Source organism: Paenibacillus sp. FSL F4-0243, from assembly GCF_037963295.1.
GTDB lineage: Bacteria > Bacillota > Bacilli > Paenibacillales > Paenibacillaceae > Paenibacillus_AQ.
The window spans coordinates 6,224,385-6,282,055 of the sequence record NZ_CP150151.1 but is presented as its reverse complement, the minus strand read 5'-3'; the positions used below and the strand labels follow the sequence as shown (position 1 = coordinate 6,282,055).

At 45.0% G+C, this 57,671-nt stretch carries 53 protein-coding genes, 14 tRNA genes and 4 rRNA genes (2 of these 71 cut by a window edge); 64 read left to right on the top strand and 7 right to left on the bottom strand.

Translation table 11 applies throughout. The features are described from left to right. On the bottom strand, positions 1–551 hold the 5' portion of the coding sequence (gene pdaB, locus NSS87_RS27875) for a polysaccharide deacetylase family sporulation protein PdaB (protein WP_042192142.1). The gene continues 253 nt to the left of window position 1, outside the view; the window shows 551 of its 804 coding nt (coding positions 1–551); the start codon lies at positions 549–551; its stop codon lies off the left edge, out of view. A gap of 108 nt (positions 552–659) precedes the next feature. On the opposite strand from pdaB, the gene NSS87_RS27870 reads away from it, so the two are divergent. From NSS87_RS27870 to NSS87_RS27775, 20 genes are all read left to right on the top strand, one after another. Then, positions 660–1,271, top strand: coding sequence for a stage II sporulation protein M (locus NSS87_RS27870; protein ID WP_042192138.1), 612 nt, complete (start codon positions 660–662; stop codon positions 1,269–1,271). Positions 1,272–1,523: 252 nt separating this feature from the next. Then, complete coding sequence (locus NSS87_RS27865) at positions 1,524–1,754, top strand: hypothetical protein (RefSeq protein WP_036680631.1); 231 nt, start codon at positions 1,524–1,526, stop codon at positions 1,752–1,754. 358 nt (positions 1,755–2,112) lie between these two features. Then, positions 2,113–3,670, top strand: a 16S ribosomal RNA gene (locus NSS87_RS27860). Positions 3,671–3,794: 124 nt separating this feature from the next. Next, positions 3,795–3,911 (top strand): 5S ribosomal RNA (rrf, locus tag NSS87_RS27855). 45 nt (positions 3,912–3,956) lie between these two features. Beyond that, positions 3,957–4,033: transfer RNA gene (locus tag NSS87_RS27850), tRNA-Ile, on the top strand. Between the two features lie 20 nt (positions 4,034–4,053). Further along, positions 4,054–4,129: transfer RNA gene (locus tag NSS87_RS27845), tRNA-Ala, on the top strand. 139 nt (positions 4,130–4,268) lie between these two features. Then, positions 4,269–7,197, top strand: a 23S ribosomal RNA gene (locus NSS87_RS27840). Between the two features lie 74 nt (positions 7,198–7,271). Further along, positions 7,272–7,388, top strand: a 5S ribosomal RNA gene (gene rrf / locus NSS87_RS27835). Together the 16S, 23S and 5S rRNA genes with 14 tRNA genes alongside form the textbook arrangement of a ribosomal RNA operon. Before the next feature lie 6 nt (positions 7,389–7,394). Next, positions 7,395–7,470 (top strand) — tRNA-Asn (locus tag NSS87_RS27830). Position 7,471: 1 nt separating this feature from the next. Further along, positions 7,472–7,547 (top strand) — tRNA-Thr (locus NSS87_RS27825). Between the two features lie 11 nt (positions 7,548–7,558). Next, positions 7,559–7,633: transfer RNA gene (locus NSS87_RS27820), tRNA-Glu, on the top strand. 40 nt (positions 7,634–7,673) lie between these two features. Continuing rightward, positions 7,674–7,749, top strand: a tRNA-Val gene (locus tag NSS87_RS27815). 43 nt (positions 7,750–7,792) lie between these two features. Next, positions 7,793–7,867: transfer RNA gene (locus tag NSS87_RS27810), tRNA-Gln, on the top strand. 5 nt (positions 7,868–7,872) lie between these two features. Continuing rightward, positions 7,873–7,945, top strand: a tRNA-Lys gene (locus NSS87_RS27805). A gap of 15 nt (positions 7,946–7,960) precedes the next feature. After that, positions 7,961–8,044, top strand: a tRNA-Leu gene (locus tag NSS87_RS27800). A gap of 6 nt (positions 8,045–8,050) precedes the next feature. Further along, positions 8,051–8,125: transfer RNA gene (locus tag NSS87_RS27795), tRNA-Gly, on the top strand. An 8-nt stretch (positions 8,126–8,133) separates the two neighbouring features. Next, a tRNA-Arg gene (locus tag NSS87_RS27790) sits at positions 8,134–8,210 on the top strand. 31 nt (positions 8,211–8,241) lie between these two features. Then, a tRNA-Pro gene (locus tag NSS87_RS27785) sits at positions 8,242–8,315 on the top strand. An 11-nt stretch (positions 8,316–8,326) separates the two neighbouring features. Then, a tRNA-Gly gene (locus NSS87_RS27780) sits at positions 8,327–8,400 on the top strand. Positions 8,401–8,414: 14 nt separating this feature from the next. Further along, positions 8,415–8,488 (top strand) — tRNA-Pro (locus tag NSS87_RS27775). A gap of 101 nt (positions 8,489–8,589) precedes the next feature. On the opposite strand, the gene NSS87_RS27770 is transcribed toward NSS87_RS27775, so the two are convergent. Both NSS87_RS27770 and NSS87_RS27765 read right to left on the bottom strand, forming a co-directional pair. Continuing rightward, a complete protein-coding gene (locus NSS87_RS27770; protein ID WP_076285600.1) occupies positions 8,590–9,003 on the bottom strand; it encodes an ImmA/IrrE family metallo-endopeptidase in 414 nt (137 codons plus the stop codon). A 31-nt stretch (positions 9,004–9,034) separates the two neighbouring features. Further along, positions 9,035–9,463: a transcriptional regulator gene (locus tag NSS87_RS27765; protein WP_042192135.1), complete on the bottom strand. Its 429-nt coding sequence runs from the start codon at positions 9,461–9,463 to the stop codon at positions 9,035–9,037. Positions 9,464–9,747: 284 nt separating this feature from the next. Here NSS87_RS27765 and NSS87_RS27760 point away from each other — a divergent pair, with 284 nt between their 5' ends. The 22 genes from NSS87_RS27760 (at position 9,748) to NSS87_RS27655 (ending at position 25,358) form a co-directional block, all read left to right on the top strand. Next, the gene (locus tag NSS87_RS27760; protein WP_143759592.1) at positions 9,748–10,245 is read left to right on the top strand and encodes an ArpU family phage packaging/lysis transcriptional regulator; all 498 of its coding nucleotides are present in this window, start codon (positions 9,748–9,750) and stop codon (positions 10,243–10,245) included. Positions 10,246–10,670: 425 nt separating this feature from the next. Then, complete coding sequence (locus NSS87_RS27755; protein ID WP_339243625.1) at positions 10,671–11,084, top strand: DUF6838 family protein; 414 nt, start codon at positions 10,671–10,673, stop codon at positions 11,082–11,084. Beyond that, positions 11,081–11,260 (top strand): hypothetical protein, encoded by a 180-nt coding sequence (locus tag NSS87_RS27750; protein ID WP_234537626.1) that lies wholly within the window; start codon positions 11,081–11,083, stop codon positions 11,258–11,260. Before NSS87_RS27755 ends, NSS87_RS27750 begins: the two co-directional genes overlap by 4 nt. Beyond that, positions 11,260–12,582 carry a phage tail sheath family protein gene (locus NSS87_RS27745; RefSeq protein ID WP_339243624.1) on the top strand — a complete coding sequence of 441 codons (1,323 nt, stop codon included), beginning with the start codon at positions 11,260–11,262 and terminating at the stop codon, positions 12,580–12,582. Before NSS87_RS27750 ends, NSS87_RS27745 begins: the two co-directional genes overlap by 1 nt. Position 12,583: 1 nt before the next feature. After that, a complete protein-coding gene (locus tag NSS87_RS27740) occupies positions 12,584–13,054 on the top strand; it encodes a phage tail tube protein (RefSeq protein WP_283909203.1) in 471 nt (156 codons plus the stop codon). A gap of 113 nt (positions 13,055–13,167) precedes the next feature. Further along, a complete protein-coding gene (locus tag NSS87_RS27735; protein ID WP_042131197.1) occupies positions 13,168–13,590 on the top strand; it encodes a phage portal protein in 423 nt (140 codons plus the stop codon). A gap of 190 nt (positions 13,591–13,780) precedes the next feature. After that, on the top strand, positions 13,781–15,703 hold the full coding sequence (locus NSS87_RS27730) for a hypothetical protein (RefSeq protein WP_339243622.1): 1,923 nt from the start codon (positions 13,781–13,783) through the stop codon (positions 15,701–15,703). 1 nt (position 15,704) lies between these two features. Continuing rightward, the gene (locus NSS87_RS27725; protein WP_076300990.1) at positions 15,705–16,457 is read left to right on the top strand and encodes a LysM peptidoglycan-binding domain-containing protein; all 753 of its coding nucleotides are present in this window, start codon (positions 15,705–15,707) and stop codon (positions 16,455–16,457) included. Between the two features lie 9 nt (positions 16,458–16,466). Then, positions 16,467–17,429, top strand: coding sequence for a hypothetical protein (locus NSS87_RS27720; protein WP_339243621.1), 963 nt, complete (start codon positions 16,467–16,469; stop codon positions 17,427–17,429). A 5-nt stretch (positions 17,430–17,434) separates the two neighbouring features. Then, on the top strand, positions 17,435–17,731 hold the full coding sequence (locus NSS87_RS27715; protein ID WP_076301021.1) for a DUF2577 domain-containing protein: 297 nt from the start codon (positions 17,435–17,437) through the stop codon (positions 17,729–17,731). After that, complete coding sequence (locus NSS87_RS27710) at positions 17,728–18,159, top strand: DUF2634 domain-containing protein (RefSeq protein WP_076285574.1); 432 nt, start codon at positions 17,728–17,730, stop codon at positions 18,157–18,159. The genes NSS87_RS27715 and NSS87_RS27710 overlap by 4 nt, the downstream gene beginning before the upstream one ends. Next, the gene (locus tag NSS87_RS27705) at positions 18,152–19,210 is read left to right on the top strand and encodes a baseplate J/gp47 family protein (RefSeq protein WP_339243619.1); all 1,059 of its coding nucleotides are present in this window, start codon (positions 18,152–18,154) and stop codon (positions 19,208–19,210) included. The genes NSS87_RS27710 and NSS87_RS27705 overlap by 8 nt, the downstream gene beginning before the upstream one ends. A gap of 1 nt (position 19,211) precedes the next feature. Next, positions 19,212–19,625 carry a phosphoglucomutase gene (locus NSS87_RS27700; protein WP_339243617.1) on the top strand — a complete coding sequence of 138 codons (414 nt, stop codon included), beginning with the start codon at positions 19,212–19,214 and terminating at the stop codon, positions 19,623–19,625. A 1-nt stretch (position 19,626) separates the two neighbouring features. Further along, positions 19,627–20,649 carry a DUF2793 domain-containing protein gene (locus NSS87_RS27695; protein ID WP_339243616.1) on the top strand — a complete coding sequence of 341 codons (1,023 nt, stop codon included), beginning with the start codon at positions 19,627–19,629 and terminating at the stop codon, positions 20,647–20,649. A gap of 11 nt (positions 20,650–20,660) precedes the next feature. Beyond that, a complete protein-coding gene (locus NSS87_RS27690) occupies positions 20,661–20,996 on the top strand; it encodes a hypothetical protein (RefSeq protein WP_076300996.1) in 336 nt (111 codons plus the stop codon). Positions 20,997–20,999: 3 nt separating this feature from the next. After that, entirely contained in the window at positions 21,000–21,611 is a 612-nt protein-coding gene (locus NSS87_RS27685; protein ID WP_339243615.1) for a putative phage tail protein, read from the top strand. Between the two features lie 11 nt (positions 21,612–21,622). Continuing rightward, complete coding sequence (locus NSS87_RS27680) at positions 21,623–23,278, top strand: hypothetical protein (RefSeq protein ID WP_339243614.1); 1,656 nt, start codon at positions 21,623–21,625, stop codon at positions 23,276–23,278. A gap of 15 nt (positions 23,279–23,293) precedes the next feature. Beyond that, positions 23,294–23,737, top strand: coding sequence for a hypothetical protein (locus NSS87_RS27675; protein ID WP_339243612.1), 444 nt, complete (start codon positions 23,294–23,296; stop codon positions 23,735–23,737). Beyond that, complete coding sequence (locus NSS87_RS27670) at positions 23,738–23,869, top strand: XkdX family protein (protein WP_339241483.1); 132 nt, start codon at positions 23,738–23,740, stop codon at positions 23,867–23,869. Positions 23,870–23,947: 78 nt separating this feature from the next. Then, positions 23,948–24,349, top strand: coding sequence for a hypothetical protein (locus tag NSS87_RS27665; RefSeq protein ID WP_339243610.1), 402 nt, complete (start codon positions 23,948–23,950; stop codon positions 24,347–24,349). Next, positions 24,350–25,042 (top strand): M15 family metallopeptidase, encoded by a 693-nt coding sequence (locus NSS87_RS27660; RefSeq protein WP_339243608.1) that lies wholly within the window; start codon positions 24,350–24,352, stop codon positions 25,040–25,042. It begins immediately after the preceding gene. A gap of 13 nt (positions 25,043–25,055) precedes the next feature. Further along, positions 25,056–25,358 (top strand): holin, encoded by a 303-nt coding sequence (locus NSS87_RS27655; RefSeq protein ID WP_339243606.1) that lies wholly within the window; start codon positions 25,056–25,058, stop codon positions 25,356–25,358. An 81-nt stretch (positions 25,359–25,439) separates the two neighbouring features. Here the strand turns inward: NSS87_RS27655 and NSS87_RS27650 are convergent, their stop codons facing one another. The 4 genes from NSS87_RS27650 to NSS87_RS27635 form a co-directional block, all read right to left on the bottom strand. Beyond that, positions 25,440–26,750: an MBL fold metallo-hydrolase gene (locus NSS87_RS27650; RefSeq protein WP_339243605.1), complete on the bottom strand. Its 1,311-nt coding sequence runs from the start codon at positions 26,748–26,750 to the stop codon at positions 25,440–25,442. Next, on the bottom strand, positions 26,747–28,426 hold the full coding sequence (locus NSS87_RS27645) for an iron ABC transporter permease (RefSeq protein WP_339243603.1): 1,680 nt from the start codon (positions 28,424–28,426) through the stop codon (positions 26,747–26,749). Before NSS87_RS27645 ends, NSS87_RS27650 begins: the two co-directional genes overlap by 4 nt. 5 nt (positions 28,427–28,431) lie before the next feature. After that, positions 28,432–29,511, bottom strand: a complete 1,080-nt coding sequence (locus NSS87_RS27640; RefSeq protein ID WP_339248683.1) for an ABC transporter substrate-binding protein — start codon at positions 29,509–29,511, stop codon at positions 28,432–28,434. 86 nt (positions 29,512–29,597) lie between these two features. After that, the gene (locus tag NSS87_RS27635; protein WP_234537508.1) at positions 29,598–30,566 is read right to left on the bottom strand and encodes an ABC transporter ATP-binding protein; all 969 of its coding nucleotides are present in this window, start codon (positions 30,564–30,566) and stop codon (positions 29,598–29,600) included. Between the two features lie 166 nt (positions 30,567–30,732). On the opposite strand from NSS87_RS27635, the gene NSS87_RS27630 reads away from it, so the two are divergent. The 22 genes from NSS87_RS27630 to NSS87_RS27525 form a co-directional block, all read left to right on the top strand. After that, positions 30,733–31,626, top strand: coding sequence for a LysR family transcriptional regulator (locus NSS87_RS27630; RefSeq protein ID WP_042192084.1), 894 nt, complete (start codon positions 30,733–30,735; stop codon positions 31,624–31,626). Between the two features lie 236 nt (positions 31,627–31,862). Next, positions 31,863–34,655 carry a phosphoenolpyruvate carboxylase gene (gene ppc, locus NSS87_RS27625; protein ID WP_076285561.1) on the top strand — a complete coding sequence of 931 codons (2,793 nt, stop codon included), beginning with the start codon at positions 31,863–31,865 and terminating at the stop codon, positions 34,653–34,655. A 1,074-nt stretch (positions 34,656–35,729) separates the two neighbouring features. Continuing rightward, on the top strand, positions 35,730–36,296 hold the full coding sequence (gene sigW, locus NSS87_RS27620) for an RNA polymerase sigma factor SigW (RefSeq protein ID WP_042192081.1): 567 nt from the start codon (positions 35,730–35,732) through the stop codon (positions 36,294–36,296). Between the two features lie 121 nt (positions 36,297–36,417). After that, on the top strand, positions 36,418–37,032 hold the full coding sequence (locus tag NSS87_RS27615; RefSeq protein ID WP_042192079.1) for a zf-HC2 domain-containing protein: 615 nt from the start codon (positions 36,418–36,420) through the stop codon (positions 37,030–37,032). Positions 37,033–37,250: 218 nt separating this feature from the next. Further along, the gene (cdaA, locus tag NSS87_RS27610) at positions 37,251–38,081 is read left to right on the top strand and encodes a diadenylate cyclase CdaA (RefSeq protein WP_042192076.1); all 831 of its coding nucleotides are present in this window, start codon (positions 37,251–37,253) and stop codon (positions 38,079–38,081) included. Then, entirely contained in the window at positions 38,074–39,531 is a 1,458-nt protein-coding gene (locus NSS87_RS27605; RefSeq protein ID WP_052404438.1) for a CdaR family protein, read from the top strand. Before cdaA ends, NSS87_RS27605 begins: the two co-directional genes overlap by 8 nt. 111 nt (positions 39,532–39,642) lie before the next feature. Beyond that, positions 39,643–40,983 carry a phosphoglucosamine mutase gene (glmM, locus tag NSS87_RS27600; protein ID WP_042192071.1) on the top strand — a complete coding sequence of 447 codons (1,341 nt, stop codon included), beginning with the start codon at positions 39,643–39,645 and terminating at the stop codon, positions 40,981–40,983. 638 nt (positions 40,984–41,621) lie between these two features. Then, complete coding sequence (glmS, locus tag NSS87_RS27595; protein ID WP_042192067.1) at positions 41,622–43,454, top strand: glutamine--fructose-6-phosphate transaminase (isomerizing); 1,833 nt, start codon at positions 41,622–41,624, stop codon at positions 43,452–43,454. A gap of 137 nt (positions 43,455–43,591) precedes the next feature. Further along, a complete protein-coding gene (locus NSS87_RS27590; protein WP_076285549.1) occupies positions 43,592–43,963 on the top strand; it encodes an iron chaperone in 372 nt (123 codons plus the stop codon). 284 nt (positions 43,964–44,247) lie between these two features. After that, the gene (locus tag NSS87_RS27585; protein WP_339243597.1) at positions 44,248–46,017 is read left to right on the top strand and encodes a sensor histidine kinase; all 1,770 of its coding nucleotides are present in this window, start codon (positions 44,248–44,250) and stop codon (positions 46,015–46,017) included. Next, positions 46,014–46,817, top strand: a complete 804-nt coding sequence (locus tag NSS87_RS27580) for a response regulator (RefSeq protein ID WP_339243595.1) — start codon at positions 46,014–46,016, stop codon at positions 46,815–46,817. Before NSS87_RS27585 ends, NSS87_RS27580 begins: the two co-directional genes overlap by 4 nt. Positions 46,818–46,958: 141 nt before the next feature. Then, the gene (locus tag NSS87_RS27575) at positions 46,959–48,140 is read left to right on the top strand and encodes an extracellular solute-binding protein (RefSeq protein ID WP_339243593.1); all 1,182 of its coding nucleotides are present in this window, start codon (positions 46,959–46,961) and stop codon (positions 48,138–48,140) included. Positions 48,141–48,341: 201 nt separating this feature from the next. Continuing rightward, a complete protein-coding gene (locus tag NSS87_RS27570; RefSeq protein WP_339243591.1) occupies positions 48,342–49,754 on the top strand; it encodes a carbohydrate ABC transporter substrate-binding protein in 1,413 nt (470 codons plus the stop codon). Between the two features lie 62 nt (positions 49,755–49,816). Next, positions 49,817–50,803, top strand: a complete 987-nt coding sequence (locus NSS87_RS27565; protein ID WP_042192055.1) for a sugar ABC transporter permease — start codon at positions 49,817–49,819, stop codon at positions 50,801–50,803. Beyond that, complete coding sequence (locus tag NSS87_RS27560; protein WP_042192048.1) at positions 50,793–51,647, top strand: carbohydrate ABC transporter permease; 855 nt, start codon at positions 50,793–50,795, stop codon at positions 51,645–51,647. The genes NSS87_RS27565 and NSS87_RS27560 overlap by 11 nt, the downstream gene beginning before the upstream one ends. A 289-nt stretch (positions 51,648–51,936) precedes the next feature. Next, positions 51,937–52,902, top strand: coding sequence for a glycoside hydrolase family 43 protein (locus NSS87_RS27555; RefSeq protein ID WP_339243588.1), 966 nt, complete (start codon positions 51,937–51,939; stop codon positions 52,900–52,902). Between the two features lie 305 nt (positions 52,903–53,207). Beyond that, positions 53,208–54,041, top strand: coding sequence for an aldo/keto reductase (locus NSS87_RS27550; RefSeq protein WP_339243587.1), 834 nt, complete (start codon positions 53,208–53,210; stop codon positions 54,039–54,041). 260 nt (positions 54,042–54,301) lie between these two features. Continuing rightward, complete coding sequence (locus tag NSS87_RS27545; protein WP_042192043.1) at positions 54,302–55,207, top strand: NAD(P)/FAD-dependent oxidoreductase; 906 nt, start codon at positions 54,302–54,304, stop codon at positions 55,205–55,207. A gap of 100 nt (positions 55,208–55,307) precedes the next feature. Continuing rightward, on the top strand, positions 55,308–55,808 hold the full coding sequence (locus tag NSS87_RS27540; protein ID WP_339248682.1) for an isochorismatase family protein: 501 nt from the start codon (positions 55,308–55,310) through the stop codon (positions 55,806–55,808). Positions 55,809–55,913: 105 nt separating this feature from the next. Continuing rightward, complete coding sequence (locus NSS87_RS27535; RefSeq protein WP_042192038.1) at positions 55,914–56,582, top strand: Type 1 glutamine amidotransferase-like domain-containing protein; 669 nt, start codon at positions 55,914–55,916, stop codon at positions 56,580–56,582. Between the two features lie 213 nt (positions 56,583–56,795). After that, positions 56,796–57,284, top strand: coding sequence for a DUF2199 domain-containing protein (locus tag NSS87_RS27530; RefSeq protein WP_339243584.1), 489 nt, complete (start codon positions 56,796–56,798; stop codon positions 57,282–57,284). Between the two features lie 347 nt (positions 57,285–57,631). Beyond that, a protein-coding gene (locus tag NSS87_RS27525; protein WP_143764101.1) for a hypothetical protein crosses the window boundary here: on the top strand, positions 57,632–57,671 show its 5' portion. Its footprint extends 191 nt past the window's final position; 40 of the gene's 231 nt are visible here — the first part of the coding sequence; it begins with the start codon at positions 57,632–57,634; its stop codon lies beyond the right edge, outside the window.

The following is a 57,671-nucleotide window of genomic DNA, read 5'->3' as shown; positions in this document are numbered from 1 at the left end:
TTCCAGTCCAGGGAGTCTGTATCCCATTGAATGACCTTGTAGCCGAGATCGCTGGCAACCTGAAGGACTCTTTTGTCAAAATCACCATTAGGCATACGAATCAAGTTGGGTTCAGTGCCGGTTAATTCGGTAAGTACGGTGTGAGCCGTTGAGATCTGTGTACGAATTTCTTCGTTGCTTAGTGTGCTGTAATTGACGTGTTTATGACCATGACTTCCAATTTCAAAACCTGCATTCTTAATGTTAGTTACAATGTCTGGGTGAGTCTTACTCCATGGAGACGATAGGAAGAAGGTGGCTTTGTCCACTTTCTTGTCTTCAAGTACCTTCAAAATTGGTTCGGGTCTTTTCTCCCCCCAGCTAATATCGAAGGTCAGGGCAATCAGCTTCTTCTCTGTTGGTACACTGTAGATCGCGGAAGGTCCGGATTCAGAAAAAACGGTTATGTTTCCCCTCTCGACATAGACAACTCCAGCAGCAAGAAGCACAGCGGCGAAGATATAGATGAATCGTTTAATCTTTTTGCCGCTGAATACATAAAAAGAATTCATAATGACAGCGCTCCTCTCCCATGCGAAATGCTTGTTTGTTCTAAATGTATGCTCGTACCGCAAGGTTATGACCTAAGAAACAGAGATCACAATTTCAGGAGGGTATTTATGTTGTCGTTCTTCACGTTTATTAAAGATCTAAAAACGATCCGGAAGGCTTTATTGCTATCCTGTCTGCTGTTCGCAGTAGGAGCGGTTATAGGGTGGGTAGCTACTAGCAGTCTGGAAAAGCTATTGGTTCAGCAATTAGAGGGGCTCAGTGAAATCAGTGGCAACCTTAGAGATTCTTCTAATCCGCAATGGAGCTTCTTTGTATTTATATTTTTGAATAACAGCATCAAGGGTGTTCTTATCATATTTTTAGGGGCGTTGTTCGGTATACTGCCAGCCATATTCTTATTTATTAACGGAGCGGTTATCGGCTATCTGATTCATTTATCAGCACTGCAAGGACAGGATTTATTCGAACTAATAGTAAAAGGACTGCTGCCACATGGGATTATAGAGATTCCAGCAATCATTATTGCTTGTGCATTTGGACTTCAGTTCGGCGGGAAAGTAGTTGCAAGTCTGTTTAGCTCATCCACTAAAAAAGTGAACAGAGGTGTTGAGTGGTCTTCGTTCATGCGTCAAACACTTACGGCATCTATTTGGACAATAATCCTGTTATTTGTTGCAGCCATCATTGAAAGCACAATAACTTTTTCTCTTTTATCATAAAACTTCCGAGAATGGAGCATAACATTAAAGCTATTCATCCAAGGATTGCCTAAAGGTCAGAAGTATATAATCGTGACGAAACCATAAAGGGAATTTTTAATAATTATGGTTATAAAAAGAGTACTCCGGTTAATCTAGTGTAAGAGGATCTTAAGGCAGCTTTCTCCATGAGATGGACTAACTAATTATGTACAAGGGGTTTTTGGTTTTAGTGAATGTGTTACTTGCAACTTCATGAAGGAGGCCAAGCATATGTTGGGAATGTTGTTCAACGAAAAAGAATGCAAGGAACTGGATTATGTTTTGCGGAAAGAACTTGATGAGATGCTGTTAGATTTGAGCGATCAGCGCTTGGACCAAAATATCAGGCATGCCATCGCCAATAGATATAAGACTGTATTTCGTATGTATGCTCGTTTTGCTCCTCAGAAAGAGCTTTCCAAGTATGCGTGGGGTGGACGTTCTTCTCAGTATAAACACTAAGGATAAGCGGTAAATGCAAGAGTCTTATATGAATTTAAGATTTTTTAATAAAATAGCTTGACTAAAAAGGAGTGCTCGTGATAAATTATATCTCGCGCTCCTTTTGCTTGTGTAAAAGGGAAGCGGAAGGCAAGAAAAGTTGAAAAAAACTTTTTCAAAAAAAAGACTTGCCAAACAACGAAACACTGTGATATATTATAAAGGTCGCCGCTGACAAACAACGACGACGAAATGAGAGACATTGATCTTTGAAAACTGAACAACGAGTGAGTGGGAAATCACGAAAGTGAAATCCAAAATTAGAGAATTAATTTTCTCGTCAGATGTTTCAAAATGAGCATATCGCTCTTTTCAATACTAATTGGAGAGTTTGATCCTGGCTCAGGACGAACGCTGGCGGCGTGCCTAATACATGCAAGTCGAGCGGAGTTACTTTGAAAGCTTGCTTTCAAAGTAACTTAGCGGCGGACGGGTGAGTAACACGTAGGCAACCTGCCCCTTAGACTGGGATAACTACCGGAAACGGTAGCTAATACCGGATAATTTCTTTTTTCTCCTGAAGGAAGAATGAAAGACGGAGCAATCTGTCACTGAGGGATGGGCCTGCGGCGCATTAGCTAGTTGGTGGGGTAACGGCCCACCAAGGCGACGATGCGTAGCCGACCTGAGAGGGTGAACGGCCACACTGGGACTGAGACACGGCCCAGACTCCTACGGGAGGCAGCAGTAGGGAATCTTCCGCAATGGACGAAAGTCTGACGGAGCAACGCCGCGTGAGTGATGAAGGTTTTCGGATCGTAAAGCTCTGTTGCCAGGGAAGAACGTCCGGTAGAGTAACTGCTATCGGAGTGACGGTACCTGAGAAGAAAGCCCCGGCTAACTACGTGCCAGCAGCCGCGGTAATACGTAGGGGGCAAGCGTTGTCCGGAATTATTGGGCGTAAAGCGCGCGCAGGCGGTCATTTAAGTCTGGTGTTTAAACCTTGGGCTCAACCTGAGGTCGCACTGGAAACTGGGTGACTTGAGTACAGAAGAGGAAAGTGGAATTCCACGTGTAGCGGTGAAATGCGTAGATATGTGGAGGAACACCAGTGGCGAAGGCGACTTTCTGGGCTGTAACTGACGCTGAGGCGCGAAAGCGTGGGGAGCAAACAGGATTAGATACCCTGGTAGTCCACGCCGTAAACGATGAGTGCTAGGTGTTAGGGGTTTCGATACCCTTGGTGCCGAAGTTAACACAGTAAGCACTCCGCCTGGGGAGTACGGTCGCAAGACTGAAACTCAAAGGAATTGACGGGGACCCGCACAAGCAGTGGAGTATGTGGTTTAATTCGAAGCAACGCGAAGAACCTTACCAGGTCTTGACATCCCTCTGAATCCACTAGAGATAGTGGCGGCCTTCGGGACAGAGGAGACAGGTGGTGCATGGTTGTCGTCAGCTCGTGTCGTGAGATGTTGGGTTAAGTCCCGCAACGAGCGCAACCCTTAACTTTAGTTGCCAGCAAGTAATGTTGGGCACTCTAGAGTGACTGCCGGTGACAAACCGGAGGAAGGTGGGGATGACGTCAAATCATCATGCCCCTTATGACCTGGGCTACACACGTACTACAATGGCCGGTACAACGGGAAGCGAAACCGCGAGGTGAAGCCAATCCCATCAAAGCCGGTCTCAGTTCGGATTGCAGGCTGCAACTCGCCTGCATGAAGTCGGAATTGCTAGTAATCGCGGATCAGCATGCCGCGGTGAATACGTTCCCGGGTCTTGTACACACCGCCCGTCACACCACGAGAGTTTACAACACCCGAAGTCGGTGGGGTAACCCGCAAGGGAGCCAGCCGCCGAAGGTGGGGTAGATGATTGGGGTGAAGTCGTAACAAGGTAGCCGTATCGGAAGGTGCGGCTGGATCACCTCCTTTCTATGGAGAATCGTCTTCTGCAATGAAGACATTCAAATCGGAAGTTAAACTTCCATTATAGAACCTTCGGGTTCGAACACTCACTCGTGTTCAGTTTTGAAAGAGTAAGTCTCTTTCATATACGTTTGGTGGCGATAGCGGAGGGGTTCCACACGTACCCATCCCGAACACGACCGTTAAGCCCTCCAGCGCCGATGGTACTTGGACCGAAGGGTCCTGGGAGAGTAGGACGCCGCCAAGCGGACAACCATTCTTTGGTTGATTCATAATGTTATATATGTTATATGGGCTTTTAGCTCAGTTGGTTAGAGCGCACCTCTGATAAGGGTGAGGTCGGTGGTTCGAGTCCACCAAGGCCCACCATATAACTTTATATCTTTTATGGGGCCATAGCTCAGCTGGGAGAGCGCCTGCCTTGCAAGCAGGAGGTCAGCGGTTCGATCCCGCTTGGCTCCACCATAATTTTAATTCAATACCTTCTTTAAACATTGATCCTTGAAAACTGGATACCGAAACGAATTTGCGTTTTAGAACATCTTTTAGCAACTTGTGCAAACAAGTAAATGTTATTAGTGAGATTTTTCTTAGGAAAAATCAAGGTTAAGCTAATAAGAGCACACGGAGGATGCCTAGGCGCCAGGAGCCGACGAAGGACGTGGCGAACAACGAAACTGCCTCGGGGAGCTGTAAGCAAGCTTTGATCCGGGGGTGTCCGAATGGGGAAACCCAGCTGTGGTAATTCGCAGTTACTCATCTCTGAACACATAGGAGATGTAGAGGCAGACCAGGGGAACTGAAACATCTAAGTACCCTGAGGAAGAGAAAACAATAGTGATTCCGTCAGTAGCGGCGAGCGAACGCGGAACAGCCTAAACCTAAGAGCTTGCTCTTAGGGGTTGTGGGACGTCTCACATGGAGTTACAAAGGAATATGGTAGGTGAAGAGGTCTGGAAAGGCCCGCGATAGAGGTAAAAGCCCTGTAACCTAAACTGTGTTCTCTCCGAGACGGATCCCGAGTAGTGCGGGGCACGTGAAACCCCGTATGAATCCAGCAGGACCATCTGCTAAGGCTAAATACTACCTGGCGACCGATAGTGAAACAGTACCGTGAGGGAAAGGTGAAAAGCACCCCGGAAGGGGAGTGAAATAGAACCTGAAACCGTGTGCTTACAAAAAGTCAGAGCCCTATTAATGGGTGATGGCGTGCCTTTTGTAGAATGAACCGGCGAGTTACGTTTAACATGCAAGGTTAAGTCGAGAAGACGGAGCCGCAGCGAAAGCGAGTCTGAATAGGGCGATTGAGTATGTGGACGTAGACCCGAAACCGTGTGATCTACCCCTGTCCAGGGTGAAGGTGCGGTAACACGCACTGGAGGCCCGAACCCACGCATGTTGAAAAATGCGGGGATGAGGTGGGGGTAGCGGAGAAATTCCAATCGAACTCGGAGATAGCTGGTTCTCCCCGAAATAGCTTTAGGGCTAGCCTCGGTATAAGAGTAGTGGAGGTAGAGCACTGATTGGGTGCGGGGTCCGCAAGGATTACCAAGCTCAGTCAAACTCCGAATGCCATATACTTATTGCCGGGAGTCAGACAGTGAGTGCTAAGATCCATTGTCAAAAGGGAAACAGCCCAGACCATCAGCTAAGGTCCCCAAGTGTGTGTTAAGTGGGAAAGGATGTGGAGTTGCACAGACAACCAGGATGTTGGCTTAGAAGCAGCCACCATTGAAAGAGTGCGTAATAGCTCACTGGTCGAGTGACTCTGCGCCGAAAATGTAACGGGGCTAAACACACCACCGAAGCTATGGCTAGATACGTATGTATCTGGGGTAGGGGAGCGTTGTATGTGGGTTGAAGGTGTACCGTAAGGAGCGCTGGACAGCATACAAGTGAGAATGCCGGTATGAGTAACGAAAAGATCAGTGAGAATCTGATCCGCCGAAAGCCCAAGGTTTCCTGAGGAAGGCTCGTCCGCTCAGGGTAAGTCGGGACCTAAGGCGAGGCCGAAAGGCGTAGTCGAAGGACAACAGTTTGAAATTACTGTACCACCGTAATCCGCTATGAGCGATGGGGTGACGCAGGAGGGTAGTGACGCGGACTGATGGATATGTCCGTCTAAGCAGTGAGGCTGATGTGTAGGCAAATCCGCACATCATTAAGGCTGGGCTGTGATGGGGAGCGAAAATTACAGTAGCGAAGGTCATGATCTCACACTGCCAAGAAAAGCCTCTAGCCAGGAGAAGGTGCCCGTACCGCAAACCGACACAGGTAGGCGAGAAGAGAATTCTAAGGCGCGCGGAAGAACTCTCGTTAAGGAACTCGGCAAAATGACCCCGTAACTTCGGGAGAAGGGGTGCCCCGGTAGTGTGAATAGCACGAGGGGGCCGCAGTGAAAAGGCCCAAGCGACTGTTTAGCAAAAACACAGGTCTGTGCGAAGCCGCAAGGCGAAGTATACGGGCTGACGCCTGCCCGGTGCTGGAAGGTTAAGGGGAGTGGTTAGGGGTAACCCGAAGCTATGAACCGAAGCCCCAGTAAACGGCGGCCGTAACTATAACGGTCCTAAGGTAGCGAAATTCCTTGTCAGGTAAATTCTGACCCGCACGAATGGCGTAACGACTTGGGCGCTGTCTCAACGAGAGATCCGGTGAAATTTTAATACCTGTGAAGATGCAGGTTACCCGCGACAAGACGGAAAGACCCCATGGAGCTTTACTGCAGCTTGATATTGAATTTGGGTACGATCTGTACAGGATAGGTGGGAGCCGTAGAAATCGGAGCGCAAGCTTCGGTGGAGGCGCCGTTGGGATACCACCCTGATCGTATCTAGGTTCTAACCTAGTACCCTTACCGGGTACGGGGACCGTGTCAGGCGGGCAGTTTGACTGGGGCGGTCGCCTCCTAAAGAGTAACGGAGGCGTTCCAAGGTTCCCTCAGAATGGTTGGAAATCATTCGAAGAGTGCAAAGGCATAAGGGAGCTTGACTGCGAGACCTACAAGTCGAGCAGGGACGAAAGTCGGACTTAGTGATCCGGTGGTACCGCATGGAAGGGCCATCGCTCAACGGATAAAAGCTACCCTGGGGATAACAGGCTTATCTCCCCCAAGAGTCCACATCGACGGGGAGGTTTGGCACCTCGATGTCGGCTCATCGCATCCTGGGGCTGAAGTAGGTCCCAAGGGTTGGGCTGTTCGCCCATTAAAGCGGTACGCGAGCTGGGTTCAGAACGTCGTGAGACAGTTCGGTCCCTATCTGTCGTGGGCGCAGGAAATTTGAGAGGAGCTGTCCTTAGTACGAGAGGACCGGGATGGACGTACCGCTGGTGCACCAGTTGTTTCGCCAGAAGCATGGCTGGGTAGCTACGTACGGACGGGATAAGCGCTGAAAGCATCTAAGCGTGAAGCCCCCCTCAAGATGAGATTTCCCAATTAGTAAGACCCCTTGAAGACGACGAGGTAGATAGGTTGGAGGTGGAAGTGCAGTAATGCATGGAGCTGACCAATACTAATCGGTCGAGGGCTTATCCTATACTTAAAATGCAAATTCAATTCGGATTCAGTTTTCAGGCGATTAAGCCTGAGCATTTACGCTGTAAATGCCCGTTTGGTGGCGATAGCGGAGGGGTTCCACGCGTACCCATCCCGAACACGACCGTTAAGCCCTCCAGCGCCGATGGTACTTGGACCGAAGGGTCCTGGGAGAGTAGGACGTTGCCAAGCGGATATTCCCTGATAGCTCAGTTGGTAGAGCACTCGACTGTTAATCGAGTTGTCACAGGTTCGAGTCCTGTTCGGGGAGCCATGCTCTCATAGCTCAGCAGGTAGAGTGCTTCCATGGTAAGGAAGAGGTCACCGGTTCGAATCCGGTTGAGAGCTCCACAGATTTGCAAGGCCCGTTGGTCAAGGGGTTAAGACACCTCCCTTTCACGGAGGTAACATGGGTTCGAATCCCATACGGGTCACCAACTTTTACTTGTACTTACCCTTAGAGGGTCCCATAGATATGGAGGCTTAGCTCAGCTGGGAGAGCATCTGCCTTACAAGCAGAGGGTCGGGGGTTCGATCCCCTCAGCCTCCACCATAATCTTCCTGAGAGATTATGGGCAACATAGAGGTACCATCAATGGGGATTAGCCAAGTGGTAAGGCAACGGACTTTGACTCCGTCACTCATAGGTTCGAATCCTATATCCCCAGCCAAGTGCGAGCCATTAGCTCAGTTGGTAGAGCACCTGACTTTTAATCAGGGTGTCGAAGGTTCGAGTCCTTCATGGCTCACTTTTATTATTACATGCGCGTGTGGCGGAATGGCAGACGCACCAGACTTAGGATCTGGCGTTTCACGACGTGGGGGTTCAAGTCCCTTCACGCGCACCACTTATTGCGGACGTGGCTCAGCGGTAGAGCATCGCCTTGCCAAGGCGAGGGTCGCGGGTTCGATTCCCGTCGTCCGCTCCATAATTTTTGCGCCCTTAGCTCAGCTGGATAGAGCGTTTGACTACGAATCAAAAGGCCGGGAGTTCGAATCTCTCAGGGCGCGCCATTTTTTTTATTAAGCAATTATAGTATTTTAACGGGATGTAGCTCAGCTTGGTAGAGCACCTGGTTTGGGACCAGGGGGTCGCATGTTCAAATCGTGTCATCCCGATTTTCACCTTTGCGGGTGTAGTTCAATGGTAGAACTTCAGCCTTCCAAGCTGATAGCGTGGGTTCGATTCCCATCACCCGCTCCATAATTTTATAGTAACGGGATGTAGCTCAGCTTGGTAGAGCACCTGGTTTGGGACCAGGGGGTCGCATGTTCAAATCGTGTCATCCCGATACTCAGCTTAATTGCTCTTAGAAAGCTCTTACTTCGGTAAGAGCTTTTTTTGTTATGTATAGAATTAAAACACACATAAATTCATATAACATATGCTCTATCATTCTTCCAAAAGAAACTGTACTTCTGGCGGAATGCCAATCCGTAGATAATAACTTTTACAGGATTCTTCTTGCTCAGGATTACTGCCTATGGATAGTAGCTTTACAGCAAAGACGTTAGCTTGACGCTCAAGCTTGCCAGGAGAGAAGTAAGAGCTTTCTTCCAGGAAAAAGCGGTTAATCCCCTTGTGAAGGCGATCATGTCCTAATTCATGCGCACAAACGAAGCGCTGCCACTCAACTGGCAACTCATTATGAATGACGATAAATCTTCTTCTTAGTTTTCGGTAATATAATCCCTTTGTGCCTGTCCCAAGGTTCATGAAGCGAATATGAATACCTAGCGCTGAGGCCAGCTCGAACGGACAATTGGTTTTATATTTTTTAATCAGATTATTGATCAGTTCATCCATATTCTTCACCTGCAGCATGTTAGTGTAGTTATTAAGTGTTGTTGGATTTCTTTCTCTTGTTCATCTGTTTGGCTTCCCAGAATAAGCCGGTCAGTACATCTTTTATCCTCTGCTTGTCATCCTTGTCTAATGGGATTCCATCAAACATCAGCTCTCCATCATCCTCCAGCATTTTACGGAAGTCACGTTTGTCCTTGCTTGTAGCCCACTCTGGGACAATCTCTTCGCTTGGAAGAGCCTGTTCCTGCAAATACCCCGCTTGATCCATTAGCTCCTCGTACGGGACTCCTGTAGCCTCTGCTATTTTGCGTAATGTAGTCGGCTTAGGAACTCCTCTTAGACCATTTTCAATCCGTGAAATCTGTGATCCGCTAATGCCTGCTGCTGCTGCCAATTGATTAATAGTGAGTCCCTTTGTTTCGCGAAGTTGCTTCATATAATCCCCAAAATCCTGTTTCATCTCAACCACTCCTTATAGACTGAAGCTTATGTTATTAATATAAGCCATTTTTGCCAATTGGTAAACAACAAAGCGTATATTATTGCCAAAAGGCAAGATAATGGAGGGAAAACTATCCTTTTTCGCCCAAAACAGACTCAAACGGGGTTTTACGAGATTGGTAGAGAAGTGGTATATTATAGAAAAATACGAACAGAATACGAACACTTTTATATTTTAGCACATTGCTTAGGAAACTTCCGCAATTTAATCTCATTCTGTTAAAACCTAAAGGAGTGCATAAAATGATGAACTTATCTGCTTTACCGGAGCTAGACCGTCGCCGAACCCAGGTCGCTATAGAGAGCATGTTGGAGAAATACCGTATTTTTAAGACCGTTACATTTGAGGCTAAGGAAGCCAGTACTACTTATTCGTATACAGAAAGATTTCATGGTCCTACGAATACTGTTACTGATCAGACTGCTGCGATAGCTTCTTATAATGTGGATATACCGGCTGCCAGAAGGGCTTTTTGCTCGGCGATAGACTCTGTGGTAGAAAGACTCGATACGAGGGAACAGCAATTAGTAAGAGAGCGTTATATGAAAAGAGACGAAACGTACGATTATACGATTTACAATCATGTGTTTGATCCACCGGTGAGTAAGGACACTTACGTGAAGATACGTTCGAAGGCTTTTTATAAGATGGCTTTGGCTTTAACGGATCTCGGTCTACTGTCCCTTAACACTTTAATAACAGCACCTAGAGTGAAGAAAGAGAAGATTAGTATTACTTAAGAGAAATAGACGGTTACTAAAGACTGTGTCGTCCGAGCGGATGATACGGTCTTTTTTTATTGATTTTATGTTCCTCCGAAAAACCGCTCTATACCATCCCAAAGCTAGCTTAAACCTCGTCGGTATACCGTCTCTGCAAGGCAAATAGGGGTGTATATTTATAACATGGCAAATGAAGCAAAAAGAACACCGCAAGAGCATGAATGCTCTGCTAATAGTTCAACCCTAGTGGTGATGAGAACAAATCTAGCGGTGAAAGATTCTTTTGGCATTGGCCTAGTATAGAAGGGTATTATCCAACATTGGATAGTATCCTTTTTGTTCTTAATTTTAGTAGAGGGGGTGTCTTCTTAAATGTTAATGCAATTGAAGGTTAACACCATCAAAGATCGGCGATCCGCCGCAGTTCAGAAAGGAATGGAGTGATGTCGGTACAACAATTACGAGAACACATTACGAGTGCGCTGGAGAGGTACTTTCCAGATATGCCTGTATATGTGGAGGGGGAGAAACCTCAGACGGCTTATTTTTATCCCGGACTGATCTCAGCGACTCTGGATCGGCAGCGGGAAGGCCGATATTTAGCGGTCTATCGCTTCGGTATCCGTTATGAACAAGGCAGTCTGCTGGAAGCTGAGAGAATGGCAGATAAGCTGAGTGAGGCAATGGCAGGGATGGAGCAAGAGGGTGGCTCCTTTCGTGTAGCTAGGCAAGCCTGGGAAGCTGGGGTAGAGGGGCATGGACCGCTTTTTACAACGGACTATATGGTGTATTTGCAAAGTGAGAAGCCTGACCCCATTAAGATGGGACATATGATAGGAGGAGAAAGACTGAAATGAGCACAAAGGTGAGTAATGGAGATCGTTTTGGTAAAGAGCAGATTGTGAATTCATCGCTTTTTACGGCTAAGGAAAAGGATGTGCTGAACGTTATTTTGCAGGATGACAAAAGTTATACGATCGAAGAAGCGAAGCAATCTATGGGATTGTTTATTAATAAGGAGGTTTTGAACTAATGACAGGCGGAACATGGACAACTCAAAACAAAGTGCGCCCAGGGGTGTACGTAAATGTAGCATCGAATCAAGGTGCCATCGGCAAAATGGGAGAACGTGGGATTACTGCTTTGGCACTTGCCTTATCTTGGGGAGAAGCTGGAGTGATCATGAAGATTACCCCGCAGGACGACGTGAATAAGCTACTAGGTTATGATTTGGAACATCTAACATTGCTGCCAGTACGCGAAGCGCTGAAACGTGCGGGAACGTTACTGCTCTATCGATTGAATGAAGGGGTTAAAGCGGCGGTCACGAACAATGGTCTACAGGTTACGGCTAAATATGGCGGTGTACGCGGAAATGATCTTTCTGTTGTTATTGAGAAGAATATTGAGAATAATGCTCTTTTTGATGTAAAGACACTGCTGAATGGAACTGAACTGAATAAGCAAACGGTTGGAACGGCTGAAGAGTTGGTCGCTAACGATTATGTACAATTCCAGAAAAATGGTGCAGAAGGCTTGAAGCTAACCGCAGGGATGCCGCTTATTGGCGGAGCTAATGGTACGGTGACAAATGGTGCGCACAGCGATTTCTTGTCTGCTCTTGAGGTGCTTGAGTTCCAAACGGTTGGACTAGTATCGCAGGATAGTACGCTTAAGGCGCTGTATAGCTCTTGGGTGAGAAGACTGCGGGATACGGAAGGTAAGAAAGTGCAGGCTGTACTATCGGATTATGCTACTGCGGGTCATGAGGGTGTGATCAGCGTGAGGAATGGGGTAGTACTGAGTGACGGAACTATGATTGATAACAACAATGCTGTTGCTTGGGTGGCCGGTGCTACGGCTGCTGCTGCGGTGAATCAATCGCTAACTTATCAGGGATATGACGACTCCGTTGACGCGGATGTGCGGCTTAGCCATTCTGAGACGACTGCAGCTTTGCTGCGAGGTGAACTGCTCTTTACTTACAGTGGAGGGCGAGCTGTGGTGGAGCAAGATATTAACACGTTTACGGCATTTTCTCCGGATAAAGGCAAAGCGTTCTCCAAAAATCGTGTGCTACGCGTGCTGGATGGGATTGCGAATGATCTGAAGCGTATTTTTGAGAACTACTACATTGGTAAGGTAGCCAATAATGAAGATGGACGGGCTCTGTTCTGGTCACAATGTGCAACTTACATGAATGATCTGCAGGATATGGGGGCGATTGAAAGCTTTAATGCGCAGACCGATGTTGTCGTTGTGGCAGGTACTGATAGCGATAGTATTGTGCTCGACGTGGCTGTGAAGCCAGTTGATTCCGTAGAAAAAGTATATATGAAAGTGAAGGTGGTTTAAGATGGCATTTTTAAAAGCTAGCGATACGATTTCCGGCCAGGAGGGCCGTGCGTATGCCGTGATTGGCACGCAAACTGAAGAGATGTTCTATGTGAAGACGCTTGAAGCAACGGTAGAAAAAACAAAGGCAGAAGTGAAGACACTCGGTCGACGTGGTGTTCAGCATAAAGCGACTGGATGGTCGGGCAGCGGTTCGATGACGATTTTTTATATGACTAGCCGTTTCCGCCAGATGATGCTCGATTATATGAATACAGGTGTCGACCAGTATTTCGATATTGAGGTTACGAACGAAGACCCATCGTCCAGTGTGGGAGCACAACGCATTATTTTAAAAGGCGTGAACCTTGATAGTGTCATCATGGCTTCTCTTGATACAGAATCAGATGCGCTGGAAGAAGAAGTGAGCTTTACCTTTGAAGACGTGCAGATTGTGCAAGCTTTTGGCGCTCCCGCCGGCTCCGGAAACTAATAAAGACAACTAGATAGGAGCAAGTAAGGCCCGGGCGTGCAGGTGAGCGGCGGGTCTCTTCTCTGTCTAGTTAGTAGTACTAGAAGAAACTAAATCATTTTAGGAGGAAGACAATGAGTGAATTAAGTTTGTTTTTTGCGCAAAATGTAGCATGTGACACGACCGAGGAGTTTGTGGTATCGCAGCGGTTTAAGGATAAGGAAGGGAACGCAGTTGCCTGGAAGCTACGCAGTATGAACGAGGATGAGAATCAGGAATGCCGTAAAGCAGCTACTCGTAAGGTCAAAGGTAAGAACGGAGTGTATACCTCCGAGATTGAACCGAATGATTATATGGCTAAGCTTATGACTTCAAGTGTGGTGCATCCGGATCTGAAAAATGCCGAGCTACAGCGTTCTTATGGTGTCCTTGGTGCTGAAACACTGCTGCGAAAAATGCTGCTTCCGGGTGAATTCGCGGCATTGGGTGAACGAGTGCAAGCCTTGAATGGCTTCGGCACAGATATGAACGAGCTGGTGGATGAAGTAAAAAACTAATCAACGAGGGCGACAGCGAAGCGAACTTAGCTTACTACGCCCTCCACGAGCTTCATATTTTACCGCATGAGCTAATGAAGCTGTCTTCACGTGAACGTGCCGCAATTTATGCGATGATTGCTGTTCGTGTGGAGAAGGAGAAGCGGGATCAGGCACGGAGTAAGGCGAGGAAGAGATAGGGGGTGAATGAATGAAATTAGAAGCATCTAAAGCCGTAATGCTACCGATGAAATCCTTGGCGATTTGGAAGAGTGTCAATAAACAATCTGTTCGTCTGAACAGTAATCTGGATATTGTTAATCGTTTGGTCAAGGGAATGCAAGTGGTTGTTAAGCGGTCAAATGATGAAATGAGTCGTTCTCTAAATCAAGTAAACCAGTCTTTGCAGGACATCAACGATACTCTACTTGAGGGCTTTAAACGTCTCCCTCCAAAAATTGTAGTTTCCAGGGATATAGTTATTGAGCAAAGCCAACAAGCAGGGCAATCTCAACAATTGGCTCTTCGAACGCTAAGTCTCTCTCCTGGTGAGCAGCTAGGTAAGGCTGAAGAAGAAAAGGCGAAGAAGGTAGAGTGGTGGAAGGGATTAAAAGCAAAGGAAAAAAAGAAGGAAGCGGAGAAAAAGCCTGAAGTTAAGGCGGATCCGGTCCCTACTCCTAAGATTAATTTGCGAAAGGAACCGCCAACTCCACCAACTCCACCGTCCCCTGACTCAAAAATTATGAAATTTCTTAAGACGGCTGATGTGGTAAAACCATTTAACGCGGTTAAGTCTTTGGGGGAGAAAGCTGTAAAAAAAGCAGCAAAGCCGGGAGACATCGAAGACTGGAATACGCTGAATAAGAATACAGACGCTGCCCTTGGCAAAATTGGGGAGAAAGCAATGGGTGCTCTGAGACCAGTAATGGATACCTTAAACAAAGCTCTGACATCAGGCCAATTGTTGCCGATTATAGATGCTATGGCTAATGGTTTTCTCTTCATAGCTAATGTGATTGGTATGGTAGTCGATGGCATATTATGGCTGGTGGGAGTAGTGCAGGAAAACTGGTCTTGGATTAAACCGTTCCTAGAAGCGATAGCATTTGTCTATCTAGCAGCTATGATTGTGCAGGTGTATTCGCTTGCAGCAGCATGGATGGTAGCGAACTGGCCTATTTTAGTAGTAATTGCTGTTATTGGAGCTCTTATTTTAATTTTTCAGATGTTAGGTGTTTCTGCGGGGGATGTTGTTGGTGCTATAGCAGGGGCTTTTGGGTGGTTAGGCGCAGTATTGGATAACATTTGGATTTTTATACAAAATTCAGCGATCTACGCATGGGATTATATTGTTAATAGTTTTCATGAAGCCGTTAATTTTTTGAAGCAACTATTTTATGACCTGGCTATGGGGGCCCTTGATGTTCTTTACAATATGACGGTGGGAGCAGAAGGCTTTGCTGGAGGTTTCATGAAGGTGATGGCAAAAGCAATCAATTGGGTACTCGGCAAATTTAATTCCATGATTGAAGCTTTAAGTCATATTCCTTTCTTCGATAAGATGGGGATAAGTGAGATAAAAGTCGATATGCTGGAACCAGAAATCCCTCATGCGGCAAGTGATATGATCGATAAATACCGTCAAGGACTTAAGACACTTGCTCCAACTCTAAACGATATTCCAGAACAAAAGACGCCGAAGATTGAGTACGTTAATCTAAAAGATAGTTTTAATAGTGCCAGTCAAACAGGAAAGAATGCGATGAACAAATTTATGGATAAAGGGCGCGATGCAACGGATAAAGTAAAGGAGAAGTTGAACCCGATTAGCAGTGCACAATCTCTGAATTCAACAGGACTACTAGCCAACCAAAGCAACAATCTAAACACCGTCAACCGCGTCAAAGAACTCGACTCCATCAACGACACTGTAGACATCTCCAGCGATGATTTGAAAATGCTGCGGGAGCTGGCGGAGATTCAGGCGATCCAGAATTTTGTGCAGCTGACGCCGACGGTGCAGGTAACAACTGGAAATATCAACAATGCTGGAGACATTGATACGATTATCAACAAGATCGGGCAAAAGCTGAACGAAGAGTTTGTCTCTACAGCGCAGGGGGTGTATACGTAACGTGGAAGAGTACGGGATTTTTCTTGGTTTTAATAATCAGGCGGAAGCATTCCGGCTACCAGTCAACCCGGAGACCTTAGAGATCAAAGAGAGCGGGGATGGAAAAAGCTATACCATTATAGATTTGGGTGAAATCAATACGATTGCTTATCCGAAGCTTACGGAGATTACAATTGAAAGTATTTTTCCGGCACAAAAGTATCCGTTCGTATTGGTGCAAGAGGACGGGTTGAAGAGACCTTTTGAATATGTGGAGCTGATTAAGAAGTGGATGACTAGTCGCAGACCTATTCGTTTTGTATTCTCTGGGGTGAGTTATGCTGATGACTTAAAAAAAGCTGATGGGAAGCTAAACAACCCTCAGAAATGGTTAAAGGAATCATCGACTAGTGAGGATAAATCCATAGAAATTGATTTCGGTGTGAACATGGCTATGAGTATTGAAGGTTTCTCTTGGAAGCTCAGTGCGGGTACATCAGGGGATATTGAATATTCTTTATCTCTCAAAAAGTATGTATTCTATCAAGCGGTAGCAGTTAAGGTTGTCAAAGATGAAGTGAAGGTAGAACAGAAGCGGGCTAATGAAAAGCCCAAACCTAAAACGTATATCATGAAATCTAAAGACAATCTATGGAAAATCGCTAAAGAAATTCTTGGAGATGGCAAAAGGTGTGGAGAAATCCAGAAACTTAATGGCATTAAAGATAGTGAGCTGAGGAAGCTTCCAATCGGTAAGGTCATTAAGCTACCGTAGGAGGCTGTTATGGAGCTACTTGTAAAGAATAAGGAAGGACATTTATGGGATATTTCAGGTATCGTCTCCGATATTACATGGAAAACTGCTCGTTCAGGCAAACCATCAACGCTAGAGTTAACACTTGTGGACAGTGGTATCTATCAGCATCCCAAGTTCAGCATCAGCAACGGTGATATTATTCAGTTCAGCAAAGATAATGTGGATGTATTCTACGGGTTTGTGTTCAGCATTGATACAGGCTCGGATCAGGAGATTAAGCTGACTGCTTATGATCAGATTCGTTATTTACTAGGCAATGGTAGTTATGTTTTGCAGGATGTCACGGCTAGCGATGTTATTACTAAAATAACCAAGGACTACGGCCTGAAGACAGGTGTGCTGGAGAATACAGAGTACCGAATTCCCTCATTAATTGAAGATGACAAAAAGCTGCTGGACATCATTATGGGAGCGATCGGCAGTGAGCTTCAGTATAAGGGGCGGCTGATGGCTTTTTACGATGACTTTGGTAAGCTGACGCTTCGTAAACCGGAGTCTATGCTGCTTAATCTGGTGCTGGGAGCGGGGCAGTATCTGTACGACTATTCGCTCAAAAAAAGTATTGATGATGATACGTACAACACCATTTTTCTATACAAGGATAACGAGAAGTCTGGTAAGCGTGATTTCTTTCCGGTTAGCGATAAGGATAATGTGAAACGCTGGGGTATCCTGCACTTGTATCAGAAGGCCGATGACAAAGCGAATGCTGCACAAATTCAGGAGAAGGCAAATAATCTGCTAAAAATGCACAACCGTGAAAAGCTTAGTCTCTCCGTACAGGCGATTGGTGATATGCGCGTAAGGGCTGGTAATTTCATTTATGTCCTGCTTGATGAATTCAAGACTCAGGTGTTTCTGGTGGATCAATGTAGTCATAAGATTTCCGGTGGGGAGCATACGATGTCCCTCGATATAAAGGTGGTGTAGAAATGATGTTGGATATTATAAAAAAAGCAAGCTTAGGAGCCGTGGGAAATACAAATCCCGTGGCTTTTTCTTATGGGACAGTAACGGAGGCAGCTCCTTTGCAGATCCAGGTGGATCAACGTTTTATTTTATCGGGGAATGCGCTAGTGCTGCCTGAATCGGTAATGGAATGTAAAGTCGAGCTAGAGGGTAGAGAAGTGGTAGTGCGTCGAGGACTTGCCTCTGGTGATCGGGTTCTGATGGTTCGGATGCAGGGTGGACAAAGCTATATTGTTCTGGATCGGCTGGTGAGTCCGATATGATTCCTGCGATTGGAAAAGCTGGACCGATAACTGCCCTTCTTGAAGGCGAGGTCAACCTTGAACGTGGGGAAAGCCCCAGTCTAACCTACCGAATGGATTGGGACAGAAAAAGGATCACTGGCCAAGCGGATGGACTTGAGGCAGTGCAGCAGGCAGCAGCCAAAATTCTGCGAACCGATAGATTTGAACATCTGATTTACAGTTCGGATTACGGAACAGAGTGGCAGCTGGTTCTGGGTAAGGATCGGCTGTTGGTCAGAGCTGAAATCAGACGTGTCATTAGTGAGGCCTTACTTCAGGATGAACGAATCCTTAGCTTAGAAAATATTGAGGTTTCTTTTAACGGGGATAATCTAACTTTTGATTGTAAGGTGGTCACACGCTATGGGAATTTTCAGCTGAGAAAGGAGTGGAATGAGGATGTATGAGGATCAGACGTATGAGGCTCTTTTAGAGCGGATGCTGGACCGGGTTCCGTCAGGTCTGGATAAACGAGAGGGTAGCATCATTTATGACGCGCTCGCTCCGGCAGCAGCAGAGCTGGCGCAAATGTACATTGAGCTGGATGTGAATAATAATCTGTATTTTGCAGATACGGCTACCGGTGAGTACTTGGAGCGAAGTATCTCCTGGTCAGGAATTGTAAGGCGTGAAGCGAGCAAGGCGCAGCTAAAAGGAATTTTTTATAAAGCGGATGGGGGATTTGTGGATGTTCCTCTCGGTAGCCGCTTCTCACTCGATATGCTGAATTATATGGCTGTGGAGAAGCTATCTCCTGGAGTGTATCGGTTAGAGAGTGAAACCGCTGGAGAAGAAGGAAACCGATATTTTGGTTCTTTGCTGCCAGTGGATTATATTTCAGACCTCGCGCGCGGAGAAATAGCTTCTCTTCTGATCCCTGGAGAGAACGCCGAAAGTGATGAATCGCTACGCCAGCGTTATTTGGATTCAGCCAGACGCCCAGCTACTAGCGGCAATAAATATCACTACATGGAGTGGGCTATGCAGGTTGTGGGGGTGGGAGGTGCACGTGTTTTTCCGTTATGGAACGGTCCTAAGACGGTGAAGGTGATTGTTGTGGATGCCGAGAAACTTCCTGCTTCTGAGCTACTGGTGACTAAGGTTCAGCATTACATTGATCCGGTCTCTGGAGCTGGTGAGGGGCAAGCTCCTGTAGGTGCAGTTGTAACTGTGGCGTCGGCAACGGGCAAAAGCATTAGTGTAAGCGCAAAACTAACCCTTGCTACAGGTTATGCGCTGCAAGCAGTAAGTGAGGAATTCAAGGCGATTCTTGAGGGCTATCGTAAGGAGAAGGCTTTTTCAGCAACCTATATCAGTCAGTCTGTAATCGGGGCACTATTGCTAGCAACTGAGGGAGTCGCGGATTACAGTGAGCTGAAGCTGAACAGTGGAGCGGGCAACGTAATGTTGAACGAAGAAGAAGTGCCGTTGTTCGGTAATGTTCTACTGGAGGTGTAGGATGGGATACCCAGAGGACATTGATATTTTTCAAGAAAAGCTAAATAAAAAAGCAAACGGTGGTAGCTACGTCATCGAAGAAAGATTACCGCTTGTAAATGGCATGTACAGTGGTGGTCTCGCACATGACAACATCAATAATCAGACCATCGCAGTGTACACAGGGTCACAGTATTCTGGGATTGAGCTACGCAATTTTACGGTGTCTTTTCCGGATGAGGCGCCATGGCGGCGGTTGATTAAGATTTTTGCTGATGTGCCAGAGGTGTATGTGACTTACGAAACTCCTGGCGATACGGTGGAAGCAGAGGATATTAACGGTTTGCAGGTAAGTCTTTCTGCTGTTCAAACTGAAATTGAACGGTATAAGAACAAGGGCCAGATTGACGGGGGATCATTTAGAAGAGAGGTGTAAAATGGCGCAAAGTATACAAATAAAGAGGGGCACGAAGGCGGAACTAACGAGTTATGGAGTGTTGAAGGTGGGCGAACTTGGTTTTTGCACTGATACTAAGGAAGTCTATATCGGTGACGGCACATCTAATTCCATGGTCGGCAGGGCGCTTTCGGGGCCAGAAGCCTCGCGGCCGGTTGCGGGAGTAGTTGGTCGTTTGTATTACGTGACTACGGGTGCGAATAGTGGATATTTATATTTTGATGATGGGGCAGCTTGGCGGCGGGTGAATGCGCAGAAGCTTAGCGATCTGACGGGTACAATCGACGATATCGCTGATGGAGCAACATATGCGAAGGTGCTTAAAGCGGATATTAGTGCGGGGCATATCAACAAAGTATCAGATGGTACGAACGTAAAGACTGCCGCTGAGATCAAGACTCACATTGACGATGTGGCCAAGCACCGGACGATCAATGATGCGGGGACTACGATTACAGACTTGTGGTCTGCGCAGAAGATTAAAAATGAAATTGAGCTGGCCAAGCATAACATCGAACCGCAAGCGTCGGTAAAAGATCAGAACCTGCTGGCTCCACCAGCCAGTCCGGTTGAGGGTGATCGATACATTATTCCAGCTGGAGCAACCGGGGCATGGGCGGGGAAAACGAATCAAATCGTGGAGTACCAATCTGCTGCTTGGGTATTTTATGTTCCTGCCGTAGGCTGGACCGCTTACGTCGATGATGAGCAGAAGATTTATAGCTGGAATGGCAGCGCATGGGTTCGTACGGGTGGTGCATTACAGACCATTACAGCTGGAAACGGACTGATTGGTGGTGGTCAGGCCGATGCTGTGACGCTGAATATTGGTGCAGGCAATGGGATCACGGTTACTGCAGACGCCATTGCGGTTACGGCTGGAAAAGGGATCTCCGTGGACGCGGTTGGTGTAGCAGTAAGTGTGGATGGAAACAGCATTGTTTACGACGCAGCGAACGGCAATAGACTTACCGTAGCCAGTATTGATGGCGGAACATTCTAGGGGGCGGGACAATGGCTCTAAAAACATTGATTCAAATACGCCGCGGCTTGGAAAGTGCGATTGGAGCACTGGCTATTGGTGAGCTTGGCTATTGTACAGACAGTGGGAAGCTATATATCGGTTCTGCTGCTGGGAATGTCTTGCTAGTTGCGGCACAAAGTACCGGGGACATGCTGAAAAGTATTTACGATACGAATAACAATGGCAAGGTGGATTTCGCGCAACAAGCGGATAGTGTAGCTTGGGCGGGGGTAGCGGGTAAACCAGCAGTGTTTCCTCCGGCGGCGCATACACATGATTATTTGCCCAAAGGCCCCCTAACCTGGAATCAACTGAAGGGGGTGTAGAGGATGAGTTACGGCAGCTCTTTATACAGCGAATTGCAATATTCGGCAGATAAAGATTCGAGCCATCCGGGTGAAGTCGAAGCGCCTGATCTAATGCAGTATTTGTCGGATTATTATAAGGATGTTCGTGAAATGGAGAAGCTTCAGGAGACCATCGGGCTAGAAATTGGTGGACTGAAGGTAGGCACTATAGATGTACTGGATCAGGCGTTTATTGAAACGGCAACGGTAAGTCTTGGACGTTGGGAGGCTGAGCTTGGACTAAATATTGATTCATCCAAGTCATATGCCACACGCCGAGAGATGATTAAGGCGAAACTGCGTGGAAACGGGACGACAACGCCGGAGATGATCCAGCGGACGGCGTCCGCTTTTTCAGGTGGTGTGGTTGAAGTTAAGGAAGTGCCCAATGAGTATCGTTTTGAGATTCATTTTGTGAGTACGTTGGGCATTCCTCCCAATATGGCAGGGTTGATTCAAATCATCGAAGAGATTAAACCTGCGCATTTGGCTTATGAATTTGTGTTCAGCTATACGTGGTGGGACTCCGTTAAGGTTTTGACTTGGGAGAGTGCTCACAATAAAACATGGAACGAATTAAGAACTTATAGATAGGAGAGTGACACATGCAAACCACAGGAAATTTGGGCTTAAAGAAGCCCGAGGGAACAGATATCGTTGATATTGCCGATCTGAACGGGAATATGGATATCTTGGATAATGCTGTTAATGGCAAGGTTGATAAAGTTACTGGCAAACAGCTGTCTACCAACGATTACACCGCTGCAGAGAAAACAAAGCTAGCGGGCATTGCTACAGGAGCGACCAACTATACTCACCCAGCTACTCACCCACCAGCTATTATTGTTCAAGATGCGAGTAATCGGTTTGTTACGGATGCTGAAAAGACAGCATGGAATGCGAAAGAGACTCCTGCTGGCGCTCAGGCAAAAGCTGATGCAGCGGTAGCGGCGGTAAAAACGGACTATATTCGTCAGCCGGGATATGCTGCAACTAGCGGCACAGCTACAGCTTATAGTGTAGTCTTAGCCCCAGCCCCTACTACAACACCGGATGGATTTGGTATCACTATAGTTCCGCACGTAACCAATGGTGCAAGCCCTACGCTCAGTGTTAACGGACTTGCAGCAGCGCCTCTTAAAGATCAAAAAGGCGTAGCGTATACAGCAGGAAAATTGCTAGTTGGCAAGCCTTATACGTTCCGGCGTGTGGGTACGGATTTTTTGGCAGATAGCGCGGGTGGCTCTGGTAATGCGGTAGCAGGAGATATTCGCGCAGGGAAAACGGCGGCAACAGACGCAGGGGATATTACAGGGACACTCCCGGTTCAAACTGGTGGTACGGTGACTCCGGGAGCAACGGCAGTCGTCAAGCCAGCAGGGATTTATGATGCGGCGATCACTGTCGCAGCCGTTACAGTTCCAGCGGCTAAGGTCCTGAATGATACCACGATTGCCGGGACGAAAGGGACTATCCCAATAGCGAATCCAGTAGCGAGTACCCATTGGCCTGCCCCTGAGGTCTCTTACGGAGCATACTCAGGTGATGGTATTCCATATTTGTATTTAACTGCTCCGAATGGTCACTATCTAAATGGTGTCAATTGGGTTAGATATCGTGAACCTAATTTCAACCCTGCATACTACCGATCAGATGTAAACATGTTCGGTCAACAAGGAGCTATGCCCGTTATCAACGATGCGGCTGATCCAGCAACAGGTATTGGAATTTGGGGTGATGGCGGCTTAGCTGTATATCCAAGAGAGGGCTACAGAAAAGGCGGCGCTGGTGCAGGAGAGATTAAAGTACCTTTGGATTTGTTGAGGACTGCCGTCCCATTGTACCCTCAGTATATAGCGGCAGGCGTCAATATGTTTAATGTTATTGGAACATTGCAGCCTCGATTATACGCAGCAGGAAGCGGTAATCTTGCGGATTACGTGCAAGTTAGTGATTATGCAACTAATGATAACTGGGGAACTTATAGTTTGACTGTAACGGGATTGGCATTTAAACCTCGTGTGGTAAGGATTATAACTGGCAAGAGTATGTACGCATTTTCGGTATATGCTAGGGGTATAAATCCTAGTGGAATAAACGGTCAAGATGGACTCACCACCATGCACACAGGAAGTAATAGATTTGTACAAATTTGGACGCCAGCCGCACCCGGAATTGTATGGGCTTCAGACAATGGCTTCAGATTACCAGCTGGTGGAAATGAACCCGGATTAGCTGTTTCATGGGAAGCGTGGGGATAAGAAAGGGGAATACTAATGGATATAGGCAGAAAGATTTATTACGATAAAGCTACAGGAACCGTCCTAGTGGATACTGGAGAACGTTCCGGTTTAGTGGTAGAAACGACGCAAGAACAGGATTTTGAAGCTTACAAGGCACTAGCGGAGAGAACACCGGAATCAGTAGGAGTTCTAGAACTAGAGTATGGTGAGTACCGCGAAGACTTTGGACGAACTAACGGGTATTGGGTCAATCCAAAGACATTAGAGATTGAGTTTAGCTATCCAGATCCTAATGTCGATCCTGTGCAGCCACAAGAACCAGTATTTCAGAAGCCTTTGACCGAAAGGATCAAAAATGTTGAATCAGAGAGTGCTGGCATGGCACTCGAACTAGCAACGACTCAATATCGATTGGATCAAGCAGAGCAAGAACAGGCAAATCTACTTCTGAGTCTCGTGGAAGGAGGTGTACTATAAATGAACTGGTACGCACTGATTAAGCGATACTTTGACGCAGGTTTGTATACGGGAGAACAGGTACAGGTATTTGTTACAGCCAAAAAGATAACGACTGAACAAGCTAAAGAGATTACAGATAGCGCCATATAGTAGGCGTTTTAATTTTGCCCTCGTAGCTATTACGGGGGCTATTTATATTGATCAATAGATAGAGAGGGGAGTTGTTATATGTCTGTAGGGGGAGTCAATCCAGAAGGAGGGACCGGAGGTGCAGTCTTGGAGAATCGTATGGAGGATGTTGAAAATCGTCTGTCCGGAATGTCCGATGAGTTGATGCGCTTCGGCGCAGAACACGCCACATTTAGCACAGAGCTACGATTGCTTAAAGAGAAGCAGTCCAGGCACGAGGAAGACGTAAAGCAGATCAAAGAATCCACTATCGAAATGAAGATACAATTTAACGAGATTATGAGGCGTTGGGATACTTTGGACTCACGTGTGTTCCAGCTATTGCAACAATCTCAGACGGACAGCAAGAGCGAACGAAAAGTGTTTGTTGATCTACTTAAATACGTTCTGGCTGGTACTATCTTTGCTATTATTGTTTTTTTATTTAAAGGAGGGGTATAGATGCTCACATTGTCCCAAATCAAAGAAAAATCAAGTAGACGTCTAACCAACCTACACCCCATAGTCCGTTCCGCTGCTACTGCTCTAATCGAACGTTGCTACAAACTCAACATCTCCATTCTCATTACGCAAGGACTTCGCACAATAGCCGAGCAAGATGCTCTCTATGCACAAGGGCGTACTAAACCTGGAGCGATTGTTACCAATGCGCGTGGCGGGTATAGCTACCACAATTTTGGATTAGCCGTAGATTTTGCTCTTTTGCTGCCGAATGGATCGAGTGTGTCGTGGGATATGCGTCTGGACGACAATAACAACCAGATCGCGGATTGGCAGGAGGTTGTAAAAGAGGCCAAGGCACTTGGATTTGAGTGGGGAGGCGATTGGACGAGCTTTAAGGACTATCCACATTTTCAAATGGCATTTGGCTTAATGCTCACACAGTTACGTGCAGGGGCAAAGCCCTCAACATCTGCGGTGGAGTCAGCGTATAAGGTCATCAATCGGAAGGAGGAAGAAGAATTGAAGGGTGATATTTTTGCCGTCGTAAAAGTTAACGGGGTTAAGGTTGCAGATGGAGTGCTTGAAAAAGGCATTACCTACGTTCCCGTTCGTATTATTGCAGAAGCGCTAGGCGCACAAGTAGGTTATGATTCCGCCACTAGGACGGTTGAGATTAAAAGTACTCACTAAGGAGGTATCTATCATGGAAACTAGAGAGATTTTAGATGATGTTATGGCGTTTGCCTCTATATTAGCTGTATTCGTACTTGCTTTAGTTCAATTGGTCAAAAATAGTATCAACATCCCCCGTAATGCAGTCCCAATTATCGGACTATTAATAGGTTTGCTCATCGGAGCGGCAGCGTATCCTTTTACCGATCTGGATATCGTTCTTCGCCTTTGGGCTGGGGGGCTGGCTGGTTTATCTGCGACGGGGTTGTTTGAGCTAGCTTTTAAGGATCGCCCGGGGACTACGAAAGAAATAGATAATAGGTACGAATCATAAAAAAAAAGGGCTGTTCCATAACGTCTGAATAGACCTAAGGAAGAGCCCCATTATTTTTTTACGAGATTACATAGTTATGCTTCAGAACGAAAGCGTACTTCCAGGCAGCAAAGAGTACAGCCCTGCAAACCCTTCTCCTTCTAATATAGAAGTGACATGATCAATATGCGATTTGGGAGCATGAACCAGTACCGATCGGCGGCTGGGAACCGTTTGGAGCATTTCTCGAATGTCCGGTAAGCCTTGGTGGACTTTATAGCGAATGAGTGAGATTGTGCATCGCATGTCGCTAGATTCTTCTACTATAGAATGTTTAACGAGACGGTGCCCGAAACTACCTGCCGCCAAATGTCCCGTGAAAATCACATGGTTGTCAGGAGAAGCAGAGAGCTGGTGAAAATACTCTTGTGCTTTTGCCGACTGCATCATTCCGTCATTGGTAAACACGATTGAGCTCTTGAGATTCAACAATGCCTTTGCACGTTCCTCTGAATTAGATACAATGCACAAGTTCTTTCTATTAAAAAGCATATTAACGCGCTGAATAGCGCCCTCTTTCAGCCATTCGGTCTTATCGCTCAGACCTCTTAAAGGTGCTACGAGCTCTTCTTCGACGATCAGCTGATCATCCGGGAAACACTCGCTTGCCCATACGATTAATTCCTGGCTTCTGCCATGGATAGGCACCGGAAGGAGGATTGACCCCCTTTTTTGCAGAGTGTTACAGATCGCTGACTCTAATTGCTGTAACTTTACAAGCTGCTCATCAGGATCCGCGCCGTATGCGGCATCGATAATGGATAGATCGACGACATCTTTAGCTCCGGCTTCCATAATCGTTGGTGAATCTGCCATGAGCAGCAGCGACTCCTTCGTATAATCCCCTGAGAAAAATACGATTGTTCCGTCCCATTCGAGGATCAGCCAAACCGAACCTGCTAAATGTCCGCTTCGCCCCCATTGTACTCGAAGATTAGGTGCAATCCTCAGCCAAGTCTGAGGGGGGATATGCTCCTCCAAATACATGAACTGGATAGATTGCTTATCTATTTCTCCATAAGGTAATGATGCGGACTGAGCAGCCACGTATTTATCCCATGCTTCGAAATAATCGGGAAGCTGTTTAACGGTAGCTTTCGTTGTCCATACCTTACCTGAATATCCGTACTTATATAGTAGGGGAAGTGCTATGGAATGATCCTCATGCGCATGGGACAGAAACACTGCCTGCAAATGTGGGATGATGTCTGTATCAAGCAGGGGGTATTCACCTGGACCTTCTTTTTTGACACCACAATCGAGTAGAATACCAGATTGCCCATCTTTGTTCTGCAAAAGATAGGAGGAACGGCCATGCTCTCCGGCCCCTCCCCAAATCGTTAGTGTGCTCATCGTTGTCTCCGCTTTCTATCTGGGCTTAAATATTCTAATACTAGTAGTAATATAGTGGTAACGCCGACAGAGATTACTGCCATGGCCATCCCCATCGCTACAGCACCTTGTTCAAACTGGGCAAAAATATAGGTCGCCGATGTCTGCATTGAAGGTGGAAGAATGAGTAAGGAGGCTACCAGTTCCCGATTGGAAATGGTGAAGGTCATCATCCATCCAGCCACCATCCCCGGTAGAATGAGTGGGAGCAGGATACGGCGGAACACATAAAGCTTGCTTCCTCCGAATACTTGTCCCGCTTGAATAAGGGAAGAATCGATCTGCCCATAGCTCGCTTTTACATACTGAACAGTGTAGGGGATGAATAGTACAACGTAGGTAAGCACAACCATCCAGTAGGTATTATAGAGCGGAATAGGCATCCAGCGAGCATTCCATAGCAGGATTAGCCCTACTACAATTACAATTCCAGGAACTGTGTTGGGAAGTAGGCTGAATAGATCTGTAATTTTCTGCTTGAATGTAGCTCCTTTTCCTACAGTTAAGGCAAACCAAGTCCCAAGAATAACTGCGATACTGGAAGCAACGATGGCTAATGTGAAGCTATTTAATAAGGCCTCAAGACCTTGAGAACCCGGTGATAGCAGCTCTGCATAATGTTTTAAGGTTAAATTGCTCCAAGATACGCCTTCTCCTCGCAGCTTCAATAATGAGGCTGTTATGATTGAAAAATAAGGAATGCCGATAGATGCTAGAAGTAATAGAACAACATACCCCCAACTAAGAACCCCTATGATCCCCGTACTTTTATAACGTTTGGTGCGAGTCCCTTTTCCGCCAATTAGGCGATAAGAGAAGCGACTGCTAATTAGAGTCTGGATGTACCACATGACGAGACAAACCCCGAGCAGCAAGGAAGCTAGTGAAGTAGCCTTTCCAAAATCTATTGGCCAACTAGAGATATACTTATGGATCTCAGAGGTCAGAACGTAAAAGCCGATCCTACGACCAAAGGTCGCAGGGGTACCAAATTCGGCAATCGTTTTGACGAAGATGAGAAGAGCTCCAAGCCCATAGCTGGATAATAGCAAGGGAATGATTACTCTTTTAAATCTGTAAAAGAACGGAGCACCATGAACAGAGGCTGCTTCCTCCAGATTGCCTCCGATCTGCAAAAGCGCATTACGCAGCAGTAAATACAGGAAGGGGAATAAATGCAGGCTCATGATCAGCACCATCCCTCCATAACTAAAGAAATACGGAGTCAGCACGGAGGAAGCGGGCAGAAACAGTTCCATATACCCACCCGTTTGCATAAATAACATCCAACCCATTGAACCAATGTATGGCGGAGTCATAAAAGGGATTAGTAGCACAACATCCAGCCAATTATGATGCCCTAAGTCCGTTTTAGCCATAATCCAGGCCAGAGGTAGTGCAAATAGCGTAGTTAGTAGAATAACGCTTACCCCGAGCCCGATAGAATTCAGCAGTACCTCAACCAGATCATGACTACTCATAATGGTTCGTAGTGGCGCGGCTATATCCAGCTGCTCATTGGGATAGATACTGGTCCAAAAAATGAGCAGGAGTGGCAGCAGTACGAGCACTGTCAGTATAAATAAAGCAAGTCCGCCGCTCACCCATTTAAATGAGCGTAAAGAGTTAATATTCATTACGCTTATTTAAAAATTTGTGTGAAGGTCGAGGAAACTTCATCACTATGTTCGTTCATCCATTCCCATTTCACATCAAATGTCTTAATTTCATCAAGATTCGCACGATTCTCTGCTTTCACATCGGTTCTGCCTGGCAATAAGTAGGCTTTAGCAACTAACGCTTGAGCTTCATCAGATAGAAGATAGTCGATAAAAGCTTTGGCATTATCTACATTCGGGCTTGTCTTAATAATCGCAGCCGGGCGAGGGCTGATCACTGTTCCTTCAGCAGGGTAGACGATATCTACAGGCTCTCCATCAGCTTTTGCCTTATAAGCCATATAATCTACACCTGAGGCAACGACGGATTTAGCACCGGTAATAACCGGATCAAGTGCCTCCTGATTGGCGCCCGCCATCGCTACACCATTGCTTTTGTATTGTTTAAAAAGATCCCAACCGCTGTCCCCTTTAGCGCTTAAATATCCAGTTACGAAATCTAGAGCCGAGCCAGATAGCGAAGGATCTGGAATATTGACGGTTCCTTTCCATTCCGCTTTAGTGAGATCATCCCATGAAGTCGGAGGTGTGCTAACTTTTTTAGTATTGTAGACAATCCCCAATGCGGATGCGCTATAGCTAAAATAATTGCCATCTGCTGTGTCTGACCAATCGCTAACGAGCTTATCTGCATTAACCGCCTCTTTATATGGAAGTAATAATCCATCATTCTTCATCCCTTGCATGGACGGAAGGGAGGCAAGAACAACAACATCGACTACTGGATTGGACTTCTCTGCTTCCATACGGGCTAGTATTTTTCCAGTAGTGCCTTGGAACATTTCGACCTTCACACCGGTTTTGGCTTCAAAGCCGTCTTTAATTTTATTGGCTAGACCTTCAGGACCTGCGCTGTAGACGACAAGACTGCCACTCAGAGCTTTCTCTGTGGGTTGTGGTGCTTCAGTTTGAGCTGTAGTGTTAGCGTTTGAAGTTGGATTGCTTGCGTTAGCAGCAGGAGTGTTAGTAGAGCTACAGCCGGCTAGACTCGCTCCGATTATAGTTGTTAGAAGAAGTGTGCTAAGTCCTTTAGTGTTATTCATTGATTTCAATGTGAATGCCTCCCTAATATTTTTTGCATCTTGCTGCATGGAACAGCATCATACGAGCTATTCCATGCAGTGGACGCTTAATTCAGATGATGGATCTGGTGCTCTGAAGCGTAGACCTGGATCGTTTCTCCAACAGGTAGACGTTGATCATGATAAGCGGTCCAAGTAGTTCGGTTCTCCATGTCCAGAATGACCTCATAGCGATCACCCATATAGCTCACATGTCGAATCGTCCCCGTAAATGGAAGAGAGGAAGCATCCTCCTGAGACCAACGTAAATGTTCCGGACGAAGCATTTGCTTATCGGGAACGATCCAGTTGGATTTTCCAATAAAATGAGCTACAAAAGGATGATTGGGTTTCTGATAAATCTCCTCAGGAGAACCTGTTTGTAAAATAGTTCCACCTTGCATCACGACCACTTCATCTGACATAGACATCGCCTCGGTTTGATCATGGGTGACATATAGAGCAGTAATACCCATGTTCCTCACCAAGGAGGTTAACTCAAGCCTCATTTCATCTCGCAAGACTGCATCCAGTGCACTTAACGGCTCGTCGAACAATACGAGTTGGGGTCTAGTAACTACAGCTCTGGCAAAAGCAACCCGTTGCTGTTGTCCACCTGACAGCTGATGGGGAAAGCGTAGCTCGAGTCCTTCTAGTTTTACGGATCGAAGGGCTTGCTGAACCCTAATCCGTAAATCCTTTTTCTGCTTAGAGGCACGAAGTCCGAAGGCGACATTCTCGAAGACAGTTAAATGCGGCCAGAGCGCGAAATCTTGAAAGACCATGCCAAAGTTGCGGCTATGGATGGGGCGGCTAATTTTTTTGTTGCCTGAGAAAATAAACTCGTCATCCATTAGGATTTCTCCAGCATCCGGTGTTTCTAGCCCAGCAATCAGACGGAGTAGTGTCGTCTTTCCACAACCTGAAGGACCGAGTAATGTCGTAAAGCTTCCAGCGGGAATCTTCAGATCTGCAGCCTTCAAGGCATGCACATCTCCGAATTTCTTTTCCAATCTGTGGATTGTAATTTCCTTCATCTCTATCTACCTGCCTGTTCTTAAGCTTGTTCTTAGTGTAAAGGTAAAGAATTCCCGCTATATTTGCTGAATGTAACTGTGATATTAACTTTTTTGCCGATTTATTTTAACATTCATAGAATTCTTCTATGTTACCGTTTAGTGAATAGGCGAGGAGTGGATGATAATGAACCTTAATTTAATCAAGCTGGAAATCGTAGAATTGCTAAATAAACATAAGAAAATAACTACAGTAGCCGATAAACTCGGACTGAAGCAGCCCACCGTTACGTACCATTTGAAGAATTTAGAGCAGCAATTGGGGGAGAAGTTATTTGAATCCAGAATGGATAAAATGATTCTTACGGAGAGTGGAAAAGCATTTCTTCATTATGCGACTAAAATCAATGCACTAGCTGCAGAAGCGGAGCGGGTTGTAAAAGAGTTCAGTCAGGCGGGGCGGGGAACGCTTAAGATTGGTGCCAGTTACGTTCCAGCTACTTATATTCTTCCGAAAATATTGGGGCTGTTTGGAGAACAACATCCGGGGATTACGATCTCTTTATCGGTTAAGCCTTCCCCTGTAATCAAAGAAATGCTGGCTAGCCATGAGATTGACCTTGGTATTTTGTCTACAGAATCTTTTTATCTACCAGATCTGCATACTCAAGCCTTGTGTGAGGACGAGCTCGTGCTTGTTTTTTCGCCATCTCATGAATTTGCCTCATTTTCTAATCTAAATCCGGCTATGATTGCTTCAGCAAGTTTTATATTACATGACAAGGAGTCGAGTACACGCCAACTGACGGATAAATGGTTTGAGCGTGAAGGGAATGAACCGAGGACCTATATTCTACTGGATTCACTGGAGGCCATAAAGCAATCGCTTATGAGTGGAAAGTACGTTTCGTTTATATCGCGTCTTGCTGTGGAGGATGAGGTAGCCAGAGGAAGATTGCTAATGCGCACCATTCCAGATTATAATTTTCAAAGACATATTTATTATTCGTATAATCGCGATCGTCATTATTCTCCGCTTATTGGCCTGTTCATCGATCAGATTCGAACGCTCCGTATTTAAATACACATAATGAAGGTATGCTAGAGCCATTATATATAAGAAAGAATACATAAAATATAAGGACTGTATAAATTGAGAAATTGGTGTATAATCTTAGATACTGTGTCGCTTTACAGCGCAAAATAGTTGGAGATTTTCACACAGTTTTATTGTATGATATGAGGAAAGCTTTAATAGGCGATTTTTAGACAGACAATAATTAACACATTGATCCGGAAGAGAATGGGGGGAGCAGCATGACCGAACTTACGACTACCGTCAGCAAAAGCAACTCTAACAATCTGCTGCGACGGGACGTACGGTTCTTGGGGAACATTTTAGGAGAGGTCTTGGTTCACCAAGGCGGTAACGAACTACTAGAGATCGTGGAGAAAATTCGCGAAACCAGTAAATCGCTGCGCTCACTATTTTTACCTGAACTGCACAGTGAATTTAAGGAGTTAATCAATTCTTTGGATCCAGAGAACCGTCATCAGGTAATAAGAGCGTTCGCTATTTATTTTCAGCTCGTGAATATTGCCGAACAGAACCATCGGATTCGCCGCAAACGTGACTATGAACGTTCAGCTGGGGAGACAGTCCAACCCGGTTCTATAGAAAGCGCGATTAAAGAGCTTCGTGAACGTGATTTCTCTCATGAGGAAGTTAACGAGATTATTGCAGGATTATCTCTGGAACTTGTAATGACGGCACATCCAACGGAAGCTATGCGCCGTGCTATTCTCGATATTCATAAGCGGATATCTGATGATGTTATGGGTCTGGATAACCCTACCTTAACCTTCCGGGAGCGTGAACAGCTCCGTGAGAAGCTGTTAAATGAAGTGATTACGCTATGGCAAACGGATGAACTGCGTGACCGTAAGCCTACCGTACTCGATGAAGTACGTAATGGGATGTACTATTTCCATGAGACGATCTTCCATGTATTGCCCGATGTTTATCAAGAACTTGAACGTTGTCTCAGTAAATACTACCCAGGGCAGAATTGGCATGTACCAACCTACTTGCGTTTTGGCTCATGGATTGGTGGAGACCGTGATGGTAACCCTTCGGTAACTTCTACAGTTACTTCACAAACCTTGCGCATGCAGCGTAAGCTGGCGATTCGGGAATATCAACGGATTATGCGTGAACTCATGAAATATCTAAGCTTTAGCACAAGTATTGTTAAGGTGACGCCTGAGCTAGTAGAATCCATTGAAGCTGATCGTGAGATCATTAATCTTGGCAAGATGGAAGAATGGCGCAATGATAATGAACCTTACCGTATTAAGCTTAGCTATATGATCTCCAAGACACAAAATGTTCTGGATGATGAGAAAAAAGATACTCTTGAGCGTTATTCTACACCTGAAGAGTTTATCGATGATTTGAACGTGATTGACCGCAGCTTACGGCATCACTATGCCGATTATGTGGCCGACACTTATATTAAGAAATTGATCCGCCAAGTGGAGCTGTTCGGTTTCCATACGGCGACACTTGATGTGCGTCAGCACAGTCAAGAACATGAGAATGCTATGACTGAAATTTTGGCGAAAATGAACATTACGCCGGATTACTCCAAACTGTCTGAAGATGAGAAGATTGAGCTACTGGAGAAGCTGTTGAATGATCCACGTCCAATCACTTCTTCTTATCAGACGTATAGTGAGGGTACAGAGGAATGTCTTGCAGTGTACCGGACGATCTTCGCTTCGCAAGAAGAGTACGGCAAACAATGTATCACTAGTTATCTGATCAGTATGGCAGAAGCGGCAAGCGATATTCTGGAGGTTATGGTCTTCTCCAAAGAGGTAGGACTATTCCGCAAAGATAATGACGGTACAGTCGTATGTACGCTGCAAGCTGTGCCACTTTTTGAAACGATTGATGATTTGCATGAAGCACCACAAATTATGAATAGATTGCTCAGCATGCCTATCTACCGCGATGCAGTAAGAGCAATGAATGATTTGCAGGAAATCATGCTTGGATATTCAGATAGTAACAAAGATGGCGGCGTGGTTACAGCTAACTATGAACTGCGTGTTGCTCTGAAAGAGATTACAGCTACAGCCGATAAGTTCGGAATCAAGCTGAAGTTCTTCCACGGTCGTGGTGGAGCGCTCGGCCGTGGCGGCATGCCGCTTAACCGCAGCATTCTGGCTCAGCCAGCTTCGACGATTGGCGGAGGTATTAAGATCACCGAGCAGGGAGAAGTTATCTCCTCCCGTTATTCGATGCAAGGGATTGCTTACCGCAGTCTAGAGCAAGCGACATCTGCGCTTGTGACTGCAGCGATCAATGCGAGAATTCCACAAGCGGATTTATATGAAGAGAAGTGGGAAGAGATTGTTGCCCGTATCTCTGAAGTTTCGCTTCACAAATATCAGGATTTGATATTCCGTGATCCGGACTTCCTGACTTATTTCAAAGAATCTACACCTCTGCCTGAGGTTGGAGAGCTTAATATTGGTTCACGCCCTTCCAAACGGAAGAACAGTGACCGCTTTGAAGACTTGCGTGCAATTCCGTGGGTATTTGCGTGGACACAAAGCCGTTATTTGCTTCCAGCGTGGTATGCTGCTGGAACCGGACTGCAGAGTTTCTATGAGGGTAAGGAAGAGAATCTGAAGATAATGCAGCATATGTATGAGAACTTCTCATTCTTTACTACACTGATAGATACGCTGCAAATGGCTATTTCAAAAGCGGACCTGATCATTGCTAAGGAATACGCCAGCATGGGCAAGAACGAGGAAGCACGTCAACGGATCTTTGGCCAGATTGAAGATGAATTCAAACTGACCTCTGAGTTGATCCTGAAGATTACTGGCCAGCAGGATATCTTGGATAACGTTCCTGTGATTCAGGAGTCGATTAGACTCCGCAATCCTTACGTTGATCCACTTAGCTACCTGCAGGTTCAATTGCTATCTGAGCTTAGAGCGCTCCGTGAAGTTGACGGAGACGATAGCGAATTGCTTCGCGAAGTATTGCTTACCATCAATGGCATTGCCGCTGGTCTTCGGAATACCGGCTGATATAGTCTTAACACAAAAAGTCCGCCCTTTATCGGGGCGGACTTTTTGTGCTTGTATAGGAAATTACGATAGCAGAATCATAGATGGAAAATAAAGCGATGCGCGGTGGCAAACGCGTTATGGACTTTGCCAGAAATGAGTGCAAAGGACGCACGAAAGGAGCGCCGAGCTCGTGTTTATTTGCTTCTTTATAGGAGTTACTATCTGCTCGCACACATAAACATTTTTAAGTTTCATATTTCTCTGCTTCAGGGTCAAAATGCTGAATTAAAGGGAATTATTACCCGTAAATCGGTATTTTTAAGTCATTTCGATAAAATATAGGGGATTGTTCCCTTTATATTAGCTGAATTTGGTGTAATTAATTGAAATTGGCTAATATACAGGGAGAAATTCCTTATAACTTGGTCATAAAACAGCTGTGACCTAAGTTATAGGGAGGTTTTCCCTATAACTCGTTCCATCAAAATGAAATCCTAAATTTACACTGGAGTTCTTACTCGCCAAATCACCGAAAAGCCTGCGGAAAGTATAACAATGTCTGCTCCATATGCGACAAATTTAAACTAACAGAAGCCTATTCAACCGACGGGGTGATTTTGTTGCTTAATACGAGCTACTTCGCTCATAAACTAAATATTGTGCTGCGAAGTGATTCTTTTGTCCTGAAAAATATTGTGGTGCTTTGCCCAATATTGATCTTTCAGGCCCTACCCAAGTAACCGAGATGTAAGCGAAGGTAAATAGTGTGGCACTTATTATTCAGGTGATGGAGCAGCGTAGAGAATGTTTGGAACTGTAAGAGCGTTAGCGATCGCCTTTATTGTCAGATTTCTACCGCAAGTAGCGGTTTTAAATCAGGAAATCTGACAATATCAGCGACCGGAAGTCCAAATATTTCTCGAAGCTGCACTTAATCACCTATACCAAGTTGTCCAGTTTTTAACTCAGTTTACAGAGAAGGTTACAATACAATCCTTGATTTTTACACAAACTTGAATTACGATTTAATTGCTTGTACCGTGGATATTTGAAAATAAATACCAAGGGCGGCAAGTCTGGGGGAGTTAACAGGTGGAGAATTTGGAAGGCAGATTGACAAAGCTCGCCTTAAAAGGCGACCAAAGGGCATTTGCCGAGCTTGTGGAACTATATAAAGACAAAATATATCATCTGGCGTACCGGATGCTGAACAATCGCCATGAGGCGGAGGATATAGTTCAGGAGACCTTTTTGCGTGTGTATAGAAACTTGGATCGGTATGATGATAAACAGAAGTTCTCTACCTGGATTTATCGGATTGGAACGAACCTCTGTATTGATAGATTACGCAAACGGAAACCAACCTATTCGCTCGATGCAGATATGAACGATCAGGAGGGCCTTGACGGCTATTCGTTGATTCCAAGTGATAATGTAACACCTGAGACCGAATTACTGCTCTCTGAGACACAGGGGCTAATCTATGAGGCCATTGACAGTCTGCCTGTGAAATACAGGTCTGTGATGATTCTTAGATACCTGCAGGATTTGTCGCTTCAGGAAATAAGTGATGTGCTCGACATGCCTGTAACCACGATTAAGACGCGTGTACACCGAGGTCGTGAATTTTTACGTAAAAAATTAGGCCCGAAAATGTAAAAATAGATTTTTTTTATGAAACATCTTTGGGAGAGCGACGTATGTAAGTTAAGCAAGTCTTATGTGTCCTGACCCTTTGTCTTAGGATAATTAAATAGCACTCATGAAAGGATTGGCTCCTATGGAATGCAAACTGGCCGTCTCTATGATGCACGACTACTTGGATGACGACTTGCCCGATCAGCAGCAGAGGGAGTTGAAGGAGCATCTTCTATCCTGTCCAGATTGCCGTGCAAAGTTTAAAGAATTAGAACAGACAGATATGTTGATGTTCTCCCTAATGCATCAGAATCCTGTTGCCTCAGATGATCTTGTGAGCCGGATAATGAGTTCATTGCCAAAGACCAAGAAAGAAAATGCTTTTGTTACCTGGATCAAGAGACACCCTGCACTTACAGCGGCATCTCTGTTTCTTGTCGTAATGCTGATGAGTTCCGTAACTTTTTGGAGTCCAGATAGACAACTTGTAGTTAGAGGCGCAGATCTGGATCAAGTGGTTATCAAAGGGGATACTGTAATCGTACCTTCCGGCAAGATTATTACCGGTGACCTTACCATTGAGAATGGTAAAGCACAGGTATATGGAGAAGTGAACGGCAACGTAACAGTCATTGACGGTTCTTTGTATCAGGCTTCAACAGCTCATATTTCTGGGCAAGTCAAAAGCATAGACCAAGCGGTAAGTTGGCTCTGGTATAAAGTGACGAACATGTTCTCTGAAGTTGCCTACCGTTAAAGAAAGCGACAGTGGTTACCTTGAGCTGGAATATTATTTTGCGCCTCTTTTTCCGGAAAGATGGCGCTTTTTTGTTGCCTAAATTTAGAAAAATTAGAAAATGGGTGAGGGGCTAAACTTGCAACTGGAGCCCGAACGTTATAACCTAGATATTGATACAGATCTAACAGACATTTTACATAAACCCAGCTAATATGAAATGACGGGGGTTTTAGGCAATGAGTTATTTTACAGACTTAACATGGAAAGATTCCATTAAAGATATTATTGATATACTGATCGTCAGCTACATTATTTATAAAGTGCTTAATATGGTCCGCGGAACTCGAGCGATTCAGCTGCTGAAGGGGATTCTGGTCCTGGTTTTGATTTGGGCTGTGAGTACCATGCTAGACCTCTATACACTTAAATGGCTAATGAATCAAATGTTTACATTCGGGGTGCTGGCGGTCTTTATTATCTTTCAGCCGGAATTACGAAGGGGACTGGAGCAGCTTGGACGAGGTAAATTTTTCGGACGGGCTGGGGAAAGTGATGAAGAACTCAGTAAATTAATTGGCGAAGTGATTAAAGCCGTAAATTATTTATCCCATAGAAAAATAGGGGCATTAATCGTATTCGAGCGAGAGACAGGCCTTAATGAATATACGGAATCGGGTATCGCCATGCGTTCTTTAGTCAGCTCTGAGTTGCTGATTAACATCTTTATACCTAACACCCCTCTGCATGACGGAGCCCTTATTATGCAGGGGAATCAGATCGCCGCGGCTGCATGTTATTTACCTTTGTCCGAGAACCCTTTTATTAGCAAGGAACTGGGGACAAGACATCGCGCGGCTATCGGGATTAGTGAGGTTGCGGACTCGGTGTCTGTCATTGTCTCGGAGGAGACAGGACAGATTTCTCTGGCCATCAATGGTCAAATTGTAAGGGACATTAAGGAAGAATCAATGATTTCGAAGCTCCATCAAGAGCTGAGTGTAAGTTCATCACTGAAGGAGAAAGGTTCAACTTTCTGGAAACGGAAGGGGGACAAAAATCATGGATAAGTGGATGAGCAATAACAATTTCAATAAGATTCTAGCCCTTGCATTTGGGATCATACTGTTTACTATGGTTCGTATCGACACTGCGCCTGTTGGACAGACCACGGTCGATACTAAATCGAAGATTATTGAGAATGTAAAGATCGAAGAGATCGGTTTAGATAAAGATAAATTTGTACTGGAATACAAGGATGTAGATAGTGTGAGTATGGAGGTTAAGGGGAAGAACTCGGATATCTCTTTTCAGTTCTCGGACGACTATAAAGTGACCCTTGATCTAAGTAAGGTTGAGCCTGGAGATAATACGTTGCCACTCTCATATTCATTACCTAGAGGTGTAACGCTTGTCAGAATGACTCCTAAAGAGGTCAATGTACATGTAGAGCTGCGAAATACAAAGTCTTTTCCCATAACATTGGTTACCAAGGGAGAACCAGCAGCGGGGTATCAATTAGGTACCCCAGTCTTGCAGCCTACGGATACTGTTGAGGTTACGCTGCCAGATAATGAGTTAAGCAAAGTGGTGAAGGTACAAGGCACCATTGAGCTAAATGGCGAGAACGAAACCTTTAAAGAGAAGAAATTGAAGCTGCATGCTTATGATAATGAAGGAAAAGAAGTAAAGGATGCCGTCATTGAGCCGGCTACCGTTTCGGTGGAGTTGCCAATTACCTTGCCTTTTAAGAGCTTACCGCTGGATATCGGCTTTACCGGACAACTTCCGGGTTCTCTCGTCTTATCAAATGTGACACCTGAGCTGGAATCAGTCGTGGTATATGGTCAAGCCAATGCATTAGCTGCATTATCTACCTATGAAGCAAGTGTCGATCTTAGCGCTATAGATTCTGCAGGAACGAAGCAACTGAAGGTAGAACTGAAACCTCCGGCAGGAACTGAGAAAGTAATGCCTGAAACCGTGAACGTTTCATTAACGATCTCAGAAATTGCTGAACGGACGGTTGAAGCGGTACCCATTAAGTTACAGGGTGTCGGTGATGAGTTTGAAGGAAGTATTGTTAATCCAACAAGCAAGGATATAGCCCTTACCTTAACAGGTGCACCTACTTTGCTAAATCAACTAAATAAAGACGATATAGGTGTTGTGGCTGATGTGACTGGCCTGACTGCCGGGACTCACGAGGTTTCTTTACGGGTATCACTGCCTAAATTCATCGCACTGGCTAATTCAAGTGTGCCTCTTACGGTAACTGTACAGTTGCTGTCACCTGCAACGCCGGTGCCTACGCCTCATCCAGACGCGGGTAGTGTAACTACTCCTGAGCCAAGCTCTGAACCTGTTATAGGCGATGAGGAGGCCACTGAGAAGCCTACACATAGCGGAGAAGTTGGAGCTACAGCGACGCCTGTCCCCACGGATAGCAGTCCAGAGAATAATGGCACAGCTAACACAAGTACGAATTCCGAAAATCCTGTAGGTACAGGGGGAACGTAACCTTTTATTGAAATACGTCTTTTAGGATATGTCCCAAAGGTACACCAAAATAGTATTCAAATCATAGGATAGAACATTAAGCTAATGTAGCGTATTCAAAGGAGAAAAATAATGGGGAAGTATTTTGGAACTGACGGTGTGCGGGGAGTAGCAAACCGTGAATTAACTGCAGAAATGGCTTATAGCATTGGTCGCTGTGGAGGATATGTACTAGCGGGTAACGTGCATAAACCAAAGGTTGTCATTGGGATGGATACACGAATTTCCGGACCTTTGCTCGAATCGGCTCTAATTGCTGGTTTGCTGTCTATTGGGGCAGATGTAATCCGTATAGGTGTAGTGAGTACACCTGCTGTTGCCTATATTACGAGATTATTAAAGGCAGATGCAGGGGTCATGATTTCGGCATCACATAATCCGGTTGAAGATAATGGCATTAAGTTCTTTGGCGGAGATGGTTTCAAGCTTACGGATGAAACTGAGCTGCGTATTGAAGAACTAATGGATGCTGAAGTAGATGAATTGCCTCGTCCTATCGGCTCTGGTTTAGGTATGGTTACGGTTGATAATGACGCCAAGTACCTCTATCTGGAGTATTTGAAGACAACCATTTCTCAAGATTTCAAGGGAATTAAGGTTGTACTCGACTGTGCTCACGGCGCAGCGTATGAACTTGCACCAAGATTGTTCAGAGAGCTGGGCGCTGAGGTTATTTCTATTGGTGCTGAGCCTGATGGATTGAATATTAATGCTGGATTTGGTTCGACACATCCAGAGACTTTGCGTGAGGAAGTATTACGTCATGGAGCGGATTTGGGACTTGCTTTTGACGGAGATGCTGACCGATTGATTGCGATCGACAATAAAGGCGATGAAGTGGACGGAGACTTTATTCTCTGTATTTGTGGGGATGCAATGAATCGTGCTGGTAAGCTGAAAGATAGCACAATTGTATCAACGGTTATGAGTAATATCGGTTTCTACAAGGCTACCGAGAAATTATCCCTCAACACTGCTAAAACAGCTGTAGGCGACCGGTATGTGATGGAAGAAATGCGCCGTGGTGGTTTTAATCTAGGTGGAGAACAGTCCGGACATGTTATCTTCCTTGATTATAATACAACAGGTGATGGTATTCTGACGGCTATCCAGCTGGTAGATACGCTTAAAGCTTCCGGTAAGCAGCTTAGCGAGGTTAAGAGCATGATGACGAAATACCCGCAGGTTCTAGTCAATGTTCGTGTACAAGATAAGACCAATTATCCTAACAACCAGGCTATCGAAGCAGCTATCGCTGAAGTAGAAGGCAAGCTAGGCGACAATGGCCGTGTGCTTGTACGTCCGTCGGGTACGGAGTCTTTAATCCGTGTCATGGCAGAAGGCCCTGATAAGGCAGATCTAGATCTTTATGTGAATCAAATTGTAGAAGTGGTTCAACGCGAATTGGTATAATTCATTACCATACCTATATAGCCGGTGTAGAGAGCGAGAGGATTCGGACTCGTTACACCGGTGTTTATTATTTTTGGATGGATCGTCTGAACAGGGATTTGTGAAATTTAGGTTGGTGCAGCATTGCCAAAGTAATGTAAGGTGCATATAATAGATTAAGTGTCATTCTAGAAGGAAAGCGGGGATTGTGAGGTTTGCAATAGCAAGCGCCAGAGCTTGGTCGAGCGCGGGGGAGAAGGGAAAGCTGCTACATGGTTATGTAGACAAGGGCTTGAACGGATCACGGCAGACGTAAGCTGACGAGGTGGAGGTGTTCGAAATGTTCGGCGGGGACCTCCCGGTGATGCACCAGAGCCGTAAATGGAGACGGAAAATGGAAGGGCGACCTTTCACACAACGTTTTCATGGGTGCATAAGAAATATAAAATTCATGTGTGCGCGCATCGTAAAGAAACACGTTGATTCTGCCACGGCAGAGAAGAAGGCTGTGCATTTCATGAACATAAGATGTAAGTGACAGTTTATTTTGTTGATCCAAAAATACAACAGAATATTTGCTTTTTCTCAAAAACATGCCGCACGGCACGTTTCTTTCCTTATGCCGCCACATTACGATAACTCGGACGGGGGAAATAATAATGTGTGGTATTGTAGGATATATTGGTAATCAGAATTCGCAGGGGATCTTGGTTGAAGGTTTGAAGAAGCTGGAGTATCGGGGATATGATTCCGCTGGTATAGCTGTATTCACTGGGGAAGGACTGCAGGTAGTGAAAGCACAAGGCCGTTTGGCGAATCTGCAGTCGAAGCTGGAAGGCAGCCCACTGGCAGGTAGCGCAGGTATCGGACACACACGCTGGGCAACTCACGGTAAACCATCCGATGAGAACTCCCATCCACATACGGATAACAGCATGAAGTTCTCTGTCGTTCATAACGGTATTGTCGAAAACTATCTGGATCTGAAAGAAGAGCTGATCGCTGGCGGATGCCACTTTGTCTCCGAAACAGATACAGAAGTTATTTCACACCTGATTGCTCGCGAATATGATGGAGATATCGTGAAAGCTGTGCAAAAAGCTATTACCTTCATGCGCGGTGCTTTTGCATTAGGCGTCCTGACTGAATATGAACCAGATAAATTGGTGGCTGTGCGTCAAGCAAGCCCGCTCATTATCGGTCTTGGCGAAGGAGAAAACTTTATCGGGTCAGATATTCCTGCACTGCTTGAATATACCCGTAACGTATATATTTTGAACGACGGCGAAATGGCAGTCTTGACAAGAGATGCTGTCGAACTGATGACGATTGAAGGAAACTTTATTTCTCGGGAAATGATTACTGTCGATTGGGATGCAGTTACCGCAGAAAAAGGCGGCTACGAGCATTTCATGTTGAAAGAAATTCACGAGCAGCCTAAGGCTTACCGCGACACTATGCGTGGTCGTATTAATGCTGAAGGCAACAAGGTTGTTTTGCCAGAGTTGAACATCACAGAAGAACAAATCAAGAACATCCGTAACATCCAAGTTGTTGCTTGCGGAACGGCATACAACGCTGGTGTGGTAGGACGTACTATGATCGAATCTTTGGTTCGTATTCCAGTAGAGAATGACATTGCTTCGGAATATCGTTACCGTTCACCAATCGTGACCCCGGAAACTTTGGTTATCGTTGTCAGCCAATCCGGTGAGACTGCAGATACTTTGGCAGCTCTTCGTGAAGCGCAAGCTAATGGTGCACATGTTCTGGCAATCACAAACGTAGTGGGCAGCTCTATTGCTCGCGAAGCGAATGATGTGTTGGTAACCTTGGCAGGTCCAGAAATTGCTGTTGCCTCGACCAAAGCCTACACTTCACAATTGGTCGCTTTCGGATTGTTTGCTCTTTACTTGGCTGAAGTTCGCGGTACACAAACCGAAGCTCAAGTGGCTAAGATTCTAGCAGCTATGCAAGCTCTACCAGAACAAGTGGAAGAGATCCTAGCTCAAAAAGAAGCGATCAAAGGTTATGCAGAGCAAATTTCTGAGCACAAGAACCTGTTCTTCATCGGCCGCGGCGTAGACTATGCAGTTGCTCAAGAAGGTTCCTTGAAGCTGAAAGAAATCTCTTATATTCACTCCGAAGCTTATGCTGCAGGTGAATTGAAACACGGTACATTGGCTCTGATCGAGGAAGGCGTTCCGGTTATTGCCCTGGCAACTCAGGAAGCTGTGCTTGAGAAGACCGTCAGCAACATCAAAGAAGTGAAAGCTCGCGGCGCAGACGTGCTTGCGATCACTCACCAAGAGCATTTGACTGACCTGCTTAGATCAGTGGATCAAGTGTTTGTTATTCCTAAGACATTGCCAATGCTGACAGCAGCGTTGTCTGTAGTACCTCTGCAATTATTGTCTTATTATGCTTCTCTTGCGCTGGGTCATGATGTGGATAAACCACGTAACTTGGCGAAGAGTGTCACTGTGGAGTAGGATATAACCTTTCCCACACAATAGTACCGTTATAAAAAGTTGCACCCTAACACCCCGTTAGATATGATTATCTAACGGGGTGTTTTTTTGTAACTACGCCTGAACAAAAGGCGATTCTGAGGTTAGGAGTGATCGACATGGAGGTTTTTGCAGACTATTTAGCGCAAATTGATAACCCGCAGCATCGGGAGCGAATGGAAGAGGTGTTGGCTTGGGTAACTAAGAAATTCACAGATTTAAAACCAAAAATTGCGTGGAATCAGCCTATGTTCACTGATCACGACACCTATATTATTGGCTTTAGCGTATCCAAACAACATATGGCTGTTGCGCCTGAAATCGCAGGGATTAATCATTTCTCTGATGCAATTGTACAGGCTGGCTATGATCACACCAAGCAGTTGTTACGGATCCGATGGGATAGTCCGGTTGATTTCTCATTACTTGAGAAAATGATCGAGTTTAACATTATGGATAAGGCAGATTGTTCAACTTTTTGGCGAAAATAAAAAATGAAGCAGTAGTTAGCCTCGATGATGAATACATCATCGGGATTTTTTTAATTAGGAGTAAGACACTCCTACATAAAAGGTTGCTAGAAATGGAGCTAATTACCCCGTCTGTCGGTATTGGGGGCGAGAATATTAGTTCTTTTTGTCGAATCCATAATTCTTTCTTAGCGGATCATTAGCAAACATGCTAATATAATGACTGAAAAGGTTGAAAGCCCTTACTTTTTTACGGATAGGGGCGATCATCTCATGCTCATATGACAAAGAGGGGAAGAGACTGCATGCGGCGGATACTGTCGATGTTAAAGTTAAATACGCTGCGAAATCAAATGTTGCTCGGTTTTCTCGCCGTCATGCTCATCATTCTGACGTTCGTTGGAGGGATTACGTTCCATTCAGTCTCGACGCTACTCAAGAACAATGCGGAGAAGCATATTCAGCAAACCGCGATTCAGGCTAACGGCCGTTTGGAAAGCGTTCTCGAACAGATTAATTCTCTGACGACGCTGGTCTCGACTAACGATTATATCCAGCAACTTCTTTTACGCGATATAGAGGGTCATCCCGCTACCTTTACAGAACGGCAAGCGCTGCCATCTATTATCAATCTGGTCCAAATCTACACGGACGGCATCAAATCTGTTGAGCTTTATAATAAAGACGGAGTGAGGCTGTATCCTCTCGACGGCAGCACCCTTAGAGATAAGGTACCCGAAGATTGGATCGAAATGGCGACGAGAAAGGAAGGTAGTCTCGTTTGGTTCGGTATTGATCCGCTCGATCTTACATCGCTTGTGGCGATTCGACAGATCAGCCTTATTGATCGGCATTTCACAACTGGAGGCTATTTACTCATTCGCTCAGACCGAGACAAGTTTGCACTTAAAGACTCTTTATCCGGGGAAGGGGACGGAGAAACAGTATTACTCCTCGCTCCTGATGGGCAGTTTATTACGTCTAACGATGACAGTATTTCACAAAAGACAGCAGCAAAGCTGGTGGAGGAATCTGACGATCAGAATGTTTCCATCGGCAAACGGTCCTTTATCGTTGTCAAACAGCGGTCTTCCGTGACAGGATGGACGCTACTCATCTTAACCCCGGTGAACGTCATCACCAAGGGGATTTCGGTCTTGCGGACGACCATTGTCGTATCGGCCTTGATGGGTACCTTACTGTTCACCTTGCTTTCGTTTTTCCTGTCTATCCTTATTACCAGACCTGTGTTCAGGTTGATCAAAGCTATGAGAAGTACCCGTCTAGGCATCCTGAAGCCTATCGAGAATGTATCGTCCACTATGGAAATTCAGGAACTGAATTATTCCTATAACAAAATGGTTGATAATATCAACGAGCTGATCCAGTTAGTTTATGAGAAGGAGTTATCCCGGAGTCATACGGAGTTGAAGGCACTTCAAGCGCAGATTAATCCGCATTTTTTGTTCAATACCCTAGATGTTCTGTACTGGTCACTGTTGGATAGGGATGAAGATCAACTGGCGGAGTATGTTGTCGCTATGTCTGATTTATTCCGCTATACGATCACCGGCTCGAGTAAAGGGGGATGGGTGAAGTTACAGGATGAGCTGGAGCATGTAAAGCGATATTTGCTTATTATGAAGATGCGATTTGAAGATCGCTTGGAGTGGGAAATTGAGGCTCCTCCCGAATTTTCGAATGTGGAGTTACCCCGACTGTTGCTGCAGCCCCTTGTAGAGAATGCCGTATTGCATGGGGTCGAGAGCAAGATTGAACCGGGATGGATAAAGCTAACGGTTGCTGGAGATGAAGAATGGGTCACCATTACGGTGGAAGATGACGGGATGGGTATGGACGAGGAGATGCTGCGCTCTCTTGTGGAAGGGCTGGATAGCGGAAAGGTATCTTCTTCAAAAGATTCCGGCGTCGGAATCGCTAATGTGCATAGAAGGCTTCAACTATTTTTTTCGAGAGAGAATGAGCAGGGTGCGGCAATGACCATCGATAGCCAAAAAGGTCAAGGCACCCGTATAAACATCAAAATTCCTGTTCGAGGAGACAAAATGCCATGAGAAGCCGAACAATTCTTATTGTCGACGATGAACCGAGATCTAGAGAAGGAATGAAGAAAATACTTGAGGTGTGGGCAGCCGGTCATTATGAAATCCTTACGGCAAGCAATGGGATCTCGGCTATTGAAATTCTGGAGGAAATACCGGTGGAGCTCATGATATCGGATATCCGCATGCCGGGAATCAGTGGTCTTTCTTTAGTTAGCCAAATAAGGGATAAAAAAATACAGCGTCAGCCATCCGTTATTCTCATCTCCGGTCATGCCGAGTTCGAGTATGCTCAGCAAGCGATTCAGTTGTCCGTAGTTGAATATTTGCTCAAGCCAGCCAGCCGGGAAAAGCTAATTGCATCTGTGGAGAATGCCCTGAAGGCAGGGGAGGAGCAAAAACATATCGGCTTCATGCGGAAGATGGCCGATCCACAATTAATGGCCATAAGAGATGAAGATGCCGCATTAAGCGATCCGGTCCGTCAGGCGATAGACTATGTGGAAATGCATATAGAAGAGGCGATCAGCCTGCAGGAAGTAGCCGGACTTGTTCATCTGAACGGGAGCTATTTCAGTTCTCTTTTCAAGGAGCAATGCCAGATGAATTTCAGCGAATATGTCGCCCGTAGAAAATTGCAGAAAGCGAAGGAATTACTGTTGAAAACGAATCTGCCTATAGCGGAAATTGCCAGCCTTACGGGTTACCAGACGGTTAAATATTTCAACAAGCTGTTCAAGGAATACGAAAGAATGAGTCCAGGGCAGTATCGTTCTTCCATGAGGAATGGTATAGAAGCGAATATCCAATGACGGCTCGGCAAGGGGGGAATATCTACGAAGAGGATCGGATTATCCATCACCCTTTTCTTAACATTGTTGTTGATAACAACAGCTTGCAATGGGGATAAGGGGAATAGCAGCAAGAGCGACGGCGAGAAAATCACTTTAAAAATGATGCATCTATGGCCGGATAGCAATAACTCCGCGCAAAACAAAATGGTAAAAGAAATCATCAGAGAATTTGAAGAAGCTAATCCGAATATCACCATCAAGACAGAAGTTCTTGAAAATGAGCAGTATAAAAGCAAACTGAAGGTACTTGCCGCTTCCAACGATCTACCGGACATCGGATTCACCTGGGCAGCAGGCTTTATGGATCCTTATGTTAGGGGAGATAAGTTTGCAGCCGTGGACGATCTTTTACAGGATGAGTTGAAAGGAAAATTCGTAGCTGGTACGACGGAGGGGTACTCCTTTGATGGGAAGACGTATGCCCTTCCTGTCGAACTAAACATAGTTCCGGTCTACTATAATAAAGAAATATTTTCAGAATTTAATCTGCAGCCTCCCCAAACCTTGGATGATCTCAAAGCGATCATTCGAACACTGAACAACAATGGCATAACACCTGTTACTCTTGGAGGCAAGGACGGTTGGCCGGCTTCCTTCTGGTACATGTATCTAGCTGATCGTATTGGGGGACCTAACCTGATGGATAAAGCTGTTGCGGATCAGGACTTCACAGATCCTTCCTTGCTAGAGGCTGCAAGACAAGTACAAGAATTGGTAAACCTGAACACATTCATCAAAGGCTACAACGGATTATCCAATGATGAAGCCAAGGTACAGTTCATGAACGGAAAGTCAGCCATGTTCGTTACAGGGACTTGGGAGCTGCCAGATTTCACGACCACAACAAATATAGCCCAAGAATTTAAAGTCAACATCGGTTATTTCAAGTTCCCGACAGTTGAAGGCGGCAAAGGCAACGTGGATGATTGGGTCGGTGGTCCGGGCACTGGACTATTCGTTTCCAAAAATTCTAAGCATGATCTGGAGGCCAAAGAATTCGTCAGCTTTTTCGTTCAAAAGTGGGGGGAGCATTCTGTTGTCAATGCAGGCGTAATCCCGGCTACCAAAGTAGATACTGCGGCCATCAAGCTACCGCAAATGTTCATTGATCTATTAAACGAGTTAAATAAGGCTAATAAAGTAACTCTTTATCTGGATACACAAATGAAGCCAGTCGCCTCTACTATACACATGAATCAGATTCAGGCATTGTTTGGTGAAGCCGTCACACCAGAAGAATTCATCAAGAAACAGGATGACGCGCTAAAAGCGGATAAGTAATAATCAGAATATAAACAGAGTATGGAGACACCAAGGGATAGATCCCTTGGCGTCTCTTTTTTTGCGCTCTATAGAACTGAATCTAAAAATAGTGGAAGTTTTCCTAAAGAGGGTGTCCTTATGCTTAAGGATTGGAGGATCTATAATTATGTATGCGGTTACATAAAACCGAAGTGATAATACAAAAGGGGAGGCAAAGATATGAAAAGTATGAAACGTAGTTTAGTGGGGCTCTCTACATTGCTCGTGATGTCATCTGCTCTCGCAGCATGTGGTGGGAACTCGAATTCTAATTCTAATTCATCTAGCTCAAGCCCAACGACTGCACCAGCAGCAAACGCTACCGAAGCTCCATCAAAAGGAACAGGTGAGAAAGTCACTATCAATCTCTGGAGCTTTACAGATGAGATTCCTAATATGACCAAGAAGTACATGGAAACTCATCCGGATGCGAATGTTGAGTTCAAAACTACGGTTATTGCAACCACTGATGGTGCTTATCAGCCTGCTCTTGATCAGGCTCTGGCAGCTGGTGGAAAAGATGCCCCAGATATTTTTGCAGCTGAATCAGCATTTGTGCTCAAGTATACACAAGGCGATGCATCCAGCTATTCGGCCAACTATTCTGACCTGGGCCTTGACGACCAAATGGTTAAGGACGCTGGCATCGCCCAATACTCGGTTGACATCGGCAGCCTAGACGGCAAATTGAAAGCCCTCGGCTATCAAGCGACTGGCGGTGCCTTCATCTATCGCCGCTCCATTGCGAAGGATGTTTTTGGAACCGACGATCCAGCCACTATTAAAAATGAAATTGGACCAGGCTGGGATAAATTCTACGAAGCAGCCGCGAAGCTAAAAGCTAAAGGATACGGCATCGTTTCCGGCGACGGAGATATCTGGCATCCAATTGAGAACAGCTCGGACAAGGGTTGGATTGTTGATGGCAAGCTTCATATCGATCCGAAGCGGGAAGAGTTCCTTGATCTCTCTAAAAAGTTAAAAGACAATGGCTACCACAACGATACAACGGATTGGACGGAAGCTTGGTACGCCGATATGTCAGGCTCTGGAGCCCAACCAATCTTCGGTTTCTTCGGTCCTGCTTGGCTCATCAACTACGTGATGAACGGTCAAGTAAAAGACACGAATGGCGACTGGGCGGTTTCCGAACCACCAACAGGGTTCTTCTGGGGTGGCACTTGGCTGCTTGCCAACAAAGACGTCACCAAGGACGATGCCAAGAAACAGGCTGTTGCAGACTTTGTGAAGTGGGTTACACTCGACACCTCCGAAACGGGACTCCAATATTACTGGGCTAACGGTACCATGAAGGAAGGCGAGCAAGGTACGAAGGACAGCGTTGCTTCCTCCGTTGTCATGTCGAAATCAAACGGCGAAGTTCCATTGCTCGGTGGTCAGAACATGTTCGACGTATTTGTACCGGCCAATGCAAACGCTTCAGGTAAAAACTTGACCCAGTACGACGAAACAATCAACAAGCTCTGGCGTGATCAAGTACGTGAATACACCGCGGGCAACAAGGACCGTGCCAAAGCGATCGAAACCTTTAAGCAACAAGTCAAAGACCAACTTGGCATTGAAAGCGAATAAGAAGGATTCGGAGGGGCGGGGGAGTAATCCCGCCCCTTCATATCAACTAAAGAGGTGAGAGCATGCGCCGCAAAAATGTGAACTATTCGAAATACGGTTATATTTTTACCTTCCCGTTTGTCCTGGCATTTCTGATTTTCTCACTGTATCCCATTTTATATACCGCAGTCATTGGATTCACCGATATGAAAGGAATAATACCAAAACCGATCCATATTCTTGATAATCCTTTTCAAAACTTCAAAGATCTTCTCTTTGATAATCCTTCGTTCCGGAAGTCTTTGATCAACACTGGATTGCTCTGGATTACTAACTTCGTTCCCCAGATGCTTCTCGCGCTCTTGCTAACGGCATGGTTCACGAATAAGCGTCTCAATATAAAGGGACAAGGCTTGTTCAAGGTTCTGCTCTATATGCCTAATATCATCACAGCGAGTACGATTGCCGTGTTGTTTAGCACTTTATTCGCCTATCCGATGGGTCCTGTAAACAGTTTGTTTCAAATGTTGGGGTGGACCGACGCTCCGGTGTTCTTCCTGCAGGATAAGACGACAGCACGGGGCATTGTCGCGTTCATCCAGTTCTGGATGTGGTACGGCAACACCATGATCGTCCTGATTGCTGGCGTTATGGGTATAAATCCTGCTCTCTTCGAGTCTGCATCGATTGACGGGGCCAACGGGTTTCAAACCTTTTTCCGCATCACACTGCCGAGTCTGCGTACGATATTGCTGTTCACACTGATTACATCGATGGTGGGTGGTTTGACCATGTTCGATATTCCGCAATTATTCCTTGCAGGCGGGCCGGACGATTCTACGCTTACCACGTCCATGTTTATCTACGGGCAAGCATTCAAGGGCAGCTATATGTACAATCGTGCTGCAGCAGCGAGCATGATTATGTTCTTGATTTCGGCAATATTGGCCGGAATACTGTTCTACGTGATGCGTGACCGTGATGCGTCAAGACTTAAAAAAATACAAAAACAAAAGAATAGAAAAGCTGCTATAGCAGCCCGTGAGGGAGGTGTAACACATGGCAAATAATCAGAAAAGCGGAACCGTTAACCGAAAGATCAACAAGACAATTATCTATGTTGTTTGCATCTCTTTGGCGGTGCTCAGTATCCTGCCGTTTTGGATCATGTTTGTAAATGCCACACGCTCTACACCGGAAATTCAAAGCGGACTTTCTCTGCTTCCTTCGAGCCACATGATGAGCAACCTACGAGTGTTGCTCGATAAGAGCTTCGATCCGCTTCAAGGGTTCCTGAATTCATTTATTATTGCCAGTTCTGCAACCCTCTGCACAGTCTATTTCTCGTCCTTGGCGGCCTATGGGCTCGTCACTTACAGCTGGAAGCTACGGGGGCCATTCTTTACCTTCATCATGTGCGTGATGATGATTCCTTCCCAAGCAAGCGCAATCGGATTCTATCAGTTCATGTATAAATTACATTGGACCAACAATTTTCTCCCGCTGATTCTACCAGCAATTGCTGCACCGGCGGTGGTGTTCTTCATGCGCCAATACTTGCTCGCAACTCTGTCGATAGAGATCGTGGAAGCTGCGCGTGTAGATGGGTCTGGTGAATTCTTCACTTTCAACCGGATTATCTTACCGCTGATGATGCCGGCAGTAGCAACACAAGCCATCTTTGCCTTTGTGGCTAACTGGAACAACCTGTTCATGCCGCTGATATTGCTGACACAGAAGGAGAAATATACTATGCCAATCATGGTAAGCTTGCTCCGAGGTGATATCTACAAAACGGAGTTCGGCTCGATCTATATGGGTCTGGCTTTGACGGCTTTACCGTTGTTTATAGTTTACTTCTTGTTATCCAGATACATTATCGCGGGCGTAGCGCTTGGCGGTGTCAAAGAATAACCCCGTTAAGCTGGCTTCGAATAAGGTAGCGCAGTGGAACCAATCAAATCCAATCTAGGCCTGTTGATTAGCTAAATTATAGTTATGGAAATGTGAGAACATTAGCTGAAAATACTTTAGGAGCGCCTTAGTGTACCTTTTTTTGAAATATCAGAAAGTATAAGTTTCACATGTCTACTCATGTTCTGATATTTCTCGCAGAAACGGAATCGTCCCTATAAGGACGGTAAAATCCATTTCTGCTTGGCTAATCAACAGGCGTAATCTCAATCAGGAGGAGAGTCCTATTATGGCAACAAAAAATGAACCGTTAGTTACCCATCTCTATACAGCCGATCCCTCCGCTCATGTATTTGAGGGCAAGCTGTATATTTACCCATCCCATGATATTGACCATGATGGACCTACAAATGATAATGGTGACCAATATGCGATGGAAGATTATCATGTGTTTTCCTTGGAAGATCCTACATCCCCTTGTGTAGATCATGGAGAGGCGCTTCATCTTCGGGATGTGCCTTGGGCTTCGAAGCAAATGTGGGCGCCCGATGCCGCGTACCGGCAGGGGACGTATTATTTGTTTTTCCCGGCCCGGGACAAGGAAGGTATTTTCCGTATCGGAGTGGCTACGTCTACTTCTCCGTCTGGTCCTTTCCAGGCTCAAGAAAGCTATATCGAAGGGAGCTTCAGCATCGATCCAGCCGTATTCGTGGACGAGGACGAAAGAGCCTACATGTATTTTGGCGGCTTATGGGGTGGACAATTAGAAAAGTGGCAAGACGGTATTTTTCAACAAGATGCGCTAGAAAAGGGTCCAGAGGAACCGGCTTACGGTCCTTGGGTGGGTGAGCTGAGTGAAGACATGTTGTCATTCAAATGTGACCCTCAGGAGATTACCATTATTGATGAAGAAGGGAACTCAATCCTTGCGGGTGATGAAGACAGGAGGTACTTCGAGGGTCCATGGATGCACAAGTATAAAGGGAAATACTATCTCTCGTACTCTACTGGCACAACCCATAAGATCGTCTACGCGGTGAGTGATAAGCCTTGCGGACCTTTTGTTTTTCAAGGAACGATCCTGAATCCAGTCGTTGGCTGGACGACTCATCATTCTATCGTGGAATTTAACGAGAAATGGTATTTGTTCTATCATGACGCATCGCTTTCTGGCGGCGTGGACCATAAACGTAGTATGAAATTTACAGAGCTTCATTATGAAGAAGACGGCAGAATCCGCACGGTAGAGCTCTAATTGAAAGAACAGCCTCCCTTTTTTATAGGATTTATTATGAAATTATACTTAAGGGTGTCTTGAAGCTAATACTTCAGAGACATCCTTATTTGTCTTTTTACCTTCATATTATAGGAAATAATTTCTAATATTCTGATTGCTTTTTTTATAAATAAGTTTTAAGTTTTATTGAAGAACTACATTCAACATGGAAAAATAATTGAGACTCCAGAGCTTATTCAAGGAATAGAAAGAAGTTGCTGGAATGCTATCAGAATCGACTGACTCAGCTGATATAAAATAACAGTGTAAGGGAGGATTATTCTATGGAAAATTACCTATTAAATAATGGGGTTTTGTTACCAAAAGTCGGATTGGGTGTATACCAAATGAAAAATGAACACGAAGATGCAATCATTTGGGCATTGAGAAATGGATATAAGCATATTGATACCGCCGCTTTTTATCATAATGAGGAACTTGTTGCAAGTACAATTAAAAAATCAGGTGTAAATCGAAAGGATATATTTATTACAACAAAACTGTGGAATTCAGATCATGGTAAAAGAACGAAACAGGCTTTTGAAATGAGTTTGAAAAAACTGGAAACAGATTATATAGATCTTTATTTGATCCATTGGCCATCCCCAAAATATGTTGAGAGCTGGTTGATGTTAGAGGAATTGTACAAAGAGGGTAAAATCAGAGCCATTGGTGTGTCTAACTTTGAGCAAACGCACCTGAGTGATGTATTGAAGCATGGCTCAATAGTACCTGCAGTAAATCAAATTCATACAAATCCGTTTTTACAGCAGCCCGACTTGCATAATTATATGGTGAATAAGAATATCCAACATGTAGCGTGGAGTCCTTTTGGACATGGAAATAAAAATTTATTCGATAACCCTATATTAACAAGCATTGCTGAAAGACACGGTAAAACAACGGCTCAAGTTATGTTAAGGTGGAACATTGAGCGCAATGTTGGGGTTATTCCCAAGTCGGTTAATCCTGCAAGATTAAAGGCGAATCTGGAAATCTTTGATTTTAGTTTATCTGATGAGGAAATGAAACAAATATCGACATTAGATAAAAACAAAAAGGGATTTGTTAATCCTGACAACAAGCTGTTTTTATGGGCTACTACACTTTTGCGGTAATTTAGTTGGAATTCCAAGAGGGCAATGATTAAATAGAAAAATCCTTGCCTTTTAGATTTATTAAAGTTATTATAGATTCACAAAGTCTTTAATTGGAATACTTAAAGGAATTATTCTTAGTATCTAGAAACAAGAAAATAGTGGATCTGGCAACAATTATAATGACGGAGTAAGATCCGTTCTTTTTTTAGGGAAAATTAGAGATAACACAAGTCTCTAATATCTTTAATGTAAATTGAATAGCGAAAGGGAGAATTAATATGACTCATGATTGTGTAATTATCGGTGGAGGACCGGCAGGTCTAAATGCTGCTCTCGTGCTAGGTAGGGCAAGAAAAAGTGTGGTTGTGATTGATGAAGGACGCGCACGTAATAGGGTTACTCGAGAAACGCATGGCTTTCTTACTAGAGATTCTATAAGTCCAGGCGAATTTAGGAGGATTGCGAAGGAGCAGATTAGTGCCTATCCATCCGTTACTTTTGCGGAAGATACCGCCCTATCGATTAGGGGAACCGATGGCGATTTTCAAATTACGACGGTTCAGGGTCAAACTTTTCAAAGTAAAAAGGTGCTCTTCGCCATAGGGATGAAGGACCTCCCGATGGATATTAAGGGACTCTCAGACGTATATGGTAAAAGCGCCTTTATCTGCCCCTATTGTGATGGATGGGAACTAAGAGATCAGCCTCTTGTCGTAATTGTTAAGGGAGCCGATGCAACGCATATGGCCCAAGTGTTATCTGGTTGGACGAAAAAGATTACCATATGTACTAATGGATCTGATGACTTAACGGATGCACAACGCGAAGAGCTAAATCAACATAACATTCCTGTTTATGACTCACCGATTCAGTCGATCGAATCTGACAATGGCATGGTGCAGCAAGTTGTGTTGAAGGATGGTACTAGCATCGTATGTACGGGGATATTTTTTAGACCGAAGCTTAGGATCGGGTCGGATTTGCCACAAGACATTGGTTGTGAGCTCACAGAAACAGGAACAGTCATCGTTGATAATCTCGGTAAAACGAACGTTCCAGGCGTTTATAGTGCCGGTGATGCAGCAACACATCTTCATCAAGCCATTATTGCCGCTTCTATGGGCTCCTTAGCTGGGGTCGGCATTAACAACGAACTAAATGAAGAGGAATGGCGTAACATATAATGCTATTGTACAAAATAGTCTAATTCATTTATTCCCTTGAGCTGAATCTACATCCAGATTAATATAGAAACTATATATGTTCTGAGAGGGGTAGTTCAAAATAAAAATTGGATTCCTAATTATTGATATGCAAAACCTTTTCTTACACGATCATATGGAGAAATTAAATGTAATTGAGGCTTGTGAATACATTAATCATGTGTCTGGGTTACTTCGTGCGAAGGACCAAATCGTCATCCATATACAAGACATGGAAGGGGCGAATGCGGATACGGATCCAGAAGCAAGAAATAGTATACCGGAAATTACAGTAGCACCCACGGATATCCAGATGGCGAAAGAATTCTCTAATGCTTTCTGGAAGACGGATTTGGAACAACTTCTACGTGAACATGGTGTTGAATTCATCATCGTTGCGGGCTTCGCCGCAGAACATTGTGTAACCTTTACTATTAACGGTGCACAAGAAAGAGGCTTTCAAGCAGCCCTTTTACAGAAGGCAATCCTTAGCACACGGCCAGATGCTATTACCTCGATTTACCGTGATCGGCATATGATCTCTTACCCGGTGATCGAATTCTTAATGGAGACCATTGCTTAAGATTCTACTAATAGAAGCTATTGTTTATAATTGGAGTTACGTATTAGATAACTAATATGTAACTTCTTTTATTATTGTAAAAAATACATATGGAGGTAATTAAGTTTGAGTACTCACTACTATCTCAGTTGGTTTAATAATTTTTTTCCAGAGAAGCTGGTCCATTGTTTGCATGAGGATATACAAGACAGAAAATCGCTTGTTATGATTAGCGCTGAACCGTCTGGTTATACAGGGGAGCAAATTAACATTGATGATGTTTCTGAATGTACATGGTTAAATCAGGCTGACATTATTTTTGATGAATATCATTTCATTGATTATCGCATGCAGAAGGAAGAGGCCCAGCGATTAATTCACAACGCTTCTGTCATTTTTTTATGCGGTGGAGATCCTGTTTTGCAAAACGATTTTTTGGCGGATTATGAATTATCAAATGTTATTAAGAACAGCAATGCCGTTATAATGGGTGCCAGCGCCGGTGCGATAAACATGGCTGCAAAATGGTTATGCTTGAAAAACACTGGCAATGAAGTTGAAACAAGTACTATTTATGATGGTATTGGCTTTGATCATTTTGCCTATGAATCTCATTCTAAACGCGACTACGCTACGTTTGTTCAAGGTTACCTGTTCCCCTTGTCTGAAGAGATTGATGTTTATGCGGCAGAACAGGAGAGTGCAATGCGTGTAAAGGACGGCAAAATAGAAATAATGGGTCCTGTATATTTAATTTCCCACTCAAAGATTCAGAAATTGGTTGAGACGCTCTAATTAGGCTTACAGCGAATCATCATAGGTTATTAATATCTCCAGGACTTATTGTTGGGCAGAAATGATAAATTTTAGACCGCCTTCAATGGCGGTCTTTCTATGTCCGGCAGATGCTAGCTGTTCATTTTATTGAACTAACGGGCAGGATAACTCAGTAATTTCGCGAATAAGACGTTATAAGAAATCACCAAGAAACTATAAGGAGCAGAAAACATGAAATGCCCTCACTGTAACAACGAATTAAGTGAACTTCCTTTATGTTATGGAAGTGAAGCGCCATATTATTTTTACACTGTACCAGAAGAGAAAAGAACAGAATTAATTAGAGATTTTTGTGTAATTGATGAACAGCATTTCTTTATTAGAGGACATATTGAAATACCAATAATTGATAGTGATGAGAAATTTATATGGAGTGTTTGGGTTTCTCTTAGTGAAGAAAACTTTTTGAAATCTAATGAATTATTGCACGTAGAAGGAAGGGAAACTGAAAAACCTTATTTTGGTTGGTTATCGACTGAACTTTCAATATATCCAATAACTACATTATCGTTAAAGACAATGGTACATACACAAGAAGTTGGTGCTGTTCCGTTAATAGAATTAGAACAAACGAATCATCCACTTGCAGTTGAACAAAGAGAAGGAATTACAATGGAGAGAGTTAAAGAAATTGCTCATTTAATAAATCATAGTCTGTAAGAGAAGAATTTGAAAGAAAGTATGGTCGAAAAAGCTGCCGTGCCGACAGCTTATAAAATCGTATCTACGCCGCGTCGCCGCTCTCCTTGGTCTGCTAAGGGGTTTCGGTGAAACGTAATCAGCAGACAACCTCGCAAGGCTAAATCCATTGGACTCGGTGCGTAATGTCGATTAAGCTAGCGGGGCACATTAGTGGAATAGCGGTTGCTTCGGCAGCCATTTTTTTATTTGTTCAACTAACGGGCAGGTTAGTGAAACCACACAGTTTTCTCTAACGTATAATCATTATTCAAATTTTTCCAATATGGCTCATACAGAGGTGAACTTGGCTGGAGCATTTTTATGACTTGGTTCAATTGGCGTTCTCGATCGCTCTCATCTATTCCT

Bases quoted from the DNA above. Each gene is read 5' to 3' on its own strand.
- NSS87_RS27570 (WP_339243591.1), top strand. From the start codon at position 48,342: ATGAAAAGTATGAAACGTAGTTTAGTGGGGCTCTCTACATTGCTCGTG.
- NSS87_RS27545 (WP_042192043.1), top strand. From the start codon at position 54,302: ATGACTCATGATTGTGTAATTATCGGTGGAGGACCGGCAGGTCTAAAT.
- cdaA (WP_042192076.1), top strand. From the start codon at position 37,251: ATGAGTTATTTTACAGACTTAACATGGAAAGATTCCATTAAAGATATT.
- NSS87_RS27755 (WP_339243625.1), top strand. From the start codon at position 10,671: ATGTCGGTACAACAATTACGAGAACACATTACGAGTGCGCTGGAGAGG.
- NSS87_RS27550 (WP_339243587.1), top strand. From the start codon at position 53,208: ATGGAAAATTACCTATTAAATAATGGGGTTTTGTTACCAAAAGTCGGA.
- NSS87_RS27590 (WP_076285549.1), top strand. From the start codon at position 43,592: ATGGAGGTTTTTGCAGACTATTTAGCGCAAATTGATAACCCGCAGCAT.
- NSS87_RS27760 (WP_143759592.1), top strand. From the start codon at position 9,748: ATGATGAACTTATCTGCTTTACCGGAGCTAGACCGTCGCCGAACCCAG.
- NSS87_RS27730 (WP_339243622.1), top strand. From the start codon at position 13,781: ATGAAATTAGAAGCATCTAAAGCCGTAATGCTACCGATGAAATCCTTG.
- NSS87_RS27660 (WP_339243608.1), top strand. From the start codon at position 24,350: ATGCTCACATTGTCCCAAATCAAAGAAAAATCAAGTAGACGTCTAACC.
- NSS87_RS27705 (WP_339243619.1), top strand. From the start codon at position 18,152: ATGTATGAGGATCAGACGTATGAGGCTCTTTTAGAGCGGATGCTGGAC.
- NSS87_RS27690 (WP_076300996.1), top strand. From the start codon at position 20,661: ATGGCTCTAAAAACATTGATTCAAATACGCCGCGGCTTGGAAAGTGCG.
- NSS87_RS27670 (WP_339241483.1), top strand. From the start codon at position 23,738: ATGAACTGGTACGCACTGATTAAGCGATACTTTGACGCAGGTTTGTAT.
- NSS87_RS27745 (WP_339243624.1), top strand. From the start codon at position 11,260: ATGACAGGCGGAACATGGACAACTCAAAACAAAGTGCGCCCAGGGGTG.
- NSS87_RS27585 (WP_339243597.1), top strand. From the start codon at position 44,248: ATGCGGCGGATACTGTCGATGTTAAAGTTAAATACGCTGCGAAATCAA.
- NSS87_RS27615 (WP_042192079.1), top strand. From the start codon at position 36,418: ATGGAATGCAAACTGGCCGTCTCTATGATGCACGACTACTTGGATGAC.
- NSS87_RS27640 (WP_339248683.1), bottom strand. From the start codon at position 29,511: ATGAATAACACTAAAGGACTTAGCACACTTCTTCTAACAACTATAATC.
- NSS87_RS27695 (WP_339243616.1), top strand. From the start codon at position 19,627: ATGGCGCAAAGTATACAAATAAAGAGGGGCACGAAGGCGGAACTAACG.
- NSS87_RS27675 (WP_339243612.1), top strand. From the start codon at position 23,294: ATGGATATAGGCAGAAAGATTTATTACGATAAAGCTACAGGAACCGTC.
- NSS87_RS27735 (WP_042131197.1), top strand. From the start codon at position 13,168: ATGAGTGAATTAAGTTTGTTTTTTGCGCAAAATGTAGCATGTGACACG.
- NSS87_RS27700 (WP_339243617.1), top strand. From the start codon at position 19,212: ATGGGATACCCAGAGGACATTGATATTTTTCAAGAAAAGCTAAATAAA.
- NSS87_RS27645 (WP_339243603.1), bottom strand. From the start codon at position 28,426: ATGAATATTAACTCTTTACGCTCATTTAAATGGGTGAGCGGCGGACTT.
- NSS87_RS27710 (WP_076285574.1), top strand. From the start codon at position 17,728: ATGATTCCTGCGATTGGAAAAGCTGGACCGATAACTGCCCTTCTTGAA.
- NSS87_RS27605 (WP_052404438.1), top strand. From the start codon at position 38,074: ATGGATAAGTGGATGAGCAATAACAATTTCAATAAGATTCTAGCCCTT.
- NSS87_RS27750 (WP_234537626.1), top strand. From the start codon at position 11,081: ATGAGCACAAAGGTGAGTAATGGAGATCGTTTTGGTAAAGAGCAGATT.
- NSS87_RS27575 (WP_339243593.1), top strand. From the start codon at position 46,959: ATGATGCATCTATGGCCGGATAGCAATAACTCCGCGCAAAACAAAATG.
- NSS87_RS27560 (WP_042192048.1), top strand. From the start codon at position 50,793: ATGGCAAATAATCAGAAAAGCGGAACCGTTAACCGAAAGATCAACAAG.
- NSS87_RS27665 (WP_339243610.1), top strand. From the start codon at position 23,948: ATGTCTGTAGGGGGAGTCAATCCAGAAGGAGGGACCGGAGGTGCAGTC.
- NSS87_RS27720 (WP_339243621.1), top strand. From the start codon at position 16,467: ATGGAGCTACTTGTAAAGAATAAGGAAGGACATTTATGGGATATTTCA.
- NSS87_RS27680 (WP_339243614.1), top strand. From the start codon at position 21,623: ATGCAAACCACAGGAAATTTGGGCTTAAAGAAGCCCGAGGGAACAGAT.
- NSS87_RS27655 (WP_339243606.1), top strand. From the start codon at position 25,056: ATGGAAACTAGAGAGATTTTAGATGATGTTATGGCGTTTGCCTCTATA.
- NSS87_RS27740 (WP_283909203.1), top strand. From the start codon at position 12,584: ATGGCATTTTTAAAAGCTAGCGATACGATTTCCGGCCAGGAGGGCCGT.
- NSS87_RS27565 (WP_042192055.1), top strand. From the start codon at position 49,817: ATGCGCCGCAAAAATGTGAACTATTCGAAATACGGTTATATTTTTACC.
- NSS87_RS27555 (WP_339243588.1), top strand. From the start codon at position 51,937: ATGGCAACAAAAAATGAACCGTTAGTTACCCATCTCTATACAGCCGAT.
- NSS87_RS27870 (WP_042192138.1), top strand. From the start codon at position 660: ATGTTGTCGTTCTTCACGTTTATTAAAGATCTAAAAACGATCCGGAAG.
- NSS87_RS27635 (WP_234537508.1), bottom strand. From the start codon at position 30,566: ATGAAGGAAATTACAATCCACAGATTGGAAAAGAAATTCGGAGATGTG.
- glmM (WP_042192071.1), top strand. From the start codon at position 39,643: ATGGGGAAGTATTTTGGAACTGACGGTGTGCGGGGAGTAGCAAACCGT.
- NSS87_RS27865 (WP_036680631.1), top strand. From the start codon at position 1,524: ATGTTGGGAATGTTGTTCAACGAAAAAGAATGCAAGGAACTGGATTAT.
- NSS87_RS27650 (WP_339243605.1), bottom strand. From the start codon at position 26,750: ATGAGCACACTAACGATTTGGGGAGGGGCCGGAGAGCATGGCCGTTCC.
- ppc (WP_076285561.1), top strand. From the start codon at position 31,863: ATGACCGAACTTACGACTACCGTCAGCAAAAGCAACTCTAACAATCTG.
- glmS (WP_042192067.1), top strand. From the start codon at position 41,622: ATGTGTGGTATTGTAGGATATATTGGTAATCAGAATTCGCAGGGGATC.
- NSS87_RS27770 (WP_076285600.1), bottom strand. From the start codon at position 9,003: ATGGATGAACTGATCAATAATCTGATTAAAAAATATAAAACCAATTGT.
- NSS87_RS27715 (WP_076301021.1), top strand. From the start codon at position 17,435: ATGTTGGATATTATAAAAAAAGCAAGCTTAGGAGCCGTGGGAAATACA.
- NSS87_RS27765 (WP_042192135.1), bottom strand. From the start codon at position 9,463: ATGAAACAGGATTTTGGGGATTATATGAAGCAACTTCGCGAAACAAAG.
- NSS87_RS27630 (WP_042192084.1), top strand. From the start codon at position 30,733: ATGAACCTTAATTTAATCAAGCTGGAAATCGTAGAATTGCTAAATAAA.
- NSS87_RS27685 (WP_339243615.1), top strand. From the start codon at position 21,000: ATGAGTTACGGCAGCTCTTTATACAGCGAATTGCAATATTCGGCAGAT.
- NSS87_RS27530 (WP_339243584.1), top strand. From the start codon at position 56,796: ATGAAATGCCCTCACTGTAACAACGAATTAAGTGAACTTCCTTTATGT.
- NSS87_RS27580 (WP_339243595.1), top strand. From the start codon at position 46,014: ATGAGAAGCCGAACAATTCTTATTGTCGACGATGAACCGAGATCTAGA.